This is a genomic window from Cellulosilyticum sp. (assembly GCF_982396655.1).
In genome coordinates this window covers 115344-156723 of the sequence record NZ_CEVXFV010000003.1, presented here as the reverse complement: position 1 = coordinate 156723, position 41380 = coordinate 115344, and the positions used below count along the sequence as shown (strand labels likewise).

35 protein-coding genes, 1 tRNA gene, 1 other RNA gene and 1 other annotated feature (1 of these 38 running past the window's edge) are annotated in these 41380 nt (G+C 34.9%); of the genes, 32 read left to right on the top strand and 5 right to left on the bottom strand.

The annotated features are described in order from the left end of the window. Window positions 1-58: 58 nt before the first annotated feature. Together AC1VAQ_RS02565 and AC1VAQ_RS02560 are read right to left on the bottom strand one after the other, a co-directional pair. Window positions 59-976 (bottom strand): alpha/beta hydrolase, encoded by a 918-nt coding sequence (locus tag AC1VAQ_RS02565; protein WP_302595341.1) that lies wholly within the window; start codon window positions 974-976, stop codon window positions 59-61. A gap of 203 nt (window positions 977-1179) precedes the next feature. Further along, window positions 1180-1261, bottom strand: a tRNA-Leu gene (locus AC1VAQ_RS02560). A 229-nt stretch (window positions 1262-1490) separates the two neighbouring features. On the opposite strand from AC1VAQ_RS02560, the gene AC1VAQ_RS02555 reads away from it, so the two are divergent. The 13 genes from AC1VAQ_RS02555 (at window position 1491) to rnpB (ending at window position 18590) form a co-directional block, all read left to right on the top strand. Continuing rightward, window positions 1491-2090: an RNA polymerase sigma factor gene (locus AC1VAQ_RS02555; RefSeq protein WP_302595343.1), complete on the top strand. Its 600-nt coding sequence runs from the start codon at window positions 1491-1493 to the stop codon at window positions 2088-2090. Window positions 2091-2102: 12 nt separating this feature from the next. Then, complete coding sequence (locus tag AC1VAQ_RS02550; RefSeq protein ID WP_302595344.1) at window positions 2103-2990, top strand: anti-sigma factor family protein; 888 nt, start codon at window positions 2103-2105, stop codon at window positions 2988-2990. A 57-nt stretch (window positions 2991-3047) separates the two neighbouring features. Further along, window positions 3048-3233 (top strand) — a binding site (T-box leader). 83 nt (window positions 3234-3316) lie between these two features. Beyond that, on the top strand, window positions 3317-4702 hold the full coding sequence (locus tag AC1VAQ_RS02545) for a glycine--tRNA ligase (RefSeq protein WP_302595345.1): 1386 nt from the start codon (window positions 3317-3319) through the stop codon (window positions 4700-4702). A gap of 448 nt (window positions 4703-5150) precedes the next feature. Further along, window positions 5151-7778: a pyruvate, phosphate dikinase gene (ppdK, locus tag AC1VAQ_RS02540; protein ID WP_479903439.1), complete on the top strand. Its 2628-nt coding sequence runs from the start codon at window positions 5151-5153 to the stop codon at window positions 7776-7778. 224 nt (window positions 7779-8002) lie between these two features. Then, complete coding sequence (locus AC1VAQ_RS02535; RefSeq protein WP_479903438.1) at window positions 8003-8854, top strand: hypothetical protein; 852 nt, start codon at window positions 8003-8005, stop codon at window positions 8852-8854. A 63-nt stretch (window positions 8855-8917) separates the two neighbouring features. After that, complete coding sequence (locus tag AC1VAQ_RS02530; RefSeq protein ID WP_302595351.1) at window positions 8918-10195, top strand: glycoside hydrolase family 5 protein; 1278 nt, start codon at window positions 8918-8920, stop codon at window positions 10193-10195. A gap of 509 nt (window positions 10196-10704) precedes the next feature. Next, window positions 10705-11712: a deoxyguanosinetriphosphate triphosphohydrolase gene (locus tag AC1VAQ_RS02525; RefSeq protein WP_302595352.1), complete on the top strand. Its 1008-nt coding sequence runs from the start codon at window positions 10705-10707 to the stop codon at window positions 11710-11712. Between the two features lie 38 nt (window positions 11713-11750). Continuing rightward, complete coding sequence (dnaG, locus tag AC1VAQ_RS02520) at window positions 11751-13511, top strand: DNA primase (protein WP_302595354.1); 1761 nt, start codon at window positions 11751-11753, stop codon at window positions 13509-13511. A gap of 39 nt (window positions 13512-13550) precedes the next feature. Next, window positions 13551-14624, top strand: coding sequence for an RNA polymerase sigma factor RpoD (gene rpoD, locus AC1VAQ_RS02515; RefSeq protein WP_302595374.1), 1074 nt, complete (start codon window positions 13551-13553; stop codon window positions 14622-14624). 116 nt (window positions 14625-14740) lie between these two features. After that, window positions 14741-15430, top strand: coding sequence for a tRNA (adenine(22)-N(1))-methyltransferase (locus AC1VAQ_RS02510; protein WP_479903437.1), 690 nt, complete (start codon window positions 14741-14743; stop codon window positions 15428-15430). Further along, complete coding sequence (locus tag AC1VAQ_RS02505; protein WP_302595360.1) at window positions 15418-16518, top strand: Nif3-like dinuclear metal center hexameric protein; 1101 nt, start codon at window positions 15418-15420, stop codon at window positions 16516-16518. The genes AC1VAQ_RS02510 and AC1VAQ_RS02505 overlap by 13 nt, the downstream gene beginning before the upstream one ends. A 17-nt stretch (window positions 16519-16535) precedes the next feature. Beyond that, window positions 16536-18191, top strand: a complete 1656-nt coding sequence (locus AC1VAQ_RS02500; protein ID WP_302595362.1) for a nucleoside kinase — start codon at window positions 16536-16538, stop codon at window positions 18189-18191. 47 nt (window positions 18192-18238) lie between these two features. Further along, window positions 18239-18590, top strand: an RNA gene (gene rnpB, locus AC1VAQ_RS02495) — RNase P RNA component class A. 69 nt (window positions 18591-18659) lie between these two features. On the opposite strand, the gene AC1VAQ_RS02490 is transcribed toward rnpB, so the two are convergent. Next, on the bottom strand, window positions 18660-19796 hold the full coding sequence (locus tag AC1VAQ_RS02490) for a mechanosensitive ion channel family protein (RefSeq protein ID WP_303243832.1): 1137 nt from the start codon (window positions 19794-19796) through the stop codon (window positions 18660-18662). Between the two features lie 177 nt (window positions 19797-19973). On the opposite strand from AC1VAQ_RS02490, the gene AC1VAQ_RS02485 reads away from it, so the two are divergent. The 3 genes from AC1VAQ_RS02485 to AC1VAQ_RS02475 are packed head-to-tail and all read left to right on the top strand — an operon-like array spanning window position 19974 to window position 21666. Further along, window positions 19974-20273 (top strand): hypothetical protein, encoded by a 300-nt coding sequence (locus tag AC1VAQ_RS02485; RefSeq protein WP_302596130.1) that lies wholly within the window; start codon window positions 19974-19976, stop codon window positions 20271-20273. Between the two features lie 15 nt (window positions 20274-20288). Then, window positions 20289-21203, top strand: coding sequence for a hypothetical protein (locus AC1VAQ_RS02480; RefSeq protein ID WP_302596132.1), 915 nt, complete (start codon window positions 20289-20291; stop codon window positions 21201-21203). Then, window positions 21193-21666 carry a GerW family sporulation protein gene (locus tag AC1VAQ_RS02475; RefSeq protein WP_303243831.1) on the top strand — a complete coding sequence of 158 codons (474 nt, stop codon included), beginning with the start codon at window positions 21193-21195 and terminating at the stop codon, window positions 21664-21666. The genes AC1VAQ_RS02480 and AC1VAQ_RS02475 overlap by 11 nt, the downstream gene beginning before the upstream one ends. A 61-nt stretch (window positions 21667-21727) precedes the next feature. Here AC1VAQ_RS02475 and ychF read toward each other — a convergent pair whose 3' ends face one another. Continuing rightward, window positions 21728-22822 (bottom strand): redox-regulated ATPase YchF, encoded by a 1095-nt coding sequence (ychF, locus tag AC1VAQ_RS02470; RefSeq protein ID WP_302596135.1) that lies wholly within the window; start codon window positions 22820-22822, stop codon window positions 21728-21730. Between the two features lie 121 nt (window positions 22823-22943). Continuing rightward, window positions 22944-23111 (bottom strand): hypothetical protein, encoded by a 168-nt coding sequence (locus AC1VAQ_RS02465; RefSeq protein ID WP_302596137.1) that lies wholly within the window; start codon window positions 23109-23111, stop codon window positions 22944-22946. A 108-nt stretch (window positions 23112-23219) separates the two neighbouring features. Here AC1VAQ_RS02465 and lgt point away from each other — a divergent pair, with 108 nt between their 5' ends. From lgt to sigE, 16 genes are all read left to right on the top strand, one after another. Then, window positions 23220-24068, top strand: a complete 849-nt coding sequence (gene lgt, locus AC1VAQ_RS02460; protein ID WP_302596139.1) for a prolipoprotein diacylglyceryl transferase — start codon at window positions 23220-23222, stop codon at window positions 24066-24068. Between the two features lie 120 nt (window positions 24069-24188). Beyond that, window positions 24189-24350: a Spo0E family sporulation regulatory protein-aspartic acid phosphatase gene (locus AC1VAQ_RS02455; RefSeq protein WP_303243830.1), complete on the top strand. Its 162-nt coding sequence runs from the start codon at window positions 24189-24191 to the stop codon at window positions 24348-24350. A 398-nt stretch (window positions 24351-24748) separates the two neighbouring features. Beyond that, complete coding sequence (rsmH, locus tag AC1VAQ_RS02450; RefSeq protein ID WP_302596142.1) at window positions 24749-25684, top strand: 16S rRNA (cytosine(1402)-N(4))-methyltransferase RsmH; 936 nt, start codon at window positions 24749-24751, stop codon at window positions 25682-25684. A 31-nt stretch (window positions 25685-25715) separates the two neighbouring features. Further along, the gene (locus AC1VAQ_RS02445) at window positions 25716-26147 is read left to right on the top strand and encodes a hypothetical protein (protein ID WP_302596143.1); all 432 of its coding nucleotides are present in this window, start codon (window positions 25716-25718) and stop codon (window positions 26145-26147) included. A gap of 14 nt (window positions 26148-26161) precedes the next feature. After that, on the top strand, window positions 26162-28306 hold the full coding sequence (locus AC1VAQ_RS02440; protein WP_302596145.1) for a penicillin-binding transpeptidase domain-containing protein: 2145 nt from the start codon (window positions 26162-26164) through the stop codon (window positions 28304-28306). Window positions 28307-28372: 66 nt separating this feature from the next. Beyond that, on the top strand, window positions 28373-30322 hold the full coding sequence (locus tag AC1VAQ_RS02435) for a penicillin-binding transpeptidase domain-containing protein (protein WP_302596148.1): 1950 nt from the start codon (window positions 28373-28375) through the stop codon (window positions 30320-30322). Window positions 30323-30387: 65 nt separating this feature from the next. After that, window positions 30388-31839, top strand: a complete 1452-nt coding sequence (locus tag AC1VAQ_RS02430) for a UDP-N-acetylmuramoyl-L-alanyl-D-glutamate--2,6-diaminopimelate ligase (RefSeq protein WP_302596149.1) — start codon at window positions 30388-30390, stop codon at window positions 31837-31839. Beyond that, the gene (locus tag AC1VAQ_RS02425) at window positions 31839-33227 is read left to right on the top strand and encodes a UDP-N-acetylmuramoyl-tripeptide--D-alanyl-D-alanine ligase (protein WP_302596151.1); all 1389 of its coding nucleotides are present in this window, start codon (window positions 31839-31841) and stop codon (window positions 33225-33227) included. The genes AC1VAQ_RS02430 and AC1VAQ_RS02425 overlap by 1 nt, the downstream gene beginning before the upstream one ends. Beyond that, window positions 33217-34170 carry a phospho-N-acetylmuramoyl-pentapeptide-transferase gene (gene mraY / locus AC1VAQ_RS02420; protein ID WP_302596153.1) on the top strand — a complete coding sequence of 318 codons (954 nt, stop codon included), beginning with the start codon at window positions 33217-33219 and terminating at the stop codon, window positions 34168-34170. Before AC1VAQ_RS02425 ends, mraY begins: the two co-directional genes overlap by 11 nt. Window positions 34171-34198: 28 nt before the next feature. After that, window positions 34199-35572, top strand: a complete 1374-nt coding sequence (gene murD, locus AC1VAQ_RS02415; protein WP_302596155.1) for a UDP-N-acetylmuramoyl-L-alanine--D-glutamate ligase — start codon at window positions 34199-34201, stop codon at window positions 35570-35572. Window positions 35573-35577: 5 nt separating this feature from the next. Continuing rightward, on the top strand, window positions 35578-36786 hold the full coding sequence (locus tag AC1VAQ_RS02410; RefSeq protein ID WP_302596158.1) for an FtsW/RodA/SpoVE family cell cycle protein: 1209 nt from the start codon (window positions 35578-35580) through the stop codon (window positions 36784-36786). 74 nt (window positions 36787-36860) lie between these two features. Then, a complete protein-coding gene (gene murA, locus AC1VAQ_RS02405) occupies window positions 36861-38114 on the top strand; it encodes a UDP-N-acetylglucosamine 1-carboxyvinyltransferase (protein ID WP_302596161.1) in 1254 nt (417 codons plus the stop codon). An 18-nt stretch (window positions 38115-38132) separates the two neighbouring features. Then, a complete protein-coding gene (locus AC1VAQ_RS02400; RefSeq protein WP_302596162.1) occupies window positions 38133-38852 on the top strand; it encodes a cell division protein FtsQ/DivIB in 720 nt (239 codons plus the stop codon). Window positions 38853-38900: 48 nt separating this feature from the next. Next, window positions 38901-40025 carry a cell division protein FtsZ gene (gene ftsZ / locus AC1VAQ_RS02395; protein ID WP_303243829.1) on the top strand — a complete coding sequence of 375 codons (1125 nt, stop codon included), beginning with the start codon at window positions 38901-38903 and terminating at the stop codon, window positions 40023-40025. A gap of 135 nt (window positions 40026-40160) precedes the next feature. After that, window positions 40161-41018, top strand: coding sequence for a sigma-E processing peptidase SpoIIGA (locus AC1VAQ_RS02390; protein WP_302596164.1), 858 nt, complete (start codon window positions 40161-40163; stop codon window positions 41016-41018). A 3-nt stretch (window positions 41019-41021) separates the two neighbouring features. Continuing rightward, a protein-coding gene (sigE, locus tag AC1VAQ_RS02385; protein WP_302596165.1) for an RNA polymerase sporulation sigma factor SigE crosses the window boundary here: on the top strand, window positions 41022-41380 show its 5' portion. The gene runs 388 nt beyond the window's last position; 359 of the gene's 747 nt are visible here — the first part of the coding sequence; its start codon is at window positions 41022-41024; the stop codon falls past the right edge of the window.

Here is a 41380-nt window from a genome sequence, read left to right as displayed (position 1 = left end):
TTTAGTACGGCTATCTTATTTTAACAATACGTCTGATTATTGTACGCTTACTATAAAACTAGTAAAAATACTGATTAATAAACCTTTTAATCTCAGCCCAAGCTAATTTACTTTCAGGTAACTCAGGTAAAATTTCTTGGAAACAGTGGAACATACCGTAGTAACTTGAGAAAGTAACATCTACGCCAGCTTTTTCAGCTTTTTCTACGACTCTTGTGGCATCGTCATAAAGCATTTCATAAGTGCCGACTTGAACGAGCAAAGCTGGGAAGTTAGAATAGTCACCATGGAGTGGAGAAAGATAAGGGGTTCTGTAGTCTGTATTTGCACGATAAAATTGTTTTTTGCCTTGAGTGGCGATAGAACAGCCATTTTGACCAAGAATAATATCCTTGGTGTAGTTAATGCGGTGTGAAGGGGCAATGTCGTTTAATTCGGTCCAAGGAGAAATGGCAATAATACCTTTAGGTAGTGGTAAGCTATGGTCTTTAAGATAGAGTGTAAGAGCTAATACTAAGCCACCGCCTGCAGATTCACCTATCAGTAGAATATCTTCACCTTTATAGCCTAAATCTAAAAGAGCTTTGTAGGCAATTACACAGTCTTCAAGGGCAGCTGGGTAAACATATGTGGGAGCAATGCGATAATCTACATTAACGACCTCAGCACCTTGGGTGAGTTGTGATAAAACGACAGCAAGCTCTCTGTTAGAATCCATAAGAGGCCAAACGTAGGCACCGCCATGGAGCATTAAAATGGCTTTGCCATTGCTACCGTTTTCGGGGATTAAGCGTTCGATAGGGACATCCTTTACCGTTGCTTTTTCTAAGGTATAACCTACAGGTGGGCACCAGTTAGAAGGGCATCTTTGGCCAAGGGGAAAATCAAGAGTAGCAAGAGGGCCAAGCATTTCTTTAGTAATAGGTGTAGCTGTTTCTGCAGAACCTATTACATTTCTTAAATTTAAACTTTCCATATGTATCCTCCTTGTATTGGCATACTAAATAAAAGTATTACTTAGTAGCAATATGATATATGTATTACACTATAACTAGTGTAATACATATAAAAGAATAAATAAAGTTATAGTATTTAGAAAATAATTAAAGATAAAAAGGTAGGTAACTTTTATCGTAAGGATGAAAGTTACCTACCTTTTAGTCAAAGTCATATGAATAGTGCCGCTGGTCGGACTCGAACCGACACGTACAAGGTACGCTTGATTTTGAGTCAAGTGCGTCTGCCATTCCGCCACAGCGGCTTAAAAAATATTACTTAAGACAAGTATTATATTACCATAATCTTCATACCATAGCAAGTGGAAAATTAATTTTATCTAAAAAATATAGCATTAATAAGAATATAGAGAAACAAACTATAAAATTGAAATATATATCTTATAAAGTCATTTCTCTATGTAAAAAGATTGCATTAAGTAGGTTGTATACCTTAAAATAAGAAGGCAAATGACTGAGAAGGGGGAAGTATAAGTGACAGAAAACAAAGCATTAATACAGGCAGCTCAAAATGGCGATCTTGAAGCATTTGAAAGACTTATAAGTCTTTATGAAAATAATATTTATAAGCTTTGTCTAAAAATGCTACAAAATGAAGAAGAAGCAGCAGATGCCTTTCAAGAAGTTTGTCTTAAAGTATGGAAACAGCTTAAACATTATAAAGGTGATGCAAAGCTTAGTACGTGGATTTATCGCTTAACAACAAATCAGTGTATTGATTTATTACGTAAAAATAAAAAGCATATTACGCATATTTCTATTTTCCAAAGAAATGAAAAAGATGAGGAATGGTTAATAGATGAAGTTTCAAAAGAAGATGTAGTAGGGCAGGTTGAAGCAAAGGCACTTAAGGAAGTTATTCAGATTGGTTTAAGTGAGTTAAAACCAGAATATCGGGCAATTATTGTGCTAAAAGATGTGGAAGATTATTCATATGATGAAATTGCAGAAATACTGCAGATTTCTTTAGGAACAGTAAAATCTAGACTTTCTAGAGCAAGGGGAGCACTAAAAAAAGTTTTAGAGCAAAATAAGGAACCCTACAAATCTTTTTTTCGTCAAAAGGGATATTAAGGAGTGTGCACTATGAAATGTAATGAATGTCGAGAAGCATTATCAGCTTATTATGATAAAATACTAGATGAAAAACAAAAAGCAGAAATAGCAGATCATTTAAAGCAGTGTACAAGCTGTAGAAATGAATATGCACAGTTAAAGCAAATGCTAAGTCATTTAAAAGAAACAGCTGATGAAGAGACTGTGGTGCCACCCCTTTTACATAAACAGATGCTAGAGAGGGTGGCAAAAGAAACACAAAAAGGTAAGGTGAAATCACTTTGGCCGCAGCGTATAGGTGGGATGGTAGCAGCTTTATTAGTCGGTGTGATTTTAATAAAAGTACATCCTTTAGAATTAAATGAGATGGATAGTAGAGAGGAGAGTTATGCGGTAACAGCTAAAGACTCAGCACAAAAGTTGACAGAGTCAATCGGAGATGAAGTGCAGCCGACGCAAACAGAAGCCTCTGATAAGATGGCGGCATCTAGTGGCGTAGCACAAGCAAGGATAGCACCAGAAGAACAAGCATCAGCAGTACCTAATATAGCTAATCAAGCAGATGAAAATTCAAATGTAGTAGAAGATAAAGTTACTGTACAAAGTGAAACTAGCCTAACAAATGAAATAAGTCAGGGTAAAGAAGTATTATCAAATACACGAAAAGTACAAGATGAACAAATCTGGGAAATAGAGGCTGAGCATATAGATTTGTTAACGAGTTACTTAGAGACATATGCCAAAGAAAGCGGTGCGACTCTTACAAGACAAGATGAAGCAGAGTCAATAAGTTTTATCTTATATGATATAGCTGATTCTAAGGGCTTATTTAAAGCTTTGCAAACTCAAAGTTTTACAAAAAGTTTAATAGTCGTAGAAGAAACGGGAAAAAATATAAAGATTATTGTAAAAGCCTAAAAACCCACTTGACAGTTTAGGGGGTTTTTGATACATTAAATCGTAAGAAAAGCTATATTTTTTACGATGAAAAAGAAAAGTAGTAAGAAGTTAAGGCTATCAGCGAGACTGGGAGAGTGGGAGCCAGTTAGAACACTTTTTATGAAGGCACTTTGGAGTAAGCTTTAAGTAAAAGAGGAATGCAATGAAGATCATTGAATTCAATAAGGGTGGAACCGCGGAAGATAACCTTTCGTCCCTTGCTTTAGAGGGATGAAGGTTTTTTTTTATTTTTCACCTTCTCCCATATATATTAAGCTATTTTTTAATTTTAAGGAGGAACTAAAATGCAAGAAAAAAGCATGCAACAAATCGTAGCAGTAGCTAAATCTAGAGGATTCGTATATCCAGGTTCAGAGATCTATGGTGGTCTTGCGAATACTTGGGATTATGGTCCACTTGGTGTAGAATTCAAAAATAACGTAAAAAAAGCTTGGTGGAAAAAATTCATCCAAGAAAGTCCATATAATGTAGGGGTTGACTGTGCAATTCTTATGAATCCACAAGTATGGGTAGCTTCAGGACACGTAGGTGGTTTCAATGACCCACTTATGGACTGTAAAGCATGTAAAGAACGTTTCAGAGCAGACAAAATCATCGAAGATTACTTAGATGAACAAGGAACACCAGAAGTAGTAGATGGATGGTCAAATGAACAAATGCAAAACTTCATCAAAGATAAAGCAATTGCTTGTCCAACATGTGGTGCACACGATTTCACAGATATCCGTCAATTCAATCTTATGTTCAAAACTTTCCAAGGTGTAACGGAAGACTCTAAAAACACTGTTTACTTAAGACCAGAAACAGCACAAGGTATCTTTGTTAACTTTAAAAATGTACAAAGAACAAGCCGTAAAAAAGTACCATTTGGTATCGGTCAAATTGGTAAGTCATTCAGAAATGAGATTACACCAGGTAACTTTATCTTTAGAACAAGAGAATTCGAACAAATGGAAATGGAATTCTTCTGTAAACCAGGTACAGAACTTGAATGGTTCGACTACTGGAGAAGCTACTGTAAAAACTTCTTATTAAGCCTTGGTGTAAACGAAGATAACATGAGACTTCGTGACCATTCACCAGAAGAACTTTCTCACTACAGTAATGCAACAACAGATATCGAATTCAAATTCCCATTTGGTTGGGGAGAACTTTGGGGTATTGCATCTCGTACAGACTTTGACCTTACAAGACACCAAGAAACATCTGGTCAAGATATGACATACTTTGACCCTACAACAAATGAAAAGTACATTCCATATGTTATTGAACCTTCACTTGGTGCAGATCGTGTAACACTTGCATTCTTATGTGAAGCATATGATGAAGAAACATTAGAAGATGGCGACACAAGAACAATCTTTAGATTCCACCCAGCCTTAGCACCAGTTAAAGCAGCTGTTCTTCCACTTTCTAAAAAATTATCAGAAGATGCAATTAAAGTATTTGAATTACTTGCTAAAGAATTCAATGTAGAATATGATGAAGCCGGTTCAATCGGTAAACGTTATAGAAGACAAGATGAAATCGGAACACCATTCTGTATTACATTTGACTTTGATTCATTAGAAGATAAAAAAGTAACAGTACGTGACCGTGATACAATGGCACAAGAACGTGTTGCAATTGAAGATTTAGTAGCATACATCCAAGAACGTATGGCGTTCTAATATATAAAAAGAGCTATCCTTATAGGGATAGCCTTTTTTTATGGAACAAAATCTATAAAAATTGTTAAAAAAGTAGCAGAATAAAAGAGGGGGTTGACATGAAAAGACTTTAAAAAAGTAGTCACTTAAAAATAAATACAGCAAAATAAGAAGAAAAGAATGAATAAATAGATAATTTTTGATTATTAGAATGAAACAAAAAGAAATTTGTAAAAATTGATAATACATATAAAAAACATTATAAAAATAGTGAAATGATGATATAAATTTAACAATGTTTTTATTGAAAATGTATAAAAGTTTTTAAAATTATAATATTGTATATTCAAAGATGAATTTTGTGTTATAATGTAGGGGAAATAAAGAGGACAAGACTTTCGGAGATACCGCCAAATCCCGGAAAGCTTAGATACTTTATTATGTGAAGAATTAGGAGGGAATGTTCAATATGGCAACCAAATGGGTATATTTGTTTAAAGAAGGTAACGCTGACATGAGAAATCTTCTCGGAGGTAAAGGTGCTAACTTAGCAGAAATGACAAATCTTGGTCTTCCTGTACCACAAGGTTTCACAATTACAACTGAGGCTTGTACGCAATACTATGAAGATGGCAAAAAGATTAATGATGAAATCCAAGGCCAAATCATGGAATATATTGCTAAAATCGAAGAAATTAATGGAAAGAAATTTGGAGATAAAGAAAATCCACTTTTAGTATCTGTTCGTTCAGGAGCAAGAGCTTCAATGCCAGGTATGATGGATACAATTCTTAACCTTGGTTTAAATGAAGATGTTGTGGAAGTATTAGCTAAAAAATCTGGTAATCCACGTTGGGCTTGGGATTGCTACAGAAGATTTATTCAAATGTTCTCTGATGTAGTTATGGAAGTTGGTAAAAAATACTTCGAAGAACTTATTGATCAAATGAAAGCTAAAAAAGGTGTTACACAAGACGTTGAACTTGATGCAGATGATTTAAGAGAACTTGCTAATCAGTTCAAAGCTGAATATAAAGCTAAAATCGGTGCAGATTTCCCAGATGATCCAAAAGAACAATTAATGGAAGCTATCAAAGCAGTATTCCGTTCATGGGATAACCCAAGAGCAAATGTTTATCGTCGTGACAATGATATCCCATATTCATGGGGAACAGCTGTTAACGTACAACCAATGGCATTTGGTAACATGGGTGAAACATCAGGTACAGGTGTTGCCTTTACACGTGACCCTGCAACAGGTGAGAAGAAACTTATGGGTGAGTTCTTAATGAATGCACAAGGTGAAGACGTTGTTGCTGGCGTTAGAACACCTCAAAAGATTGAACAATTAGCTGAGGTTATGCCAGAAGTATTTGAACAATTCAAAGGTGTATGTGAAAAACTTGAAAACCACTATCGCGATATGCAAGATATGGAATTCACTATTGAAGATAGACACCTTTATATGTTACAAACACGTAATGGTAAAAGAACAGCTCAAGCTGCTTTAAAAATTGCTTGTGACCTTGTAGATGAAGGTATGAGAACACCAGAAGAAGCAGTTGCAATGATTGATCCTAGAAACTTAGATACATTATTACATCCACAATTTGATGCAAAAGCATTAAAAGCTGCTGAGCCAGTTGGTAAAGCACTTGGCGCATCTCCAGGAGCTGCTTGTGGTAAAATCGTCTTCACAGCAGATGATGCTAAAGAATGGAATGCAAGTGGAGAAAAGGTTGTTCTCGTTCGTCTTGAAACTTCACCAGAAGATATTGAAGGTATGAAGGCCGCTCAAGGTATCTTAACAGTACGTGGTGGTATGACATCACATGCAGCCGTTGTTGCACGTGGTATGGGTACATGCTGTGTATCAGGTTGTGGCGATATTAAAATGGATGAAGCTAATAAGAAATTTGAACTTGGTGGCAAAACATATCATGAAGGAGATTACATTTCACTTGATGGTTCAACAGGTAATATCTACGATGGACTTATTCCAACTGTTGATGCAACTATTGCAGGTGAATTTGGCAGAATTATGGGATGGGCTGACCAGTTCAGAAAGCTTAAAGTTCGTACAAATGCAGATACACCAGCAGATGCTAAAAAAGCACGTGAACTTGGTGCAGAAGGTATCGGTCTTTGCCGTACAGAACATATGTTCTTTGAGGCAGATAGAATTGCTGCATTCCGTGAAATGATTTGTGCAGATACTGTAGAAGAAAGAGAGACAGCACTTGATAAAATCCTTCCATATCAACAAGGAGACTTCGAAAAATTATATGAAGCACTTGAAGGATGTCCAGTTACAATTCGTTTCTTAGATCCACCTCTTCATGAGTTCGTACCAACAGAAGAAGAAGATATTGAGAAACTAGCTAAGGCTCAAAATAAATCAGTAGCTGATATTAAAGCACTTATTGATTCATTACATGAGTTCAATCCAATGATGGGGCATAGAGGGTGCCGTCTTGCTGTAACTTATCCAGAAATTGCAAAAATGCAAACCAAAGCTGTTATCCGTGCGGCAATCAATGTTCAGAAACAACATGCAGATTGGACAGTTAAACCAGAAATCATGATTCCACTTATTTGCGATATCAAAGAACTTAAATTCGTTAAGAAAGTAGTTGTAGAAACAGCAGATGCTGAAATTGCTGCTGCTGGCGTTAACCTTGAGTATGAAGTGGGTACTATGATTGAAATCCCAAGAGCAGCACTTACTGCTGATGAGATTGCAAAAGAAGCTGATTTCTTCTGCTTTGGTACAAATGACTTAACACAAATGACATTTGGCTTCTCTCGTGATGATGCTGGTAAATTCTTAGATGCTTACTATGATACTAAGATTTTTGAAAATGATCCATTTGCTAAACTTGATCAAACAGGTGTTGGTAAGTTAATGGAAATGTCTATTAAGCTTGGAAAACCAGTTAATAATAAATTACATATTGGTATTTGTGGTGAACATGGTGGAGATCCTTCTTCAGTTGAATTCTGCCATAAGATTGGTCTTGACTATGTATCTTGCTCACCATTTAGAGTACCAATTGCAAGACTTGCAGCAGCTCAAGCAGCTATTGCAGATAAATAAAAAGATAAAGCATGCATTAACAATTAAGGCCATATTAGGAAATAGATTTACTGCAGAAGTCCATTTTCTCATATGGCTTTTTTTATAAAGGTAAAATAGAAACGAGAGCAATCAAACTATAAAATATAAAAGACTAAGGAGTCCAGATGACGATGAAAAATATGGGGAAGTTAAGACACTTTTTTAGAAAAAGTAAATGCGTACAATTCTAAAGGGGTGTAAATATGGAAATTAATAAGCAAATGATGACAATAGAAACTAGAAAATTTTTAAAAACAATATTTAGTTTGCCAGAAATAGAGAAAGTTGCAATCAAAGATATAGTTATTGAATCATTAGAAGATAAAGTACATATCGAAGAAGGCTTAGAAAAGTGTTTTCATGATAAGTTTAGTGATGTGGATTTCAATTTATGGGTAAAATTGAGCCGAGAGGATTTTGAGGAACAGACTCCTATTTATAAGAGATATTTTCCACGACTTGGCTTAAAAGATAAGATATTTGGGGTTGTCTTTCAAGAAAGAATGAAGGGAGAAACTTGTAAGGAAGGATTGCGAATTTGCTTGAAATCTGGCTTTCGTATGGATGTGACATGCTTTACGCGATATGATGAAAGGGTATTAACTTTGCCGCAAAGTGATTTGCGAGAGCATATTGTGCTAAAGCAAGAGAAAGATTTTTGGGAAGACTGGGATTTAGATAAAATAAACGAATTTTGGTTTATTTCTATTCAAGCATTAGGTAAGCTGATGCGTAAAGATTATCTTATAGCAGATCACCTGGCTTATATGTTGCTTATGGAGGGAATAGTAGTTCAAATGGTGATGAGAGATAATCAGTATGGGACGAATGTACATCGTTATGGCTATGGGGAAGAATTAGCTTATTTAAATGTAGATATGAAGGGGGCGGAAGTCTTCAAGACAAAAAATGATAAAGTTTATAACGCCATTGTAGAGCACTTATATGCAGCAGTTGTGAGCTATGATCAGTTAGTACAAAAAGTCAATCCATTATATATGAGTCGGAAAGATGTTTTCTTTGAAATATGGCGTACTTATATCAAAAAGAGTTAACTATTGAATAGGTATTAAAGAAAAGTAGCTTTTGAATTTATGAATAGAAGGAAGAGATGTGCAATGAGTAAGAAGTGTTGGGGGGCTATGATAGTTATAGGGATTACATTAGGCTTGTTAAGTGGTTGTGGTAGTAAAAATGTAACAATAGATACTAACAGGGAAAACGTAGAAAATAAAAAAGATGAAGAGCAAGTAGAGTACACCACAGAAGTGGCAGAGATTACAGTGCCAGATGTAGAAGTTCAGAAATTTGAAATACCCGAAAATGAAGCATTGACTTTTGTTAAAGAAATGAAAATAGGTTGGAATTTAGGAAACACGTTTGATGCCAATACAGAGACAAATCAGTTTGAGGATGAAATGAAGTATGAGACGATTTGGTGTGGTGTACCAACAACAAAGGAAATGATTGATACTGTAAAAGCAGCAGGATTTAATACTGTACGTATTCCTGTATCTTGGCATAATCATTTAACAGATGATAATTTTACAATTAGTCAGGTGTGGCTAGATCGGGTACAAGAAGTAGTGGACTATGTAATGGCAAATGATATGTATGCCATTATTAATATTCATCATGATATAAGTAAAGCGTATTATTATCCAAGTAATGAGTGCTTAGAGAATAGCACAAAATATATGACAAGTATATGGGGACAAATTAGTGAACGTTTTAAGGATTATGATGCACATTTAATTTTTGAAAGTGTCAATGAACCGCGTCTTGTAGGTGATGAAAATGAGTGGTGGTTTCAAGGGGATAAGGCCAACTGCAAGGAGGCTGTATTATGTATTAATACTTTAAATCAAGTGTTTGTAGACACTGTTAGGAAGAGCCAAGGAAAAAATGAAACCCGCTACTTAATGGTACCAGGGTATGATGCCGCCGTAGATTCAGTCTTATATGAAGGCTTTAAATTACCAACAGATAGTCAGGAAAATAAGATTATTGTATCTGTTCATGCCTATGTGCCATATGCTTTTGCATTGCAAAGTAGTAGTGAATCAGGAAGTACAGATGTGTGGGATATGACAAAGACAAAGGACCAACAAGCAATCACAGATTTTATGGATGGTTTATATAATAAATTTATTGTAAATGGAACGCCGGTATTGATTGGAGAATTTGGGGCGAGAGATAAAAATAATAATTTACAAGCACGTGTAGACTTTACAACGTATTATATTGCTGCAGCTAGAGCACGTGGTATGTCTTGTCTTTGGTGGGATAATAATAGTTTTGTAGGAAGTGGTGAAAACTTTGGACTTCTAGAACGTAGGAACAATACATGGCAGTATGAAGCACTTTTAGAAGGACTTATGAAATATGCTAATTAAATTAAAAAAGATTGGCATAAGTAGACAAGTAGTTTCTAAAAAGTAAAAAATATCCCTTAAATGGAGGTAGTTTAAGAAATAAAGAAATACCCCGTTTAAGGGGTATCAGGCTGTAGACAATTAACTTTTCCATAGTATTTTACTAGTCTAGAAATAGAAAACAGAGGTAAAAATGGACCTAAACTGCTCTTTTTACCCCTATTTTAATAGATTTTCTTGAATAATCCTCACTTAATTTGTGAGTTTATTTTGGGAAAATTCATTTGTCAACAATCTGAAATACCCCGTTTAAGGGGTATTTCTTTGCTTTTAAGAAAAAATATATAAAATAGGTATACTTAGACTGTAATGTGCGTAAAGTAGAAAGTAAAGGTAAAAATAAGAGTTGTTATAATGCATAAAAAAAGCTTGTGTTAAATGTATAAATTAACTAGTTTTAACAAAAATATAATTTTATAAAGGAAATATGTATTTTGTGTCGTATTTATATAATATGTGGGGTGATGCATATGTGCTATAGACAAGAGCAAGAAAAAATTGAAGAGATGTTACTTAGTAAAGTAGCCATGCAAAGTATACACTCTAGAGGAAGAGTTGTAGAAGAAGCACCTTGTGAAATTCGTACGGCTTTTCAAAGAGACCGTGATCGCATATTACACTCAAAGACTTTTAGAAGACTTGCACAGAAAACACAGGTTTTTATATTGCCAGAAGGTGATCACTACAGAACAAGGCTTACCCATACACTAGAGGTTTCTCAAATAGCAAGAACAATTGCAAGAGCCCTTCGTTTAAATGAAGATTTAACAGAAGCAATTGCTTTAGGACATGACTTAGGACATACACCTTTTGGTCATACAGGTGAGCATAGTTTACAAGAAGTAACAAATGGTGAATTTGTACATAACAAACAAAGTTTACGTGTTGTGGAGCGACTTGAAAACAATGGACAAGGACTAAATTTGACTTTTGAGGTCAGAGATGGTATTCTAAATCACCCAACAAAAGGAAAGCCTTCAACTGTAGAAGGAAAAGTAGTCCAATTGGCTGATAAAATTGCTTATATTAACCATGATATTGATGATGCTATTCGTGGCAGGGTATTAAAGTTAGAAGATATTCCTAAAATATATACGGATATATTAGGAGAGACTTCAAGTGAGCGTATTTATACGTTGATTACAGATATTGTTACCCAGAGCAGGGAAAAATCAGAAATTATTATGAGTGATGAAGTCAGAAAGGCCTTTTATGCCTTGAGGGCATTCTTGTTTGAACGGGTTTATATTGGTTCATCAGCTAAAGAACAAGAAGACAAGGCAAAGCAAGTTGTATATAGATTGTATGAGTATTATATCAAAAATCTTGATAAATTACCTCCGTTATATAAGCAGCAGCTTAAGAAGGGGGATTTGGAAATACAAATCGTCTGTGATTATATTGCTGGAATGACGGATCGTTATGCCATTCATCAGTATATGGATTTGTTTTTCCCAAAATCATGGCAAGTCTATTAAAATCTGTTTAAAAACAAGTATAGAAAGAAGGAGAGTAGATGTTATATCCAGAACATGTCATAGAAGAAATTAGAGAAAAAAGCGATATTGTATCTATTATCTCCGAATACACAACCTTAACTAAGAAGGGCAGTTCTTATACAGGATTATGCCCTTTTCACAATGAAAAAACACCTTCTTTTTCTGTAAGTGAAGATAAACAGCTTTATTATTGTTTTGGTTGTGGGGCAGGAGGCAATGTCATTACTTTTGTGATGCAAAAAGAAAATATGACTTTCGTAGAAGCTTTAAAATATTTAGCAGAAAGAGAGCATATTAAATTAGATGAAGAATATTTATCTGAAGAGGAAATGGCAAAGAATCATAAACGTGTACAACTTTTAGAAGTTCTAAAAGAAAGTGCAAGGTTCTTTCATTATACATTAAGAGATGAAAGCCATAAAGAAGTCTTAGAATACTTGACAGGTCGTGGGCTTTCTATGGAGACTATTAAGCAATTTGGATTAGGTTACTCACCTAATGCATATACTAGCCTATACCATTATCTAAGTCAAAAAGGCTATAGCGATGAATTGCTGCTAGAATCTGGACTTGTTTTAAAAAGTAAAAATCAAGGCATGATTTATGACCGATTTGCAGGTAGAGTAATATTTCCTATCTTTGATGCCAGCAAAAAAGTGATTGCTTTCGGCGGACGTGTAATGGATGGAAGTATGCCAAAGTATTTGAACTCTCCAGAAAATGTTTTGTTTAATAAGAGTAATACGCTTTATGGATTACATGTGGCAAAAGCTACAAAAAGTGATTACTTTATTTTGGTAGAAGGTTATATGGATGTTATTGCCATGCATCAAGCAGGCTTTGACCAAACAGTTGCCTCCCTCGGGACAGCATTTACGCCACTTCATGCTAAAATATTAAAACGTTATACAAAACAAGTGGTCATTTTATATGACAGTGACAATGCAGGTAAGAATGCAGCATTACGCGCAATTCCAATTTTGCGTGGGGCTGGTCTTAAGGTAAAAGTCCTTCAACTACAAGGTGGTAAAGACCCCGATGAATATTTAAAGCAACATACAAAAGAAGAAGTGGAAAATTTAATTAGTGAAGCACCTTCAGATATTTGGTTTAAAGTAACCTATATTGAGGCACAGCATGATTTAAATCAACCAGAAGAACGTGTGAAATTTTTCCAAGAAGTCGCGTTAATGTTATCGGAAGCTGGTAGTAGTATAGAACAGTCTATTTATATGGAAGAGATTTGTAAGCAATATAATATAGATGAAGAAGCATTTAAGGCAGAGATGAATCAACATTATAAGAAGATTGTGCGCCCTAAGGTGCAGCTTCAAGAAGAAAAAACCCCTACTCATGTACAAAATGTTTTAAATAATGAAGTACTATTTTTAGCAACCCTTTATCATTACCCACAGATTGGGAAACGTGCGGCGGAGTTTATACAACCTGATATGTTTGAAGGACAGTTGCTACAAGATTTAGCAAAGGCTGTGTTTGAAGCATTGAAGAGTGGTGTGGATATTGATATGAATTATTTCACAACAAAATATCCAGAAGCAACAGATCAAAATATTATTTCCCACGTGGTTATTTTTAAAGATAAGCGCTATGAAGAGATTTCAGTCCTTCAAAAGATGGTAGCTGAGAATATTAAACGCCTAAGTAGTGGGTATATTGAGAAAAGACTAAAAACAACAACAGACCCAAACGAGTTACAAAATCTACTATTTCAAAAAAAGGAACTTGACAAGTTGTATATTGATTTTATAAATGGTTAGAATAGTAGACAGGAGAAAGGATTGATAATAGTGAAAGATATAGCAGAACAGAAGCTAGCATTTAAGGCGAAGCTCGATCAACTTATAAATATTGCTAAAGAGAAAAAAGGTGTTTTAGAGCAGGATGATATTAATGACGTTTTCTCAGATATGGAGCTTGAACCTAGCAAAATAGAACAAATTTATGATTATCTTGAAACACAGAATATTGATGTAATTGGTAATTTAAATGAAATCGAAGTTGATGATACAGATATCGATTTTAGTAATTTACCAGATGGTATCAGCATTGATGACCCTGTACGTATGTACCTTAAGGAAATCGGTAAAGTACCACTTCTTTCTGCGGAAGAAGAAATCGTCCTTGCTCAAAGAATGCAAGAAGGCGACCAAGAAGCTAAGAAAAAATTAGCTGAAGCCAACCTTAGACTTGTTGTAAGTATTGCAAAACGTTATGTAGGACGTGGCATGCTGTTCTTAGACCTTATTCAAGAAGGAAATTTAGGTTTAATTAAAGCCGTTGAAAAATTTGACTATACAAAAGGATTTAAATTCAGTACTTATGCAACATGGTGGATTCGCCAAGCTATTACGAGAGCTATTGCCGATCAAGCACGTACGATTCGTATTCCAGTCCACATGGTGGAAACAATTAATAAATTAATGCGTGTTTCACGTCAACTTCTCCAAGAATTAGGTCGTGACCCACAACCAGAAGAAATTGCAAAACGTATGGAAATGCCAGTTTCTAAAGTACGTGAGATTATGAAAATTTCTCAAGAACCAGTTTCACTTGAAACACCTATTGGTGAAGAAGAAGATAGCCACTTAGGTGACTTTATTCCAGATGAAGATATTCCAGTACCAGCAGAAGCGGCTGCATTCACTTTATTAAAAGAACAACTTATTGAAGTATTAGATACATTAACAGAGAGAGAACAAAAAGTATTACGTTTACGTTTTGGTCTTGATGATGGTCGTGCACGTACACTTGAAGAAGTAGGTAAAGAGTTTAGTGTAACAAGAGAGCGTATTCGTCAAATTGAAGCGAAAGCGCTTAGAAAGCTTAGACATCCAAGTCGTAGTAAAAAACTCAAAGACTATTTAGAATAAGAATAAATATTATGATAGAAGTTGTCTTTATAGCCAACTTCTATTGTTGTCTATAAGGATATTATAAAAGGCTACATAGCCGCTTAGAAAGATTTAAGTATAACAAGAGGTGAAACATGCAATTATCAAATCGTTTAGCAACACTTACAAAATATGTGCCACAAGGTAGCAGTGTGATTGATGTAGGAACAGATCATGCCTATGTACCTATTTATTTAATTAAAAATAATATAGTAACAAGCTGTATGGCAACGGATATTAATAAAGGGCCTCTTGTAAAGGCACAGCAAAATATAGACAAGTACCGTATTTCGAATATTAGACTTAAGCAAACAAGTGGTCTTCAAGGTATTACAGAAGAAGATGGTAATGTGATTATGATTTCAGGAATGGGTGGTTATCTCATTATTGATATTTTAAAAGCGGCTATGCCAGTCGTAAAAGCCGCTGAGCGTCTTATTTTACAGCCTCAACAGGATATTGATCAGGTAAGAAAATTTTTACATGACAATGATTTTAAAATTGTAACAGAAGATTTTGCCAAAGATGATGATAAATACTATACAATTTTAGTTGTAGAAAAAGGCAAAGAAGCTTATGATAAAGAATATGAATATCTTTTTGGTAAATGTCTTATTGAAAAGAAATTACCATTATTTAAAGAATGGCTTACAAAGAAAATGAAAAAACTTGAAGAGATTAAAAGTCATTTAAAAGAAAAGCAAGGTGAACAACCAGCAGCTAGAATGATAGAATTAGAGAAAGAAATCGCACAAATAAAAGAGGTGATTGGATGCCTAAGTTAAAAGAAATTATAAAGGTGCTAGAAACACTGGCACCATGTAACTTAGCTGAAAGCTGGGATAATGTAGGACTTATGGTAGGCAGTCGTGAAGTAGAAGTAGAAAAAGTACTATGTGCTTTAGATGTAAATGAAGAAGTTGTAGATGAAGCTATAAAACAAGGTGCAAAGTGTATTGTAAGCCATCATCCATTTTTCTTTGCACCTATGAAAAATTTAAATTTAGATAGCAGCAAAGGGAAGATGATTAAGAAACTCATTCAAAATGACATTGCAGTCTATAGTATGCATACGAATTATGATATTGCAAAAGGTGGCCTAAATGATTATCTCTGTGAGCTTCTTGGACTTGAAAATTTGGAAATACTTGCTGTGACAGGCAGTCGCAGTTTTTGTAAGGTGGCCATTTATGTACCAGTGACACATTTAGAAGCTGTACGTCGAGAGATTGTAGCAGTAAATAGTTGTAAAATAGGTGATTACAAAGGATGTACCTTTAGTAGCAATGGTGAAGGGACATTTATGCCATTAGAAGGAAGTAAACCATTTATAGGTACACAGGGAGTACTTGAAAAGGTCGCTGAAAATAAAATCGAATTTATGGCCTATAAAGATGAAGTAAGTACATTGATGGAAAAAATTAAGGTTGTGCACCCTTATGAAGAAGTTGCCTATGATGTATATGACCTAGTTCATCTGAGTGAACCTTATGGTGTAGGGAGAGTAGGGTGCTGTAAGGAAGCTATAAGCTTTGAAGATTTCATAAGTGAAATTAAAAAGGTATTTCAAATCCCTTATGTGCGTATTACTGAGCAGTATCAGAAACCTATTCGTAGGGTAGCAATTTGTTCAGGAAGTGGCAGTGAGTATATCAAAGTAGCAGCTCGTAAGGCCGATGTATATATTACAGGTGATATGCAATTTCATAAAGGTCAGATGGCAAAGGAAATGGGCATTCCAGTAATTGACATAGGGCACTATGCTTCTGAAAATATTGCTATGCAGCATATCAGTAGTTATTTAAAAGAAAATCTAAAGACATTAGAAGTAGTTTGTTCAAATGTAAATGGAGAAACTTTAATGATTAAATAATGTAGGGGGAATTTCAAATGACAAAGGTAAAAGTGCAGTTTAAAAGCGGTGAGGTATTAGAAGTTCAAAAAGGTACTACTTTAGGAGAAGTTGCAGATAAGATGCAAAGTCAATATGCTTATCCTATCATGTTAGGAGAAGCAGGACATAATCTAAAAGAACTTTCTTCTAAAGTAGAGACAGACTTAAATAATTTTAGATTCATTGATTTAAGTGAAAAAGATGGGATGCGTGTCTATCAACGCAGTACGACGTTTTTGCTTATTGCAGCAGCTAAACGTATTGTACCAGAGTGCCACATTTTAGTTAATCACCATATTACAGGTGGGTATTTCTGTGAATTTACAAATGAAAGTTATTGTACAGAAGACAATATTAAAGCAATTGAATTTGAAATGAAAAAAATGGTAGCTCAAGAATTACCAATTGAAAAGTCAATTATGAGCATTGCCGAGGCGATGCCGTACTTTAAGGCTCATGGTCAAGAAGATAAGATTAAGCTTTTTAAATACCGTCGAACTTCTACAATTAATATGTATACGCTAGATGGGGTAAAAGATTATTTTTATGGTTATATGCTACGTAATACGAGAGATATTAAACTTTTTAAACTGATTCCTTATGCCTATGGATTTATTTTACAATTCCCAGATGAAAAGAATCCAAATGTATTGCCAGAATTCAAATCACAGCCTAAGCTTTCAAATATTTTTAGAGAATCAGAAAAATGGGCACGTATTCTAGGTGTAGATATGGTGGGTGCATTAAATGATGTGATTGCATCAGGTAAAACAGATGAACTCATTAAGATTTCAGAAGCACTTCATGAGAAGAAAATTGCGAGCATTGCGGATAAGATTGCTGAAAAAGGTGCTGTAAAGTTGGTGCTTATTGCTGGACCTTCATCTTCTGGTAAAACTACGTTTGCTAAAAGACTTTGTGTACAGCTTCGCGTTAACGGAATGAAACCACATTTGATATCTATAGATGACTATTTTGTAGATCGTGAGCATACGCCAAGAGATGAAGAGGGAAAATACGATTTTGAGGCATTAGAAGCAATAGATATCGATTTATTCAATGAACATATGAAGAAGCTTATTGCAGGTGAGACGGTAGAAATTCCTACATTTAATTTTGTGTTAGGACAAAGAGAATACAAAGGCAATAAAATGCATTTAGGTGAAGAAGATATTCTTGTAATAGAAGGCATTCATGGTTTAAATGAGAAGCTGAGTTATGCTATTCCAAAGGAAAATAAATATAAAGTTTATGTAAGTTGTTTAACGCAGCTCAACATAGATGAACACAATCGTATTCCTACAACAGATACAAGGCTGATTAGACGTATGGTGAGGGATAATGCCTATCGCGGGACTTCGCCAGAAGTAACATTAGAGCGTTGGGCTTCTGTAAGACGAGGAGAGGAAAAAAATATTTTTCCATTTCAAGAAGAAGCAGATGTCATGTTTAATACCGTACTTATATATGAATTAGCGGCCTTAAAAGCTAAAGCAGAACCACTTTTGTTTAGAGTAGGATACGATTCACCTTATTATACAGAGGCAAAGCGTATTTTAAAATTCTTTGAATACTTTTTAGTGATGGATAGTTCAGAGATTCCTACAAATTCATTATTGCGAGAGTTTGTAGGAGGCAGTTCTTTTGAATAAGCCCTAGTTGACAAGAATCTAAAAATAAATTATACTAAATGAGCTGTTAAGTAAATCAGACAGTCGCACGTATCAGTTCGAAAGAAGATACTTGAGGAACGTCCGGGCTCCGCAGAGCAAGGTGCTGGGTAATACCCAGTGGAGGCAACTCTAAGGATAGTGCAACAGAAATAAACCACCTACCGCATAGGTAGGTAAGGGTGGAAAGGCGAGGTAAGAGCTCACCGTCCCCTAGGTGACTAGGGGAGCCATGTAAACCCCACCTGGAGCAAGACCGTATAGAAAGACGCTAATAGTGGCTCGCTAGTCTTTGGGTAGGTCGCTAGAGTCAATAGGTAACTATTGGCGTAGATAGATGACTGTTTAATACAGAACCCGGCTTATAGATTTGGTTAACACAAAAAAGCTTAAGGCATATGCCTTAAGCTTTTTTAATATACAAATTAAATTTTATTATTTGTTTAGAAGTTAATTAGATTGCTTTTGCATATAAAGTGTTTGAGTAGGAAAGGCAATTGTAACACCTAATTCTTCACAAAGCTTGAGAATTTCTAGGTTAATACGTTCCTTTACTTCTAAATAAGGTGCATAACTTGTATGCATAGAAAAATAAAGAATTTGGATATTAAGGGCATAATCGCCGAAGTTTTCAAAAGCAACAATATAAGTTTCATTTTCTACATCAGGATCTTTTTTGAGAATTTCTTTAATTCTTGACATACATAAGTTTAAATCTTTAATAGAAGTATTATAGTCAATGCCTAAGTCGAATTTAACACGACGTTTTTCCATACGCGTCCAGTTAATAAGGTTTGCATTACTGATTTGCGCATTAGGAATAACAACTTGACCTTGGGTAAAAGTACGTAGTCTTGTACTCCTAAAGCTGATATCTTCAACAACACCTTCAAGACCAATAATTTCAATCCAGTCACCAATTACAAAAGGTTTATCGAGCATAAGTAATAAGCCGGAGAAAATATTTGAGAGGGCATCTTTAGAAACATAGGCTACTGCAACCCCTCCAATTCCTACACCTGTGAGAACGGTAGGAAGTTTGTCAAAGATAAAGCTAAGAGAAATAAAACCACCTATGATTACAATGGCTGCACGTGTCATACGACAAGTAAAACGAAGAAATAAAGAGTTATCTATAAATGGTAACTTGAGATTTAAACTATTAAGAAATTCTTCGTAGATATGTGCTAGAAGATATAAAATCCAGGTGATAAATGCAACTGTCAGTGCAGCATAAAGTTTAGTAAGCATTTTAAAAGGAATAATGCTAATAGGAATGCTAATAAACCAAAAAGACTCTACTGTAATGCTGTTGTAAATTACAAGTGGAGAAATTGCTAACGCAATATAAAGACCTGTAGTCAAAAATAAATAATTAAAAGGTTTTTGTAACTTATCAAAATGACTGGAATCAATACGTGTACTTTTAATTTCAATGCGTGAAACTAATCGGACCATTAAACGGCTTAGTAAGCGATGGCAGATTAAAAAAGCAATAAGTAAGAAAAGGCTAGCAGCCAGTCTAATATACAATGAGTTATGTGAGAAGTTAGTGAAAAAATCGTTTATAGTTAATCCTTCTGTCATAGTTAATCCTTTCTATTTTTTGAATATAGATTTAGTAGTTATAAAAATAACCTCATGTTATTATATACGTAAGTAGAAGAAAATAAAAGGTAAATTTCAAGCAAAAAAAAATATAATATGGTATAATATAACAAGTTACTGTGAATAGTATAAAAGTAAAATAATTAAGGAAAAGGCATGCCAATGAGAATATCAAAGTATATATGGATTGATGAAAAAGTAAAATGGAATAAATGGCAGACGATGCGCCTTAAACTTTATAATAAGTGCAGTGTAGATGGCTATATCATTTGTACTGGGAGTAAGAAGCAGTGGTTATTTGAAATATTAGAACCACATCAAATAAAACAGCAACATGAAAAGTGCTATGCGGTGGGTATAGCGCACTCAAAAAAAGCTGCAGTAGCTCAAGTAGCAGTGCTGATTGATGCCATTTATAATCAAAAAGCGCAAGATTATGAAAGCCTAAAAACATAAGAGAAGAGGTGTATAATGAGTATTTTATGGCTAATAATAAAAATAATCCTTGTTGTACTCTTAGCACTTCTCATCCTACTTATTTTAGGGTTACTTATTATACTTATATGCCCTATTTCATATGAAGTGTATCTAGAAAAATATGATGAACTTATATATGATATTAAGTTCACGTATTTAGGTTTGATTCGTGGACGCTTTTGTCTAGAAAAAGATTATAAAAAACATGAAATTAAGGCTTTTGGAAAGCTGCTTTATGAAGGTGAGATTGAAGAAGCTGAGAAAGAACAAGCCTCTACAAGGAAGCATCCTAAAGCGCATGAAACAAATAAAGGCCCAAAGGATGAAATTTCTAAAAAGGCATTACAGCCTATGAAGAAGCAAGCACAAAAGAGTATGCAGGAAAAAACAAAAGTTAAGCAAACTAGGCCTAGTCATGACGTAAATGAAGAAGAAATTGATACGCCAGTGATGGAAGATATCCAGGAAACTAGTGAAGAAGCAGTTCATAAGGTTACAAATGAGACAAAAAGTTTTGCTAAGAATTTAGATAGACACCAAATTAAAGAACTTCTTTTTGAAAAAAATTTTTGGAGGCTTATAAAGGAAGTTTGGTATGTTGTAAAAAGCATTATCAAATATATTTTACCCAGAGAGTGGTCATATGAAGTAATCATAGGTGGCCAGGACCCTGCACAGACAGGAGAGTTAATTGCAAAACTTACAATGTTATATCCGCTATATTATAAGCATGGTATTGTAAAAGGTGATTTTGAAAGAAACGGCATATGGGGAGGCTTTTTAGCAAAGGGGAAATTTAACCTTTTTGGCATTTTAAAGCGTATTGTAATTTTCTTGTGCCGACCAGTAGTAAGAGAGTATATAAGACTTATATTAAGGATAAGAAAGGAAGAGAAAGATGGAAAATAAGATTAATAAAGATTTAAATGGATTAATGAGTCAACTAGAAAATTTTATTACAACAAAAACAGTAGTAGGAGAACCTATTCATATTGATAATACGATCTTAGTACCACTTGTAGATGTAAGTTTTGCAGCGGCTACAGGTTCTACAGAAAGTAATAATTTTACTGAACGTAGAAAAGAACGTGAAAAAAATGTAGAAGGTGGAAGTGGCGCTGGAGCTGGTGGTGTAGGTGCTAAAATTACACCTAGTGCAATGCTTGTTATTCAAAATGGTACAACACAACTTATTAATACAAGATCTCAAGATAGTATTACAAAGCTTATTGATATGATTCCAGGTCTTGTATCTAAAGCACCAGAGTTTGTATCACGTTTTACAGATCACAAAGGGACACAGAGCAAAGGACATAAGACAGAAAAAGCCTCTGCAGAGACTGAAGAAAAATATCATCAAATGGAAGACTAATAAAAAATGCTACTTCGTTTAATAGAGAAGTAGCATTTTTTATGATATCTTTAAGTGATTTTTATACGTTAAATCTGAAGAGAATGATATCACCATCTTGAACAACATATTCTTTACCTTCAAGACGAACAAGGCCTTTTTCTTTGGCAGCAGTGTAAGAACCACAAGCAACAAGGTCATCAAAGTTAACAACTTCTGCACGGATAAATCCTCTTTCAAAGTCAGAGTGGATTTTACCAGCAGCACCTGGTGCTTTAGTTCCTTTTGTAATTGTCCAAGCACGAACTTCTTGTGGACCAGCTGTAAGATAACTGATAAGACCAAGAAGCTTGTAGCTTGCTGCTACTAAACGATCAAAGCCTGTTGAATCAAGACCTAAATCTTGTAAGAAGATTGCTTTTTCTTCTTCATCAAGTTCAGAGAGTTCTTGTTCGATCTTAGCACAAATTACAAATGTTTCAGAACCTTCTGTAGCAGAAAATTCACGTACACGTTTTACATATTCATTTTCAATACCACCGATTAAATCATCTTCAGAGATATTTGCTGCATAAAGCATTGGTTTTGCAGTGATAAGACCAAGAGATGTGATAAAGGCATCTTTTTCTTCATCTTCACCTAAGAGTGTACGTGCAGCTTTACCAGATTCAAGTACACTATAGATTTCTTGTAAAATAGCAACTTCTGCAGCAACTGTTTTATCAGCTTTTGCAGCTTTAGCTGATTTTGCAATACGGCGTTCTAAAACGTCCATATCAGCGAAAGCAAGTTCTAAGTTGATTGTTTCGATATCACGGATTGGATCAACTACTTTATCAACATGAACAATATTTTCATCTTCGAAGCAACGTACAACTTGTACAATAGCATCTACTTCACGAATATGTGATAAGAATTGGTTTCCGAGACCTTCACCTTTACTAGCCCCTTTGATAAGACCAGCGATATCAACGAATTCTATAGCAGCAGGTAATACGCGTTGTGAGTTATTCATTTCACGTAATACTTCTAATCTTTTATCAGGTACAGCAACAACCCCTACGTTAGGTTCGATTGTACAGAATGGATAGTTTGCAGATTCTGCACCTGCTTTTGTAAGGGCATTAAATAAAGTACTTTTTCCTACGTTAGGAAGCCCTACGATTCCGAGTTTCATATGTTTCATCCTTCCTCATTTATTATTTCTTAAAATAATAAGTGGCTTTGATATGTTAGTTTTTTTAACATCCATAGTATAGTTTATCGCATAATAAATAAAACTGCAATAAAATGCAGTTTTATTTATTATGCGATAAACATAATCCTATTAAAAGTCCGATAAAAGTAGCAAGCCCTGTAATAACGGCTAGAGCAGTGTAGTCTAAACAAACAGGATAAAGTTCATCTATGTTTTCTGCTTCTTTTTGGCGTTGCACTGCGCGATAATGTCGTGCCTTTTGGCGCATCTTAACACCTCCTTTTAAGAGTAGTATAAGTGAAAATGAAAGATTTATACCTCATTTACATCAGGAGGCAAATGGCATATAATGAGAAAAAACAAAAGGAGGAGAATTATGCCAAATATATATTTTCCACATCTTAATTTATCATTTAATATTTCCCCTATAGCATTTAAGGTTTTTGGGGTGTCTATTTATTGGTATGGCATTATCATTACTTCTGGAATTATATTGGGAACCTTAATGGCAGTTTATATTGCAAAGAAAGAAAATGTAGATCCTGAAATTATGACAGATTTTGTACTGTATGATATTATTTTCGCATTGATAGGCGCAAGAGCTTATTATGTGCTATTTAATTGGGAGTATTATAGTACAAACCCTAAGCAAATTTTTAATATTAGACAAGGTGGTATTGCTATTTATGGTGCAATCATAATGTCATTAATTGTAGCTGTCATCTATACGAAATATAAGAAGATTTCATTTTGGAAGTTTACAGATATAGCAGTTTATGGATTGCTTGTAGGACAAATTATAGGACGCTATGGTAACTTTGTAAATAAAGAGGCTTTTGGCGGTTATACAGAAAATCCTTTAGCAATGCGTATTTTACAAAGTGAAGCGAAACTCCCTATTTCACAGGATGTATTAAATCATCTACAAACAGCATTTGGACAAACATATATTCAAGTACATCCAACATTCTTTTATGAATCATGCTGGAATATAGGCGTACTTATTTTGTTATTTGTCTACCGCAAATATCGTAAAGCATCAGGTGAATTATTTTTCCTTTATTTAGCGGGATATGGTGTGGGGCGTTTTTGGATTGAAGGTTTACGTACGGATCAATTAATTGTACCTGTAATTAACTTCCCAATTTCTCAAATAATCGCCATATTATCAGTAATTATGGGAATAATTGGTATGATGATTTGTCGAAGAAGGAAAAAAGTATAAATTTTCATACAAATTATACAAATAAATGTTGTTTTCTTCCATGTTATGTTTTATAATACCTCTATAGAGAAAAAATAAAAATATTTAAAATGTTTTGTTTTATTATTAAGGGGGATTAATATGAATAACAGAAAGAATAGCATTGCAGCTATGCAAGAAGCCTTAAATCGGCTCCTTGTAACATCAGGGCCTAAAGGGTGCAGAAGTGGTGCAGCTTATAAACTTAGTGTCCAGTTAGATAAAGAAATTGTAAAGTATTACAAAAATATGTCTAATCATTAGGCATGTCACATGTAGTATAAAATAATAAAGAAGCATTTATTAAGCATCTATTAAATGAAAGATTATACATTTAATGGGTGCTTTTTTGTATAGAAATAATGTGTAGCCTAGTAAAATGAACATTTGTTTAAATTTAACTTGAAATTTTATCCATAAAGTCATAAAATATAAGAAAATGGGTATCACTATACCCTTTTTGTTTAAAAGCTAAAAATGCTTCTAAATACTTGATTTATTTTGCCTTATATCTCAAGGTATATTCTTAGATTGAAAAAGACATAGTATTTATAGACATGAAAAATCGTATAGAAGTTGGGAGCAAAAGGAGATTAGTTATAATAAGGCAGCTTAAGGTGTCAACTAAGTAAATGGAATAGTTAGGAATTTAAGGTGATGAAATGAAGTTTGAACATGTATCAGTTTTATTGAATGAATGTATTGAAGGTTTAGCAATTAAACCTAATGGTACTTATGTAGATGGCACATTAGGTGGTGCTGGACATGCAAGTGTTGTATGTAGTCATTTATCAGAAGAAGGCCATTTTATTGGGATTGATCAAGATAACAATGCACTAGCAGTTTCTAGAGAGAGACTAAAAGATGTAAAAGCTAAAGTAAGTATTGTGAAAAGCAATTTTGAACAAACAGCAAGTGTATTAGAGTCTTTAGGTGTAGAGAAGATTGATGGTATGCTTATTGACCTTGGTGTATCTTCACATCAGTTAGATGAAGCAGACCGCGGTTTTTCATATATGCACGATGCACCACTTGATATGCGTATGAATCAAGATAGCAAATATAGTGCATATGATGTTGTTAATGAAATGCCAGAAGAAGAATTGTACCGTATTATTAAAGAATATGGTGAGGAACGTTGGGCAAAACGCGTGGCACAGTTTATAGTAGAAGAAAGAGCTAAGAAGCCTATTGTGACAACTTATGAACTTGTTGATGTTATCAAAAAAGCTATTCCTCAAGGTGCAAGAAAAGATGGTCCACATCCTGCAAAACGTACTTTCCAAGCTATTCGGATTGCAGTAAATCGCGAGCTTGAGATTATTGCGCCAACTATTGAAGATGTAGTTAGCAAGTTAGCATCAGGGGGAAGGCTATGTATTATTACTTTCCATTCATTAGAAGATCGTATTGTAAAACAAGCTTTTAGAAGATTAGAAAATCCATGTACTTGTGCAAAGGAATTTCCAGTTTGTGTTTGTGGCAAGCTGCCACAGGTAAAGGTCATTACACGTAAACCGATTTTACCTTTAGATGAGGAAATAGAGGTTAACCCACGTTCTAGAAGTGCAAAACTAAGGATTGTGGAAAAAATATAATTTTGAAGGGCCATCAATAAAGGGGGAGTGAATGATGGAAGAGAAGCTCAAAGGAAGTTATGGCTATCAATATGGTAGTACAGCACATGATTATGATGTACAATCGCCTTTGCAAACGCCTTCGCGTACACCTTCACGTAGAAATAAGCATGTAAAAAAAATAGATGTTGGATTTGCGTTGCACGTTTCTTTATGTGGACTCTTAGTTTTCTTAGGTTCATTTTTTTATATTCATCAATATGCTGAGTTTAGCGCAAGACAAAAAGAGTTAAGAGTTATTAAAAATGAAATTAGAGATACTAAAAGTAAAATTAGTTTAACAGAAGCTAAGATGTCTGAAAAACTTAATTTAGATTATATACGAGAGCGTGCGTCAAAGGAACTTGGTATGAGTGAGCCAATGGCACATCAAATCGTGTATATTGAATTACAAAAAGATAGTTATGTTGTATACGATCATTAGAAGTAGGTAAAAGTATGAAGAGACATAAGAAAAGAAAAAAGACTACCTTACCAGCTAGACCACGTATGAATGGTAGAATTCTTGTAATAGGTCTTTGTTTTATTTTTTGCATGTGCTTTTTATTTGGTAGGGTGGCGTATATACAAGCAGTGCATGGAGAAGAGTATAAAAAGGTTATTGCAAATCGTATGATTAATGGTGAGACAGATGTAGAGGCGCAACGTGGTGCGATTGTAGACCGTAATAATAAGACATTGGCAACAAGTGTCCTTGCTTATAACGTTATTTTAAGTCCTAAAGATGTTTTAACCATTACAGATGAAAATAAACGTCAAGAAATTTATGAAAAGTTAGCACCAGTAGTTGGAAAAACTGCTGAGGAGATTAAAAAGTTAGTAGAGGCAAATCCTACTTCAGGTTATAAAGTGTTGGCTAAAAATATTGACACTGAAGTAGGTGAGACAATTGGAGAATTAGGTGGGGTAAGTTTGGTGAAAACTTATATCCGCAAGTATCCAAAGGAAACATTAGCAGCACAGCTTCTTGGTTTTTATAATAAAGATGGTGTGGGACAATATGGTATTGAACAGCAGTATGAAACGTATTTAGCTGGTGTACCAGGACGTATCTTTTCTCAATATCAGGACTCTAAGATTGTAACGAAGGAAACACAAGAAGGTAAAGCCGGGGCAACGGTTAAGCTTACCGTAGATGAAATTATTCAGCAATATGTGCAAACAACTATGCGTAAGTATATTGAAGAATATGGTGCAGCAAATGCTTCTGCAACCATTATGAATCCGAATACAGGTGAAGTGTATGCGATGTATTCTTATCCTGAGTTTGATCCGAATCATTATAATGACTTAAGTATGCAGTTAGGTGAAGAGACTTGGGACAAGCTAACTGGTGAGCAGCAATATGAGAAACTTAATGCAGCATGGATTAATCGTGGGATTCAATATACATATGAGCCAGGTTCTACCTTTAAACCAATATTTGTAGCAGCAGCTTTGGATGAGGGTATTATAGATGGCACAGAAACTTATAATTGTACAGGTGCTATTACAGTAGCAGATACAAGGATTCCTTGCTGGAAAGCAGGTGGACATGGGGTACAAACGATAGAAGATGTACTCGCCAATTCTTGTAATGTAGGTATGATTGAAATCAGTAAAAAGATGGATTCAGAAGTTGTGCTTAATTATATCAAACGTTATGGCTTCGGAGCGAAAACATCTGTTAACTTGCCAGGTGATAATGCAGGTTTATTACATAGTAAGTTAGGTCCAGTTGAAAAGGCAACATATTCAATGGGACAAGGATTTACAGCAACACCCCTTCAACTTATTAATGCTTTTTCAGCAGTTGTTAATGGTGGATATCTTGTAGAACCTTATGTAGTATCAGAAATAAGGGATACCGATAATACAGTTTTATATGAACATGAAAGACGTGTGCGTGCACAGGTGATTTCTACAGAAACTTCTAAGAAAGTAGCTGCGTATATGAAGAAAGTAGTAGATACTGGAACAGGTAATGCAGCAGCTGTAAATGGCTATGATATTGGTGGTAAAACTGGTACGGCTCAAAAGTTAGGTCGTATAGAGGGGGATTATGTACTCTCTTTCATTGGTTATGCCCCAATTAATAATCCTCAAGTAGTAGGACTTATTACACTTGATAATATTCCAGAAGGAACAGGTGCACCAGCTAAAGCATTTAGTGAGATGATGGAAAATATTTTACCTTATCTTGAAATTGAACTTAGTGACAATGCGACAACAGATGAGGTGAAAACAAGTAGTATTCCAGATGTAAGTAACAAAGATATTTATACAGCAATCAATACGCTATTTGGTTCAGAATTAGACTATGAAGTTGTAGGTGTTGGAAATACAGTAACTTCTCAATACCCTAAAGCAGGAGAAACAGCTGTTAAGGGGGCGAAGATTAAGATATATGTTGAAACCCAAGATACTAAAAATGTGTTGGCTGTACCCAATATTATGGGAATGACCATAGAGGAAGCTAAAGCAGCACTGGGCGAGGACTTTGTACTTCAGGGCTCAGGTAGTGGCAAAATCACTAGTCAGATTCCACGTAGTGGAACTAAGATAGAAAAAAATAGCCAAGTTATTGTTAAAACAACTGAATAATGTCATAATGACCCCTCCTTTAAAATAAACTTTAGGTAAGACAACTTTTAAAGGAGGGGTTTTTGTATGTATAAAGGCATCTCAGTTTTACTGAAAAAAAGAATTCTTATTGTAATGGGCTGCTTTGCGTTAGGTTTTGTGGGCATGTCTATTCGCTTAGGGTATGTGCAAATAGCAGAGGGTAAAATGTTGGATGATAAAGCTTCAGAACAGCAAACAAGAGACCGTACCATTGCACCTACTAGAGGGATTATTTATGATAGAAATTTGGAGGTGCTTGCAAAGAGTGCTTCTGTTGCTACCATTGGTGTGGTACATGCCCAAATTGAAGACCCAGAGATGGTGGCAAAAGCTTTATCTGAACGTTTAGAGATGGACTATGATAAAGTTTACAAGAAGGTAACAAAGAAAGTAGCATTTGAAAGAATAGCAACGAAGGTAGACAAGAAAATAGCAGATGAAATAAGAGAACTTAATTTGCCAGGAGTTAAGGTTGATGAAGACTCTAAGAGGTATTATCCCTATAATACATTAGCATCTCAAACCCTTGGTTTTGTTGGAAAGGATAATCAGGGGATTATAGGTCTAGAGGTAAAATATGATAGCTATTTAAAAGGAACACCAGGAAAAATATTAATGGAGACAAACGGTAGTGGTGAAAGGAGAGAAGATGAAGCAGAGGTTAGGATTGATCCTAAGAATGGGGAGCATCTTGTGACAACGCTGGATATTACACTACAGGAATATGCCGAACAAGCTTTGGAACGTGTAGTGGCCATGAAGAATGCCAAACGTGGTGCGATTATTATGATGAATCCACAAAATGGTGAAATATATGCTTTAGCTGTAAAACCAGATTTTGACTTAAATGATCCTTTTACAATTAATAATGAAGAGCTTAAAAATAATTGGAGTATGTATACACAGAAGGAACAACAAGAATATCTTAATCAGATGTGGCGTAACTTTACGATTAATGATACATATGAACCAGGTTCAACCTTTAAAATTTTTACAGCGACGATGGGACTTGAAGAAAATGTAGTTGATGAAAATAGTAAATTCGTTTGTACAGGTAGCAAGGTGGTGGCAGGACGTACGATTAAATGTTGGCGTAGTCCGCGTTCACATGGTGATGAAACTTTTGTACAAGGTGTTCAAAATTCTTGCAATCCAGTTTTTATGGAAGTAGCAGAACGTATTGGGGCAAGTAAATTTTATGACTATATGATAAAGTTTGGATTCAAATCTAAGACCAATATTGACTTGCCTGGTGAAGCTATAGGTATTTTACATAGTAAGAGTAATATTGGGCCGGTAGAACTTGCCACAATGTCTTTCGGTCAATCTTTTCAAATCACACCTATGCAACTTTTAAGAGGTGCTTCGGCAGCTATTAATGGGGGGTATACTATTACACCTCATGTGGGAAAAGAAATAATTAATGATGCAGGAGAAGTGATAGAAACTTTTGATTATGGAAAAGGTGAACAAATTATTTCTACTGAAACTAGTGAAAGAATGAAGAAGATACTAGAAACTGTTGTTTCTGAAGGCGGCGGTAAGAAGGCGTATATTCCAGGTTATCGTATAGGTGGGAAGACCGCAACTTCTCAAAAATTACCTCGTGGTTCCGGCAAGTATACAGCATCATTTTTAGCATTTGCACCTGCAGAGGACCCACAAATCTTAGCACTTGTTATTATTGATGAGCCACAAGGTACTTACTATGGCGGTGTAATCGCAGGACCTGTTATGAATGAAATACTTTCTAACGCACTACCATACATAGGTATTGAACCTGTTTATAATGAAACAGAAAGTCAGCTAGAAGAAGTACAAACAATAACAGCACCTAACTTTGTAGGGCTTACATTAAAAGATGCAAAGGAACTTGCAAAGGAGCAGAGTATAACTATTGATGTAAATGGTGAAGGAGAAGAAGTTGGGGCACAATTTCCACTTGAAGGAGAAACAATGAATAAAACAAGTAAAATTATCCTTTATACCCATTAAGATGACTTTTTTATCACGTCAAGTCGTGCTATAATAACTAAGATATTTAAATAAGGAGGCTTAACATGAAACTAAAAGAGCTAATGAATGGAATCAGCTTTGAATGCGTACAAGGTAACATGGAACAAGAAATTGACCATATTATTTATGACTCACGCATCAAAACAAAGAGTGGATTGTTTATTGCAATAGAAGGATTTAAAACAGATGGGCATGCATTTATTGACACAGCCATTGAGAATGGCGCAAAAGCAATACTTGTACAAAAGGATGTTGTCCCTCATGTAGAAGGAATTACAATCCTTAAAACAGTAAATACAAGAAGCGCTATGGCGCAAATTGCGAATAATGCATATCACAATCCTTCAGAGAAGTTTGAACTTGTCGGTGTAACAGGAACAAACGGAAAAACAAGTATTACATTCCTACTTGGTCAAATACTAGAAGCATACAATAAAAAAATTGGTATTATTGGAACGATTGAAAACCGTATTGGGGATTGCATTCTTAAAGCAGAGCGTACAACACCTGAGTCAGTAGATTTACAAGCATTATTCCAAAAAATGGTGGAAAGTGATGTAGACTGTGCCTTAATGGAAGTTTCATCTCATGCACTAGAATTAAACCGTGTAGATGGTTCAAATTTTGAAATTGGTATTTTTACTAATCTAACACAAGATCACTTAGATTTTCATCACACAATGGAAAACTATGCAAAAGCAAAAGCAAAGTTATTTAAAAAATGTAAAGTTGGTATTATCAACAAAGATGCGGATTATGTAGATCTTATTTGTGAAGGTGCGACTTGTAAGCTCTTAACTTATGGTATTGAGCATGAAGCAGACTATCATGCAACAAATATCCACATACATGCAGCGGGTGTTGAATATACTTTAACATGCCCACAAGGGACATTCCAAGTTGAAGTACCTATTCCAGGTAAATTTACAGTATATAATACACTTGCTATTATTGCGGCAGCAGCAAACTTAAATATTCCAATGGCACATATTATTAAAACATTAAAAACGGTAAAAGGTGTACCAGGTCGTGTGCAAGCTTTTAAATCAACACACGGTTACAGCGTACTTGTTGATTATGCCCATACACCAGATGGACTTGAAAATGTACTTGAAACAATCAAAGAATTTGTAAAAGGCAGAGTTATTACTGTATTTGGTTGCGGTGGCGACAGAGATAAGACAAAACGTCCGATTATGGGAAGTATTGCAGCGAAGTACTCAGATGAGGTGCTTATTACATCAGATAATCCAAGAACTGAAAATCCACTTCTAATTTTAGATGAAGTAGAAGCTGGTGTTAAAGATCATGGCGTACCTTACGTAAAAATTGAAGATCGTAAAGAAGCTATTTTAACTGCATTAAAGAAGGCGCAAAAAGATGATGTCATTTTAATTGCAGGTAAAGGGCATGAAAATTATCAAATCTTAAAAGACCGTATTATTCACTTTGATGATTCAGAAATAGTAGCGGCTTATTTACAGGGGGAAGTTTAATGAAACTCTGTTTAGAAGATATTTTACAAGCAGTTAATGGAAAGTGCTTAAATCCAGACACACTAAAAGGGGAAAAACAAATAAATGATATTGTAACAGACTCTAGAGCGATTACAAAAGCTAGTTTATTTGTACCTCTTAAGGGGGAAAACTTTGATGGGCATGTTTTTATTAAAGATGTTTATGATAAAGGAAGTATTGCAACACTTACAATGAATGAAGAAGTGGTAGACCCTCGTCTTTGTACAATTTTAGTTCAGGATACAGGTAAAGCACTTTTAGACCTCGGACATTTTTATCGTAAAAAGTTTAATATTCCTGTGATTGGGATTACTGGAAGTGTGGGAAAAACAAGCACAAAAGAAATTATAGCTGCTATTTTAAGTGGACATTATAAGGTACACAAAACAGAAGGAAATTATAACAATGAAATTGGTGTGCCATTGACACTTTTTAAATTAAGAGCTGAACATGAAGTTGCAGTTATAGAAATGGGAATGAATCATTTTGGTGAAATTCATAATCTAAGCTATGCAGCATCTCCAACAATGGGTGTTATTACAAACATTGGGACTTCTCATATTGAAAATTTAGGAAGTCGTGAAGGCATTTTAAAGGCTAAACTTGAAATATTAGATGGTATGACTGAAGATGGTAAATTGATTGTTTGTGGTGATAATGATTTATTAGGTAAGCTCTCTCCTCAAAAGGTAGACGTTGTTTTCTATGGCTTTACAGCGGATAAACCTTATAAAGCAGAACATATTGTGAGCGAAGGAGAGTATACAAGAGCACATATTACTACACCTTCTGCTAGTTATGAAATTGAAATTAAGGCCCTTGGTGAACATATGATTTACAATGTACTTGCAGGCATTGCAGTGGCAGAAAATTGTGGTCTTACAGAAGAAGAGATTAAACGTGGTCTTCAGACTTATGCACCAACAAAAATGCGAATGCATATTACAAAAGGCATGAATAACATGACTTTAATTGACGATACTTATAATGCAAGTCCAGAGTCTATGAAAGCAGCTTTAAAGGTTTTAAAGGACTTTGATAGTAAAGGCAGAAAAGTAGCTGTTTTAGGAGATATGTTAGAACAAGGGGAATTTGCACAGGTACTTCATGAAAGTGTAGGAGAAGCGGCAGCTCAGTTAGGCATTGATCTTTTATGTGCAGTAGGACCACTAGCACGACATATTTATGAAGGTGCTAAAAAAGTAGGTAATATCACAGTTATCTACTATGAAACAAAAGAAGCTTGGATGCAAAACAAGGATCAGTTTTTACAAGCTGAGGACACCATATTATTCAAAGCTTCTAGAGGTATGCATTTCGAAGAAATGCTAGAAGGATTAGGAAAGGTGAAATCAGATGGAAAATAAAGCACTTTATGCAGTTTTAATTGCATTCTTTTTAAGTATATTACTTAGTCCGTTTGTGATTCCAATGCTCCATAGATTAAAGTTTGGACAAAATGTAAGATCAGATGGACCAAATAGTCATTTAAAAAAAGCAGGAACACCAACAATGGGTGGTGTTATTATTTTAGCAAGTATGATCATTACAAGTTTATTCTTTATGAAGGGAAACAGAGAAGTTCAGCTTATTTTACTTGTAACAGTAGGCTTTGGAATTATTGGGTTCCTAGATGATTATATTAAAGTTGTTAAGAAACGTTCATTAGGACTGACACCAATGCAAAAGATTGTAGGTCAACTCATTGTAACAGTTGCTTTTGCCTATTTATTAAAGACATATTTGGGGCTCAATACAGAGATTATTATTCCATTTACAGGCGGAAAAGTATGGAATATGGGAATTTTATACTGGCCATTTTTAGTGTTTGCAGTATTAGCTGTAGTTAATGCTGTTAACTTAACAGATGGGCTAGATGGGCTTGCATCTAGTGTAACTGTACTAGTGGCAACATATTTCGCAGCAATTGCCTTAGGTATAGGTAGTGGGGCTTTTCCTATTGCAGGAGCAGCAGTAGGAAGTTTATTAGGCTTCTTACTTTTTAACACTTATCCAGCAAAAGTTTTTATGGGAGATACAGGTTCACTGGCACTTGGTGGCTTTGTTATTGCAACAGCATTTGTGATGAAAATGCCACTATTCATTTTAATTGTTGGTCTTATTTATGTGATTGAGAATGTATCTGTTATTTTACAAGTAGTTTATTTCAAGAAAACAAAGAAAAGATTATTTAGAATGGCACCTATTCATCATCATTTTGAACTAGGTGGTTGGCCAGAGACAAAAGTTGTTGCAGTATTTAGCATTGTAACAGCTATTATGTGTCTAGTTGGATTAATCGCAAGATAAAATCGCAAGAAAGCGAGGGAGGAAAAACATGAGTATGGAAGGGAAGAAAGTATTAGTTATAGGGAATGCACGTAGTGGAATTGGTGCTGCAAAGCTTGCACATGCTCATAAGGCTGACGTTTATATTTATGATGGAAAGCCATATGAAAAATGGGATGATAAAGCAAAAGCTCAGATTGAAGCACTTAAAGCAGAAGGTATTCACTATATTTTAGGGGAAGATGTTAATGTAAAAGACTATGATCTTTTCATTACAAGTCCAGGTATTTCACTTGAGATTGACCTTATTAAAGCGGCATATGCAGAAGGCAAAAAGGTAACTGGAGAGTTTGAATTTGCTTCTACATTCTGCAAGGCACCTATTGTAGCTATTACAGGAACTAATGGAAAAACAACGACAACAACCCTTGTTGGAGAAATTATGAAAGCCTATAATCCACAAACATTTGTAGTAGGTAATATTGGGCGTGCTTTTAGTGAAGAAGTAGAGCATATTCCAGCAGAAGGAATTGTTGTAGCAGAGGTAAGCAGTTTCCAACTTGAAACAGCAGAAACTTTCCATCCAAAAGTAAGTAGTGTTTTAAATATCACACCAGACCATTTGAATAGACACCATACAATGGAAAACTATTGTCAGTGTAAATATAACATCTTTAAAAATCAAACAGCTGATGAGTATTGTATTTTAAATACAAGAGATGAATATTATGAGGAAGCTAAGAAACTTCTTCCATGTAAAGAAATTGCTTTTTCTGTAAATGAAGTGCCGACATGTGGTGCTTACTTAAAAGATAACATGCTTGTAGAAAATATTAATGGGCAGGAAGTTACAGTATGTAGCAGTGAAGAATTAATCATCAAAGGCACACATAACATTGAAAATGCTTTAGCAGCTATTGCAATGACAACAGCATTTGGTGTACCTACGTCTATCATTCGTGATGTCCTTGTAAATTTTAAGGGGGTAGAACATCGTACAGAGTTTGTTATGAGTAAAGGTGGTGTGGACTTCTTCAATGATTCAAAAGCAACAAATACAGATGCTGCAAGAGCAGGACTTGTAGGGCTTAGTGTCCTTAAGAAACCTATTCGTCTTATTGCAGGGGGAATGGATAAGCAAATTAGCTTTAAAGATTGGATTGCTTTATTTGAAGGCCTTGTAGAAAAGGTTTATATTATTGGTGAAACCAAAGCACAGATCGTAAAAGAATGTGCCGAGGCAGGATATTATAATGTAGCAACTTTTGATACTTTTGAAGCAGCTATAAAAAATGCTTATGTAGAAAGTCATGAAGGAGATTGTATTTTATTATCACCAGCTTGTGCAAGTTGGGATATGTTTGAGAGCTACGAACAAAGAGGAGAAATCTTTAAGGAAATTGTACGTAATTTGGAAGGGTGAAATAAATGGCAGTAGAACAATCATCAAACCAAGTACAGAAGAAAAAGAAGAAAACATTAGGTACACCTGATTATATTATGATGGCAGTTATTTTACTTATTTTTGCCTTTGGGGTTGTTATGGTTTATAGTGCAAGTTTCTATTATTGTGTTAATAATGGGAAGGCACCAGCTAGTTTAGCACTTAAGCAACTTGCAATCGGTTCGGTAGGTATTATAGCGATGTTATGGCTTACTTATAAATTTGATTATCATTTATTTTCTATGAAAGCTATTTCTTGGGGATTATATATAGTAAGTATTTGCCTTTCTATACTTGTAATGTTTGTTGGAAAAGAGGTTAATGGTGCAAAAAGATGGATTGCCATAGGGTCTATTCAGTTCCAACCTTCAGAAATAGCAAAAGTGGCGGTTATTGTCATGTTGGCCTCTTATATAGTAAGAAATCGAAAGAAATTTAATCAGCTTAAATATCGAATTGGTGCATGGCTTATATTTTTAATACCAGCAGGTATTGTTATGCTTGAGAACTTAAGTTCAGCTATTGTTATTGGCGGTATTGGATTTATTATGTGCTTTATTTCAATGCCAAAGGTAAAGATATACATATTTATGGTGATTTTGGGATTTGGTGCGGTATTTGGAGCCTATTCACTGGCTATGTCTACACCAGAAGGTCAAGACCCATCAAACTTTATTTTGAAAAAGGTATTACCTGCCTATAGACTAGAGCGTATTCAAGTTTGGCTAGATCCTTGGATTGATCCTCGTGATTCTGGATATCAGCCTATACAGGCTTTATATGCAGTAGGTTCAGGGGGGTTATTTGGTAAAGGGCTTGGTAATTCAGTACAAAAGCAAAGCTTCTTGCCAGAACCTTATAATGATATTATTTTTGCTGTTATATGTGAAGAATTAGGACTTGTTGGTGCATTAGTATTGATTTTAGGCTATGCAATATTAATTATAAGGGGACTCATTGTGGCCATGCGGTCGCCTGATTACTTTGGTTCGTTGGTAGCGGCGGGTATATCAACGATGGTAGCTATACAGGTTATCATAAATATTGCAGTTAATACAAATACAATTCCTACAACAGGGATGCAACTTTCACTTGTAAGCTATGGTGGTACAGCAGTAGCAGTACTTTTAGCGACGTTAGGTATACTTCTTAATGTTTCTAAATCAGCAAACATTCAAAAAGTAAAAAAATAAATGTGGTACCTTTTTGCAGTTTCTGGCATAAATTGGTTGTATAGAAGCTTACCTATTTTAGGAGGTGCTCTTAAATGAGTGAAATTGTTATCCAAGGAGGTAGGCGTCTAGAAGGTGAATTGCATATTGCTGGCAGCAAGAATGCAATTCTTCCTATTATTGCTGCAACTTTACTTTGTAGAAGTACAACTTATCTATATAACTGTCCTAGGATTTCAGATGTTGAATTAATGATAAAGATACTTAAACAGTTGGGTTGTAAGATAATGTGGGATGAAAAAGTATTAATGATTGATACAAGTACTTTAGACAGTTGTGACGTACCTGCAGATTTAGTAAATCAAATGCGCTCATCTATTATATTATTAGGTGCCATTCTAGGTCGCTGTAAAGAGGCTAAGATTGGTATGCCAGGTGGGTGTCAATTAGGTAAAAGACCTATTGACCTCCACTTAGACGCATTACGTAAGATGCAGGTAGATATATCGCAGCAGGAAGACTTTATTCATTGCAAGACTTTAAACCTTCAAGGCGCTCATATTAATCTAACGTTACCAAGTGTAGGTGCAACAGAGAATATTATGTTAGCTGGAGCATGCGCAAAGGGAACAACGACTATTGATAATGCTGCACGAGAACCGGAAATTGTTGATTTACAAAACTTTTTAAATGCATGTGGTGCTAAAATATCAGGTGCAGGAACAAAACAAATTATTATTCACGGCGTAGAAGCATTAAATGGTACAAATTATCGTGTGATTCCGGATCGTATTGTAGCAGGTACCTATTTAGTAGCAGGTGCAATTACGAGAGGAAATGTAGTTTTAAATGATGTGTACAATAGACATTTAGGTGCTACAATTAATAAATTAAGGGCAATTGGTTGTAATGTAAGAGAAGAAAAGAATAAAGTAATTCTTACAGTCGCCAAACCTCTAAAGGGTATAGTATTAAAAACAGAGGTGTACCCGGGATTTCCAACAGATATGCAGTCACAATTTGTAACACTGCTTACAACGTGCAATGGCATAAGTCATGTAAAAGAAAATATATTTGAATCCAGATTTAAGGCCGCGAATGAGCTTCGTAAATTAGGAGCACATATTATCGTAAATGAGGAAACACAAATCGCGACGATTCATCCAACGCCTTATTTAAAAGGTACAGAAGTTGACGCCACAGACTTAAGAGGTGGAGCAGCATTGGTGCTTGCAGGTCTTATAGCAGAAGGAACAACGGTTGTTAAAAATGCCCACCATATACAACGAGGTTATGAAGATATTGTAAGGGACCTAAGTATATTAGGGGCAGATGTAACGTACAAGTAGGAGAGGAAGTAGTTATATTTGAACAAATATAATATAAAAAAACCAAAGAAGAAAATATATATTGGTATGATAATAGGGCTTATTTTAATAGCCCTATTATCATTGCCTGTTTGGAAAATACAAAAGATTACAGTAGTTAATAATGGCTATTATTCAAAGGAAGAAGTTATAAATGTATCAGGACTTGAAGGCGGAAATTTATTAGACTTATCTTTTAATAAGGCTAAGAAAGGATTACTTGCACTGCCATATATACAAGAGGTAAATATTACCTATCATTTTCCAGGAAATGTTACTATTGATTTAGTAGAGAACGCACCATTTATGTATGTACCATTTTCGGGAAGCTATTTATGCTTAAATGAGCAAGGACAAGTTATAGAACAAACTAGTAATTTGAGTGTGGCCATACCAGTTGTAGATGGTTTGAGTTTTTCAGAGTTTAAAATAGGAGAAATGTTAGGTATTCAAAATGACGATGCATTTCTTGCAGTAAGAGATATGATTAATGTCTTAAAGGAATATGAGTATGTGGATAAGGTAAAAGAAATAGATGTTTATAACCTTGAAGAAATTCACTTGTATGTTGATAATTTAGATGTTATAATGGGTGAGATAGGAGATTTTGACAAAAAGCTTCAATGGCTCATTGCAACGCATGAAACATACGACATGGGTATACTAGATTTATCTCAGGTGGTAAAAAGTGGACAAGCGTCGCTTAGGCCCATTACATAGAAAAATACACAATAAATAAATATACTTCAGATGAAGGGGGAGTCTACTTTGCTCGAAATATGGGAAAATGAATTACAAGGCGCACAAATAAAAGTTATCGGTGTAGGCGGTGGGGGTAATAACGCTGTAGATCGAATGATTGAAAAAGGATTAGACGGGGTAGAGTTTATTACTGTTAATACAGACCACCAAGCACTTGCACGTTCAGGTGCGCCAAGTAAAATTCAAATTGGTGAAAAAATGACTCGTGGATTAGGCGCAGGCGCTAATCCTGAAATTGGAACAAAATCAGCAGAGGAAAGCCGTGAAGAAATTCTGCAAGCGATTAAAGGTGCTGATATGCTATTTATTACTGCTGGTATGGGCGGTGGAACAGGAACAGGTGCTGCTCCTGTTATTGCAAGTATAGCAAAGGAACAAGGCATTTTAACAGTAGGCGTTGTTACAAAACCTTTTAGTTTTGAAGGTAGAAAACGTATGTTAAATGCTGAAAAAGGTATTAATGAATTAAAACAAAATGTAGATACACTTGTTGTGATTCCAAATGATAAGATTTTACAAGTTATTGATAAAAAAACAACAATGGTAGATGCATTCAGTAAGGCAGATGATGTTCTCCAACAAGGTGTACAAGGTATTACAGACCTTATTTCTAATCCTGGTATCATCAACCTTGACTTTGCCGATGTTAGAACAATTATGAATAATAAAGGTGTTGCACACATGGGTATTGGACGTGCAACAGGTGAAAACCGTGCAGAAGAAGCTGTTAAGTATGCAATCAGCAGTCCACTTCTTGATACAAGTATTAATGGGGCACGTTGTGTACTTGTTAACATGTGTGGTGGTGAAACATTAGGACTTATGGAAGCAAATGTGGGTATGGGACTTATTAGAGAAGCAGTTGACCCAGATGCTGAAATTATCTTCGGTACATCTATTAATGAAGACTTAGGTGAAGAAATCATTATTACAGTTATTGCAACAGATTTCCAAAATCAAGATGTAAGCTTAAATACATTTAAACCAGTACAAGCTGTAAAAGAAGAAGCACCAAGACAAACACAAGCTGCACCTTCTAGACCAGCTATGCAGCCAGCTGAAGAGGAAAGGTTTACACCTATTAAAGAAATTCAAGTGGAAATACCACAGTTTTTAAGAAGAAATCGCTAATAAGAAAAAAAAGATACGATGATGTCGTATCTTTTTTTTTATGCCATCCATTATTTTTACAAAATTTGTAAGCAAAATTAGATACAATAAGAATGGCAAGGGAAAGGAAGAGGTGACAAGGTGTATGTTCTTTATATGGATATATTATTTTTAATTAATTTTGTGATGGACATTATAATATTTATAATTACAACCATGATACTTAATAAGCCATTACACTTAAAGAAGCTTCTTATAGGTGGCATAATTGCGGCTTTGTTATATTGTATGCTACTTATTTATCCAGTATTACAGCGTTTACCGTATAGCGTATATACTTTACTTGTACCTGTCATTCCTATTTTGTATTTATATCATCCTGTACGTCTTAAAGATTTTGCAAAGTACTATTTGTTAAGTACAGGAGTTGCGGCATTAATTGGTGGTGCAAGCTTTACCTTATGGTATCAACTTCAATATTATGTACCGGGCTATAAACCAACGTTAGAATTTATATTTCTAATAGGTATAGGTGTGGGTTTTATAGTATATTTTTCATTTTATGCAATTAGAAAACGATTGGTCATGCCTCATTTTGAATACGATTTAGAGATACATTATGATGGAAGGATGGAAAGGGTACCAGCTCTTTTAGATACAGGAAATATGTTATATACACCAATTGGTCATCAACCGGTTCTGGTTGTGACATATGATGCAATTAAGAAGATACTAGAGGATGAAGAGTGTAAAGCAATTGAAAGTTGCCATAATGATGTAGAAAAGATGATGGAATTGGATAAAGGTCCTAGGTATATTATTCCCTTTCACAGCATGGGCTGTGAAAATGGATTACTATGGGGCGTGATGAGTGAATGCATAGTGCTTCATAAAGGTGGATTTGAAAAGCAAATTCCAAAATGTATTATTGGCATTGCTTTTGGAAACTTGTGCAGTGATAGAACATATAAAGCATTAATTCATCCGGACTTTATCGTGAGTGAGGGGGAATAAGTTATGATTAAAAAGTGGATTGGTTACTTAAAAAAAATAAGCCGCCATTTTAGATATCGTTACATAAGAAAAAGAGCACAAGCAATTGATTATATTGGTGGAAGTGAAGTCCTACCACCACCACTTACAAGAGAAGAAGAAGAAGAACTTATTGCAAAGATGGCTGCGTCTGAGGGAGATGAGGCAGCACTTAAGGAAATAAAAACAATTCTTATTGAACGTAATTTAAGACTGGTTGTATATATTGCAAGAAAGTTTGAGAATACAGGTATTCATATGGAAGATTTGATTTCTATAGGAACAATAGGACTTATTAAATCTATCAATACATTTAATCCAAGCAAAAAAATAAAACTTGCCAC

What these genes read in the sequence shown, in the direction of transcription:
- AC1VAQ_RS02440 (WP_302596145.1), top strand. Translation starts at nt 26,162, where the DNA reads ATGAAGAGACATAAGAAAAGAAAAAAGACTACCTTACCAGCTAGACCA.
- AC1VAQ_RS02390 (WP_302596164.1), top strand. Translation starts at nt 40,161, where the DNA reads ATGGATATATTATTTTTAATTAATTTTGTGATGGACATTATAATATTT.
- AC1VAQ_RS02455 (WP_303243830.1), top strand. Translation starts at nt 24,189, where the DNA reads ATGAATAACAGAAAGAATAGCATTGCAGCTATGCAAGAAGCCTTAAAT.
- AC1VAQ_RS02550 (WP_302595344.1), top strand. Translation starts at nt 2,103, where the DNA reads ATGAAATGTAATGAATGTCGAGAAGCATTATCAGCTTATTATGATAAA.
- AC1VAQ_RS02410 (WP_302596158.1), top strand. Translation starts at nt 35,578, where the DNA reads ATGGCAGTAGAACAATCATCAAACCAAGTACAGAAGAAAAAGAAGAAA.
- AC1VAQ_RS02465 (WP_302596137.1), bottom strand. Translation starts at nt 23,111, where the DNA reads ATGCGCCAAAAGGCACGACATTATCGCGCAGTGCAACGCCAAAAAGAA.
- AC1VAQ_RS02505 (WP_302595360.1), top strand. Translation starts at nt 15,418, where the DNA reads ATGCCTAAGTTAAAAGAAATTATAAAGGTGCTAGAAACACTGGCACCA.
- murD (WP_302596155.1), top strand. Translation starts at nt 34,199, where the DNA reads ATGAGTATGGAAGGGAAGAAAGTATTAGTTATAGGGAATGCACGTAGT.
- rsmH (WP_302596142.1), top strand. Translation starts at nt 24,749, where the DNA reads ATGAAGTTTGAACATGTATCAGTTTTATTGAATGAATGTATTGAAGGT.
- AC1VAQ_RS02435 (WP_302596148.1), top strand. Translation starts at nt 28,373, where the DNA reads ATGTATAAAGGCATCTCAGTTTTACTGAAAAAAAGAATTCTTATTGTA.
- AC1VAQ_RS02490 (WP_303243832.1), bottom strand. Translation starts at nt 19,796, where the DNA reads ATGACAGAAGGATTAACTATAAACGATTTTTTCACTAACTTCTCACAT.
- AC1VAQ_RS02445 (WP_302596143.1), top strand. Translation starts at nt 25,716, where the DNA reads ATGATGGAAGAGAAGCTCAAAGGAAGTTATGGCTATCAATATGGTAGT.
- AC1VAQ_RS02480 (WP_302596132.1), top strand. Translation starts at nt 20,289, where the DNA reads ATGAGTATTTTATGGCTAATAATAAAAATAATCCTTGTTGTACTCTTA.
- ychF (WP_302596135.1), bottom strand. Translation starts at nt 22,822, where the DNA reads ATGAAACTCGGAATCGTAGGGCTTCCTAACGTAGGAAAAAGTACTTTA.
- AC1VAQ_RS02545 (WP_302595345.1), top strand. Translation starts at nt 3,317, where the DNA reads ATGCAAGAAAAAAGCATGCAACAAATCGTAGCAGTAGCTAAATCTAGA.
- mraY (WP_302596153.1), top strand. Translation starts at nt 33,217, where the DNA reads ATGGAAAATAAAGCACTTTATGCAGTTTTAATTGCATTCTTTTTAAGT.
- AC1VAQ_RS02485 (WP_302596130.1), top strand. Translation starts at nt 19,974, where the DNA reads ATGCCAATGAGAATATCAAAGTATATATGGATTGATGAAAAAGTAAAA.
- AC1VAQ_RS02525 (WP_302595352.1), top strand. Translation starts at nt 10,705, where the DNA reads ATGTGCTATAGACAAGAGCAAGAAAAAATTGAAGAGATGTTACTTAGT.
- AC1VAQ_RS02535 (WP_479903438.1), top strand. Translation starts at nt 8,003, where the DNA reads ATGGAAATTAATAAGCAAATGATGACAATAGAAACTAGAAAATTTTTA.
- AC1VAQ_RS02530 (WP_302595351.1), top strand. Translation starts at nt 8,918, where the DNA reads ATGAGTAAGAAGTGTTGGGGGGCTATGATAGTTATAGGGATTACATTA.
- AC1VAQ_RS02510 (WP_479903437.1), top strand. Translation starts at nt 14,741, where the DNA reads ATGCAATTATCAAATCGTTTAGCAACACTTACAAAATATGTGCCACAA.
- AC1VAQ_RS02425 (WP_302596151.1), top strand. Translation starts at nt 31,839, where the DNA reads ATGAAACTCTGTTTAGAAGATATTTTACAAGCAGTTAATGGAAAGTGC.
- murA (WP_302596161.1), top strand. Translation starts at nt 36,861, where the DNA reads ATGAGTGAAATTGTTATCCAAGGAGGTAGGCGTCTAGAAGGTGAATTG.
- AC1VAQ_RS02430 (WP_302596149.1), top strand. Translation starts at nt 30,388, where the DNA reads ATGAAACTAAAAGAGCTAATGAATGGAATCAGCTTTGAATGCGTACAA.
- AC1VAQ_RS02500 (WP_302595362.1), top strand. Translation starts at nt 16,536, where the DNA reads ATGACAAAGGTAAAAGTGCAGTTTAAAAGCGGTGAGGTATTAGAAGTT.
- lgt (WP_302596139.1), top strand. Translation starts at nt 23,220, where the DNA reads ATGCCAAATATATATTTTCCACATCTTAATTTATCATTTAATATTTCC.
- AC1VAQ_RS02475 (WP_303243831.1), top strand. Translation starts at nt 21,193, where the DNA reads ATGGAAAATAAGATTAATAAAGATTTAAATGGATTAATGAGTCAACTA.
- dnaG (WP_302595354.1), top strand. Translation starts at nt 11,751, where the DNA reads ATGTTATATCCAGAACATGTCATAGAAGAAATTAGAGAAAAAAGCGAT.
- ppdK (WP_479903439.1), top strand. Translation starts at nt 5,151, where the DNA reads ATGGCAACCAAATGGGTATATTTGTTTAAAGAAGGTAACGCTGACATG.
- AC1VAQ_RS02565 (WP_302595341.1), bottom strand. Translation starts at nt 976, where the DNA reads ATGGAAAGTTTAAATTTAAGAAATGTAATAGGTTCTGCAGAAACAGCT.